Consider the following 56,494-nt stretch of genomic DNA (forward strand, 5'->3'; position numbering starts at 1 on the left):
AAGTAATCCTGCTCCGGATCCCCTGACATGTTTTGAAATGGCAACACTACGATGGACGGTTTATCAGGCAGCGTGAGAGCCGGCAGCGCCGCAGGGCTCTCGCCGCCGATGTCAAAGATGTGAACCGGACGGCTGATGTTTTTAAGTTCGACCTCGCCGCGATCATTGAAGGAGGTGCTGAGCCGATCACGAACCTGCTCGTGGACGGCGCGAGACAGGGCAATACCGCCAGGGTCGGCGATGCCTTCAATACGCGCGGCGATGTTGACGCCATCGCCCATTAGATCCTCTCCCTGGACCACGACATCACCGACATGGATGCCGATGCGCAGCCGCAGCGGTTGACCCTCACCGGCCTTTGCCTCGACCTGCTTCTGGATTTCCATCGCACAGGTTACGGCCTGAACCGCGCTATTGAACTCAACTAGAAAGCCATCGCCGGTTTCCTTGAACAGGCGGCCGGCATGCCGGGCGATGGCGTGATCGACAATGTCGCGCCGCAGGGTTGCCAGCCGCGCGAGGGTGCCGGTTTCATCTGCACCGATCAGGCGGGAATAGCCCACGACATCGGCAGCCACGATTGCTGCCAATCGCCTTACAACCTGCTCGCTCGTCATTGAGCTATCCTTGAAGCTGCAGTCTGCCCGGTGGCTAAGCAGAATTGCATCTTATGTGACGGGCGCGCCGGTGTCTTCCTCGGTCCGGCCCCAGTTTTCACGATTGGACCGGAGAGGCCTCAACAGCAGCTCTGTTCCGCTCTTGGCACCTTTAAGACATGCCGACCGACCCCGGCCACGTCTGTTTATGGGGGTATTCCGGAAGAGGTCGGCGGGTGGCCAAAACGACGCGATTGACCCAACTCGGACATGCGAGCCGGCCCCATCGACCAGAGAATGAAAGGCGCGAGATCGACGTCGTGTTTGATGCGTTCGATGCGTTAGGCTGGCTCTTTGAATCCCAAGTCCACGGCCAATGGCTGATTTGAATGCCCACCAGTCCTTGGTGATTTAGCGCACAGTTCTTCTCAGCCATGTCACCTAGGTAACAGCGCTAGGCGATCCAATTGATTGGCCTTAGTTCTCATCTCAAAGGAGCAACGACTATGATCTACACCCGTAACTGCAATGGGAATGTCGTGTCCAACCCAGTACAGGGCGTCCGCGCTTTGGAAGACGACTGTCTGGATTTCGTCAGCGGCGGTGTCGTCCCCGGCGACGGTGGCTGCATTCCCCCGTGGCTCGGTAAGTTCCTTCGTCGCTTTATTCCCCTGCCCAATCCGTCGTTCCCGCAGTTCTAACTGAAAAGGAATCATCACAATGAATAGCAACCATCTCGAACACACCAACCAAGTCCTCTCCGATGATGATCTCTCGGCTGTTTCTGGCGGCTATAGCTGGAATCAGTTTGTGGGCGACGTCAAAGGCGTCGGCGATTCCTTCGTCCAGGGTCTCAAAGACGGTTATCAGCAGATCAAGGACATCATCAAGTAAACAGGAGAAAGACTATGCAACACGACCAGAAGATCGGCGCTGCTTTCGAGCTTACATTTGACCAGCTTGATGAAGTGAGCGGCGGAGGCAATACGGCAAATTCCATCGCCTACTTCGCAGGTCTAATGATTGGAGAAGCTATTGGCGTGGTGAAGCTGCTTGGCTCCGAGATCGCCAGCTTAAAGAAATAAGCTTACTGTCTCCAGAGGGCGGCCCTGTGGCACGCCCTCATTTTTTCATATTTCTCTATGTCGAAGCAGCGCATCAACCCGCGACTTGAGCCGCCCACAAAGCTCTAGTTGTGGACAATCGAAAATACCGCAAACGCGATTGGCGCCCTCATCACCATACTTTCGCGACGGCCGACGAAGTGATCATTCTTCGCTGCCGCGCACCAGTCCGCATTTGGCACGAAGCGGAAGAGCCGAGCCAATCTGGCGATGTCCGTTGACGGGGGGAGACCGGAGTGGCTGGCCGACCGTCAAACCGACGCGATGGACCCCATACCGGACATTGCGACGGAGGCTCCGCCGTGCCAAACTTCTCTTCCTTGATCGGAGCGCGTCCGATTCAGCAGATCGCGAAAGTTACTTGAGTCGGCGAGAAACGTAGCCGCTCGTGCGCCCCCAGCAAGCCGCGTGCATGGGAGGAAACGATGTTCAAGCTTTTGGGATACATGTTCGTGCTGTGCTTCGTCAGTCAGCCGAGCTTCGGTGACGACAGCAACAAGGTGCTCGGCACCTGGAAGCTAGTTTCCTATGAGACCGAAGTTCAGGTGACCGGGGGGAAAGAGCCGGCGATGGGAGAAAACCCGACCGGCTACGTTGTCTTCAACGCCGAGGGGCGCGTGTTCCTCGTCCTGACCGGAGACGCGCGCAAGCCTGCGAAGTCCAGCCAGGAACGTGCCGAGCTGTTTACCACACTCGTCGCCTATACCGGCACTTATCGCGTCGAAGGGGACAGGTGGACTACCAAGGTCGAGGTGGCGTGGATTCCCGAGTGGGTCGGCACCGAACAAGTCCGATCTCTCACGGTGGACGGTGAGCGACTGCAAGTGTTGTCGCCATGGCGTGTGAACCCGAATTGGGCGGACAAGGGGATGACGCGCAGCATCGTCACCTTCGTACGGTCTAAATAGACGTGCGGCGGCATGTCTGGATGTGGCGCTTTTCGGACCTGGCAGGCCGGACTTACGATGTCCGTTCTTACGGACAATTGTGATCCGCCGGTCGGCCTGAAGCTGCTATGGCTTAGACTTCTCGGGGCCAAGGCGCTCGGCCTCGCGATCGCGGTATCTTCCTGTGCGACGGCACGGTGATCGAATGAGGCGATTTCTCGCTACGGGGCCGGTCCTTCTGGTTGTGCTGCTCGCCTTCGCGTCGGCGGCCACAGCTCAAGCCGTGCGGAAAGTGGCGCACGTAGGGATGCTGTGCCCAAACTCGTGTGCACCGGCGCCAGTTACAAACGCTCTATCAGACGAGCTTCGCAAGCTCGGCTGGCTCGAGGGTACCACCATCGTCATCGAGCGTAAGGAAGCGGGTGGTCGCTTCGATCGGCTGCCGGCGCTCGCCGCGGATCTTGTGCGATCGAAACCCGATCTCATCGTCGCCTTCACTCCTCAGCCCGTGCGCGCCGTTAAGGAAGCGACCTCCGAGATACCAATCGTGATGCTCTTCGTCGCCGATCCGCTCGGTTTGGGACTTGCGTCAAGCCTCGCTCATCCGGGCGGAAACCTGACTGGTGTCGCCACGCTGGCTGGAGGCAATTTCGTGGGAAAGGCGTTTGACATTATTCGAGAACTTTTGCCACAGGCGAAGCGTTTGGCAGCGTTCTTCAATCCTTCCAACGAAGTCCATCGGCTGGGATTAAGGGACGCACTATCTGCGGCTGCCACGCTCGGCTTTCAGCTCGACGTTATCGAGGTGCGTAAAGCAGAGGAAGTTCCTGGCGCAATTGCTACCGCTAAATCCGGAGGGGCGGAAGCATTGTACGTAGGGGGTGACCCGATCCTTAACTCCCCAACGAGCCGGGTGTCCGAACTTGCGGTGCAAGCAGGGCTGCCGCCGATCTATTTGGCGGGCGCCCGAGAGGGTGGCGGATTAATTTCTTATGGCCCTGACTATCCGGCCTTGGCCCGACGTGGGGCCCACTATATCGATCGAATTCTAAAAGGCGCCAAACCGGCCGACCTTCCAATTGAGCAGCCCACCAAATTCTTGCTTACCATCAATCTCAAGACCGCGAAATCGCTCGGTATCGAGATTCCGCCGTCGCTTCTCGCCCGCGCCGACGAGGTGATCGAATAAGGCTTGTCACTTCCGGTTTTGGCACTTTTCGGACCTGGCCGGTTGGCCTGGCGATGTCCGTTCACGGGGGCAAAGCAGACTTCGAAAGACCGCCGACTTCCGGGTTTTACCCGGAGCCGACTTCTTTATCGGCGACTTCCGTTCTGGACCGACGCCTTGCCGCACAGCCCGGAATGAGGGACATTCCGCGCCCTGTAATCGGAGGCACCCATGGTTGCGCTGCTTCGACTGGCCCAGATCTTGTCCCTCGCGGCCGCTCTTTGCTTCGCGGCTGCCGTTCCGGCCGGGGCCACGGCAAGTCTCACGTGCGCAGCCGACGACCACAATCTGAGCTTCGATCTGTTGGGCAACATCGGCAGCGGCGACGGCGGCGCGATCCAACTGATCGATGGCGAGATCAAGCTCAAGTCCTTACGTGGGAAATTTAATGCTCGCGAATTCAAGGTTACCCCCGAACACATCTCGGGAAAATGGAGCTTCGGAAATGAGTTGAGGATCGGTATCTCCCCCGAGAGCGTCGATGAAGTCTCGGTATTCCTCGCGATCATTGCCATGCGAGCGAAGAGCGGCGATAGCAATCTGGGCCGCTATCGGGGCGAATATGTTCTCAAGGTGCAGGGACCGAAGGGCGAGAGCGTACTCAGGGGCCGGTTGAAGGACTGCTCCGCGGGCTAGGCCCCGCTTTCGGGTAGCGTTTGATGTTAGCTAATGACAACGGACCTCAGCTCCAGCCCCTGCCACTCGGTTATCGATCTCGCCGCGAAGCGCAACAAAATCGATGGGCTTGGTCAGAAGCGCCTCGGCTCCGCCTTCCAGGGCTTTTCGCTTGGTATCCGCGTCGCCGTAGGCGGTGATCATGATGACGGGCACGTCAGGTCGTGCTGCTTTGGCCTTCGGCAAAAGCTCAAGACCGGTCATTCCAGGCATGTTGATGTCGGAAAGGATCAGAATCAACGAAGCACCTGCCACGTCACTGATCAGTTTAAGCGCGCTGTCTGCCGATTGTGCAAAATCCATCGTGAAGCGGCCGTCACGGATGTCGCGTCTGAATTGCTGGCGAAACAGCGCCTCAACATCGGGTTCGTCGTCAACAACAAGAATAAGCAAGTTCATTTGTCTGCCCCTGCCTTGCTCGTGGCTGCCACGCGCGGAAGAATGACCTTGAACTCGGTGAACTCGCCGGGCCGGGTATCAACCTCGATCGAACCGGCGTGCTGCTTGACGACAATGTCGTGGCTCAACGAGAGACCAAGACCGGTTCCTTCGCCTGGTGGCTTGGTCGTAAAGAATGGGTTGAATATCTTGTCCATCACCTCGGCGGGAATGCCGCCGCCATTGTCCCGAATTTTGATCTCAACGCGGTCGCCAAGGTTCCTGGTCGCAGCGGCGAGGGTAGGCTCGTAGCCATCAAGTTTCGTTTCCGCCTTGCGCTTCGTTGTCGCATAGAAGCCGTTCGAAATCAGGTTGAGGAGGACCCGCGTCATCTCCTGTGGAAACAGGTCGACCCTGCCAATCGTTGGGTCAAGAAACCGCTCCAAGTTCATTTTGAATTGCTGATTCTCGGCCCGGGCTCCGTGATAGGCAAGGTTGAGACATTCTTCGACAAGGCCGTTGAGATTGACCAGCCGACGCTCGCTGGAACCCTCGCGGGAATGCAGCAGCATGTTCTTGACGATCAAGTCGGCGCGTTTGCCGTGTTGAACGACTTTTTCGAGATTGCTTTTCAGCATGTGGGTCAACTCGTCCGACGTCACCCGCGTCTTGTTGTCGAGCGGCGCGGGCTTGAGCACATCATGCAGTTCGTCGACCAGTTCCACCGACAGTGCGGAAAAATTATTGACGAAATTGAGCGGGTTCTTGATCTCGTGAGCAATGCCTGCGGTGAGTTGGCCAAGCGAAGCGAGTTTCTCTGTTTGCACGAGGCGGTCCTGCGCGGCGCGGAGATCGTCGAGAGATTGCGAGAGTTTCCGCGTGCGATCCTGCACCTCATTAAACAGCCCGACATTTGAGATGGCGATCATGGCCTGATCGGCAAAGGTCTTCAGCAGCTGGACGTGGTGATCGTCGAAAAGACCTGGCACGACCCGAGTAACGGCAATGATGCCAATGGGTATGCCCTCGCGAAGCATTGGAACGGTCAGCGAGCTGCGCCAGCCGCGCAGCCGTGCGACATCGCGCAGAAAGTCAGGCGTGGCCTCGTCTTCCGTATCGGCAATCTGAGCGATTTCACCTTTGCGCATCGCCTCGCCGACCGGGAACGCCGACAGCGGCACATCCGTAATCGCTTTGAGGGCAGCGTCGGCGGTAGCATTGATCGACGTAAATGACATCAGGTGCACCGCATCGTCTACTACGCTGAAAACGGCGGTCGAAAGGCCGTTGACCAGCCGGTTGGATCGCTCCGCGATGGCTTCGAAAACAGGCTGCACATCGTCGGGCGAACTGGCGATCACCTTCAGGATGTCGGCCGTCGCGGTTTGCCGTTCCAGCGCCTCCTTGGTCTCGTTGAACAGCCGCGCGTTTTCGATGGCGATCACGGCCTGGTCGGCGAAGGTCTGCACGAGCTCGATCTGCTTATCGCTGAAGGGGCGGACATCACGGCGTGTCAACACGAACACGCCGATGGGCGCGCGCTCGCGCAGCAAAGGGACACCGAGCCGCGTACGCACTTCCGGATCTTGAAATTGGTAATTTGGGTCGGTCTGAGAGTCTTCGATATGAACGGTTTTGCCTTCGAGCAAGACCCGTCCTATCGTGGTATCCGTGCCGGGTTGGAACGAGCAGTTCTCAAGAAACTCCTTCCTGCGAGGAGAGAGCCCACAGCTTGCCGTCAGGCAGTAGGCGTCATCTTTGGGCTGAAAGATCGTTCCCTCGTCGGCGTCGCACAGGCGGCCCGCCGATTCGACTAAAGTGTCCAGCACAGTCTGCAGGTCGAACGCCGAGCGGCTGATGACCTTCAGCACATCGGCGGTCGCGGTCTGCTGTTGGAGGGATTCCCGCAATTCCTTCAGCAGCCGCGTGTTCTCGATGGCGATCACCACTTGTTTGGCAAAATTCGCCAACAGATCGATCTGCCTGGTACTGAATGGCCGCACTTCCTTCCGGTAAATCGTGATGGCGCCGATCGGTTCATTTTCCCGGAGCATCGGGACATTGAGGACAGTCCTCGCCCCTGCGCGATCGGAAATCGCGACAACAGCGGGATCGCCCTCGAGATAGGGAGGCTGAGTCCTGATGTCTTCGACTTGAAAGGCTTCCCTGTTTCGGGTCGCCGTTACCACACCGCTTTTCGGATGAGGTCTAAATTTCTGCGGAGTCTCAGCGAACGCGGGCGGAACGTTGTAAAGCGCCACGTTTTGGTAGCTGTCTCCGTCAAACAGACCCATCGTGCCAAAATTCGCACCGCAGATACGCGTCGCGTTCTCCAGCATCTTCTGGAAGACGGGCTCAAGATCGCCCGCCGAGGCGCTGATGACCTCGAGCACCTCCGACGTTGCCGTCTGTTGCTCAAGGGATTCCGACAGCTCCAGAGTCCGGGCCTGAACCGCATCAAACAGTCGAACGTTTTCGATGGCGATCACCGCCTGATCGGCAAAGGTCTGCAGCAAGGCAATCTGTTTATCACTGAATGGATGTACTTCTGTACGGCGCAGCACGATGGTTCCGATGCTTTCGCCCTCGCGTAACAAGGGTACGCACAGAAAGCTGCGGTTGCCGGTGTGGCGCGCCAACTCCCGAGTCCCGGGGAATTCATCGCCTTCGGCGGACTGGATGTCGCGCACATGGATCGGTTTCTTGTCGAGGACCGAGCGCCCCGCGACCCAATCACGGCTGATCGGCCATTTTTCTAAAGTGATCGGTATCGGGCCGTGATGCGCGCCAAGACGCAGGTTGTCGTCGTCCCTCAGGCGTACTACGGCGTCATATGCCTCGCAAAGCTCGCAAGCGCTCTCGACAATGGCCTTCAGCACCGGTCCAACATCGGTCGGCGAGGATGCAATCACACCGAGAACTTTGCTGCTCCCGGTCTGGTAAGTCAGCGCCTCGGACAAGTCGCGGGTCTTTGCTGAACTTCGTCGAACAACCTGGCGTTCTCGATCGCAATCACCGCCTGATCTGAGAACGTGGTGAGCAGCACCATCTGCTTGTCGGTGAAGGGGCGCACGGAATTACGCGACAAGCCGAACACGCCAATCGGAACTCCCTCGCGCAGCAGCGGCGTGCCGATCAGGCTGCGATAACCGCCAAAATCTCTGCGCTTTGCTCAGCTTGTACTCCGGATCGGTTTGGGCATCGAGGATTTGGACAGTTTTGCGCTCGAGCAGAGCTCGACTGGTCACACTTTCACGCCCCGGCTGGAAGGGTATCCGCTCCAATTCCTCTCTGAGCTCCGCCGTAAAGCCACAGTGCGCCCGGGTTTGAAAATAGCCCGCCTCGTTTGGAAGGGCGATTTGTCCGATGTTGGCCTCGCAAAGTCGGACGGCCGACTCTACCAGAGTGTCAAGCACTGTCTGCAGATCGATTCTCGATCGGCTGATGACCTTGAGCACATCGGCGGTCGCGGTCTGTTGCTGCAAAGAATCGCGCAGTTCCTTGAGCAGTCGCGTATTCTCGATGGCGATGACAGCCTGGGCTGCAAAGTTCGTGACGAGCTCGATCTGTTTGTCGGTAAATGGCTTCACTTCCTGTCGGAAAATGCCGAACGCGCCGATCAGATCGTCTCCCTTGAGCATCGGCACGTTCAACAGGCTGCGCGCGCCCCCAAGTTCGGCGGTTGCACGCCTTAGCGGCTCGCCGGCCGCATACGTCTCATCAGCCTTTGTATCTACGATGTGGATCGTTTGTTTCGTGCTAGCAACGCGACCCAGGCCGGTCGTCGAACCGGGCCGGATCGGCCCCAGGTTGAGGTATTCTGCGTAAGCCGGCGTCACGCCGAGGGTCGCGATAGCAGTGTAGGCTCCATTCTCGTATCGGAACAAAATCCCGATGTTGGCCTCGCAGATGCGCGTTGCATTTGCCAGCATGCTCTGAAACACCGGCTCCAGCTCGCCAGGCGTGCTGCTGATCACCTGAAGGACTTCGGACGTCGCCGTCTGCTGCTCCAGTGATTCTTTTAGATCGTCGGTGCGCTGCCGTAGCTCGTTGAGCAGTCGGGTATTCTCGATGGCGATGACGGCTTGTTTGGCGAAGTTGGCGACGAGTTCGATCTGCTTTTCAGTAAACGGCTTGACCTCCTGGCGGTGAATCGTGATTGCACCGACTAATTCGTTTTCCTTGAGCATCGGCACGACAAAATATGTCCGGGCCCCCGCAAGATCGGCTATTGCAACAACGGAAGGATTGCCCTCCAGATAGGGCGGCAGGGTTCTAATATCTTCGATGTGGACTACTTCGTGGGTTCGGGCGACGGTGCCGAGACCACTTTGCGGATGCGGTTGGAACGGCGTGGGCGCCACCCAAGCGGCGTAGGCGGCTGGCACATTGCAGAGCGCAACGGGACGGAAACGACCATCCTCATAAAGATTCATCTGACCAAAATTTGCGCCGCAAATACGCGTTGCGTTTTCCAGCATACTCTTGAACACCGGCTCCAAGTCGCCCGGAGATGAGCTGACGATTTGCAACACCTCGGAGGTCGCGGTTTGCTGCTCTAGCGCTTCGGCCAGATCGCGTTTAAGAGCTGCGTTTTCTCTCTCTAGATCGACGTTCTCAGGCTCACGTTGGCGCTTCGTCGGCGCCTTGCCTCCAGTCGGAGAGCCACGTACCGCGTGTCCGCGCTTCGCCATTTGGACGCTCCGGTCCAGGAACGCTGCAACAACGTCAATAGCGCCAAAGCTACTCAATCCGGAGGCTGCCGTATAGGTCGGTTGAGCGACTTCAGCTTCTGCCTTTGGCGCTTCGACCCCGGGGCGGCCTGACGATGTCCGCTCCTTGGGGCAGAACGGACATTCCGCAGCCAGGCCGCGATGTCCGAGCCAGACACGCGGACATCGGTTCCTTTTGTCATTGGTCCGCGAAAGGTAGGCGATGAAGTTCTATTCGGCCTATGGGGCGCCCTCGGCTTACGGATATGGCACCGCTGTTAAGCGGCAGTCATGGGTCGCCAGTCTTTTCAAGGTGGGTCGGCGCGTTCGCGTCCGGCCGCCGCGCAATCAGAACAGTGACGATACACTCCAGCACCGTCTCTCGCCTTTGATTGCGCAAGAGGATCCGGAGGCGAAGGATTCCCCTATCGGATTTGGACTTCGACTCGCGTTTTTCCAGGACCCTCAAGTCGAGATCGAGCTCGTCGTCCGGGCGTACTGCGTTCGGCATCCTCAGCTCATCCCAGCCCAGTCCGGCAAGGAAATGGAGTCTTGGCTGAAGCTGGGTCGTCAACAAAATATAGATCGAGAAAGTATGGGGACTGCAGGCGGTTAGTCCCCCGAAAATTGAACGCGCTGCAGCCTCCTCATCGATGTTTTCGGGCACCGGATCATACTGCTTGGCGAACTGAACGATTTCGCTCTTGGTGACGAGATAGGGTCCGGCTGTGCAGCTGTCACCGACTTCCACGTCTTCAAATTACAAACTGCCCATCGGTTTGTCCTCCGCGAGAATGGCTCGATTTAACCGATAAGAATACCAAACTGACGCGCGCTCTCGACGAACCGCCTTCGAGGGTTCGACGTGGGGGCTTGCCTAGCTGCGGATAAGCAACTGGCGTTGTGCTCAGCATAACGGAATCGCTTCCCGCCCGAAACGTGATGGCCGCAATTTTTCGGAAAATCGCTATGGCTGTCGATGGAAAGGCTTCGTTACAGCGTGGCATCCTCGTCACGGACGATTGGCGATGCGGTCTGCTGCGGTGCACGAGTCGGGTAATGGCACAAATCGGCGGTTAAAGGGTGGGCAGAGCATGTCCGCTCTGCCCTGGTATTTCAGACATCAACTTGTTCCGCGCAGTCGCTAAACCAACGTCCACTGTTGGGGAAAAGTGGACTCTGCGTTGACGAGATCTGATGGCCGACCGACACGCTGAAAAAGTCGAAAATTGAACGACCAGGAAAATCTCGCGAAAGGCGTTGCTCTTCTATCGGGGAGGGCAGTGATTAGATAGGGAGGGGGCAACCCAAGGAGTTGCCATGAAAAAGCCTCTGACGATACCGGACGAGTCGCAACCCCGCAACATCACACGCGCTGACCTTGTGATGACCGAGGGGTTTGGCTTGGAAGTCGATGGCCGGATGAAGACGGTATTTCCAACGCTTGAAGCGGCGCAGAAAAGGGCGATGGATCTCAAAGCTGAGTTTCCGATGCTCCAAGTCAAGGTGTACGACGCTGCGGAAAAGAAGTTGTTGGAATTGTCGCCGACTGAGTGATGCTATAGACCATAAAAATTGACCAGATTATCCTTCCAGCGGAAGCGAACGTCGTCGGCTTTTAGCCTGCGCAACGGTGAGACGAGGCCGTGGCGATGACTGACAAGCATCCAAACGCCGTAGCGACATAATGCGATCCTCTCATTAGGTCGCGTCATTTGGCGGCCTCATTTCATTTCCAGATAATCGCGCCACGTCGCCTATTGGCGCACATTTCGGACGTAGCGCGATGTCTCAGTTGAGTCCGTTAAGCGCTCCGGAGCGGACGTGGATTTTCCTCAAAATAGTTGATGTCGGCTGCCCCTGATTTTGCGGCCCCAGTGGCATTTACTTTTCCCTCGGGCATCCCCACATAGTGGCGGTGACCCAATGGCAAAAATCTAGCTTTAGGCGGGAGCCGCCGAAGACGAAGGCTGAGCTGCGCCAGATGCTGACCGAGGCCGTCCGCAACACGCAGCCCAGCGCGGAGAACGGGTCGAAGCGCCCGAAGGCCAAAAGTGATCGCGGCTAGGGCGGCCTACGTCGATTAGATTTGCTCGGGCCACAAGATAACCACCCCGGGATTTTCGCGCGGCCACGGCCAAGCGCCAAGTCGCTGACTAGTTGATGCCGCGCGATCCCAACTGATTCCGGCAGTCGGACGATCTGTTCGGTCGGCCGTCGGACTTGGCCGCGCGTTCCAGCAGATTACCTCATGAGGAGGGATCATGTACAACGATTCTCTGTTCAATGCTTTCGCTCGGTCCTTTGAGGTTCGAAGCGAAACCGACATGTCGGTGGCGGAGTATCTGGAATCGTGTCGAGGCGATCCGATGCGATATGCCAATGCGGCCGAGCGCCTGCTGGCTGCGATCGGTGAGCCTCAAATGATTGATACGGCCAAGGACGCCCGCCTTGGCCGTATTTTTTTGAACAGGACCATGCGCGCCTATCCGGCCTTCGCCGGATTCTATGGTATGGAAGAAACCATCGAGCGCATCGTCGGCTTCTTCCGGCACGCAGCTCAAGGTCTGGAAGAGCGCAAGCAGATTCTCTATCTGCTGGGGCCGGTGGGCGGTGGAAAATCGTCGCTGGCGGAGCGGCTGAAATCGTTGATGGAAGTCCATCCCATCTACGTGCTGAAGGCCGGCGACGAACTCAGTCCAGTGTTCGAGAGCCCCCTGAGTTTGTTCGATCCGGAATCGCTGGGGCCGATGATCGAAGAAAAGTACGGCATTCCGCGCCGTCGCCTCCATGGACTGATGAGTCCGTGGTGCTACAAACGGCTGGAAGCATTCGGCGGCGACATTTCACGATTCCGGGTCGCCAAAATCCAGCCCTCGCGCTTGCGGCAGATCGCGGTCGCGAAAACCGAGCCTGGCGACGAGAACAATCAGGACATCGCCTCGCTGGTCGGCAAGGTCGACATTCGCAAGCTGGAGACCTTCGCCCAGAACGACCCTGATGCCTATAGCTATTCCGGCGGCTTGAATCGCTCCAACCAGGGCGTCCTCGAATTCGTCGAGATGTTCAAGGCGCCGATCAAGACGCTGCACCCGCTGTTAACGGCGACCCAGGAAGGCAACTACATTGGTACCGAGAATATCGGGGCCATTCCATTCACCGGTGTCATTCTCGCGCATTCGAACGAAGCCGAATGGCAAAGCTTCAAGGCCAACAAAAAGAACGAAGCCTTCATCGATCGCATCTGCGTGATCAAGGTGCCGTACTGCTTGCGGGTGACCGAGGAGCAGAAGATCTATAAGAAACTTATCCAGGGATCGGAACTCGCTTCCGCGCCGTGTGCGCCGGCAACCCTGGAAACGCTCGCGCGCTTCTCGGTGATGTCACGTCTTCGCAAGCACGAAAACTCTACCCTGTTCGCGAAAATGCGGGTCTATGACGGTGAAAGCCTCAAGGAATCCGATCCGAAGGCCCGCAGCGTCCAGGAATACAAGGATGCTGCCGGCGTCGACGAAGGGATGGCCGGCGTCTCGACGCGCTTTGCATTCAAGGTGCTAGCCGCGACCTACAATCACGATACCGCGGAACTTGGCGCCGATCCCGTCCATCTGATGTATGTGCTCGAGCATTCGATCCGCCGTGAGCAGGTTCCTGAGGAAGTCGAAAAGCGTTATCTCGAATTCATCAAGGCCGAGCTCGTGCCGCGCTATGCGGAATTCATCGGCCACGAGATCCAGAAAGCCTATCTGGAATCCTATTCGGATTACGGTCAAAACCTGTTCGATCGCTACGTGGATTATGCCGATGCCTGGATCGAAGATCAGGACTTCAAGGACCCCGATACCGGCCAGATGCTCAATCGCAACCTCCTCAACCAGGAACTGACCAAGATCGAGAAGCCTGCGGGCATCACCAACTCGAAGGACTTCCGCAACGAGGTCGTCAAGTTCTCGCTGCGGTCGAGGGCACAGAACAGCGGCAAAAACCCGTCCTGGACCCGCTATGAAAAGATTCGAGAAGTCATCGAGAAACGGATATTTTCGCAGGTCGAAGACCTTATTCCGGTTATCTCGTTTGGCTCGAAAAAGGACGGCGATACCGAAAAGAAGCACGGCGAGTTTGTCGCGCGCATGGTGGGACGCGGCTATACCGAGCGTCAGGTTCGCCGCCTCGTCGAATGGTACATGCGGGTGAAGCAAGCCGGCTGAGGCAAATGCAAGGGTGGCTATGCACATCGTCGATCGGCGCCAGAATCCGGGCAGCAAAAGCCTTGAGAACCGCCAATTTGTGACACGCTAATCGAAGGCTTCAGCCACTTTGTTACCTCCATGACTACTCCGATTGCTTTCGGCTGGAGCGGTTGCCGGATGGGATTTGCACGCACTGGAAAGCGCCGCCTTTGCACGGCGCACACCCAACCCGGACATTCCTCGACCGACAGCTTTTGGCGCAGAGCGGACCACAACGTCGGCTCTTGATCCGAAGCGGCCGTGCAGCATAACCGCCCGTTACACCCGTGATGTCGCAGGAAATCCAAGTTAGTGCGCCATCGAGCGCTTCCGGTCCGACTAATCACTTCGATCGACCGATCCCCCCGGCTAAGGGGGTCAAATTTGCATGCCGAATGACAGCAGAAGGGGTAAAATCTCCTAGGGTCCACACCCGAGGAGCAACAACATGACCCCACACATCCCCGAGGAATTTTCCACCAGGTTGATCGACTGGAGTTCCTTCGTGATCATGGGCAACACGATGCCGCCCCGAGATCCTGATGAAGACGAAGAGGACGACGACGAAGAGGACGAGGACCGCGCCGACGAACCGCCGGTCGTGCGCGAGCCGGACGAAGACTAGCTAGAGCATGATGCTTTTAGGATTGGGCATAGCCTGAGTTTCGGAAATACCGGCGTCTCGCTCGTCAAGTATGCGTTTGGGCGGCGCTTCGTCTTAGCCGAGGTTGGGATCATTGCCACGCGGCCATAGCGGACGCCACGCTCGGCGATAATACGATCGGCGAAGTGCTGCACGTCTCCGCTCGATCCCTTGAGAGCGGTCACCTCCATGCAGCTATCGTTGTCGAGATGGACGTGTGGACGTGTAGCTAATGCAGAAAGGCCCGCATCGCTGCCGGGCCTTTCTTATTGTTGTGCTCTGAATGGTTGGACTTAGAAGTCCATACCTCCCATGCCGCCCATGCCGCCGCCGCCCGGGGGCATACCGCCGCCGCCCGCGTTCTTCTTCGGCACTTCGGCCACCATGGCTTCGGTGGTGATCAGCAGCGCCGCAACGGAAGCCGCGTTCTGGATCGCCACGCGAACCACCTTGGTCGGGTCGATGATGCCCTTGGAGATCAGGTTGACGTATTCGCCGGTCTGCGAGTCGAAACCGTAGGAGTACTGCTCCTTCTCTAGGATCTTGCCAACGATCACGGAGCCGTCTTCGCCCGCGTTGACCGCGATCTGGCGTGCTGGCGCGGATAGCGCCTTGCGCACGATATCGACGCCGGTCTTCTGGTCATCGTTCTTGGTGCGCAGCCCCTTGAGATGCAGGGAGGCACGGAGCAAGGCGACGCCGCCGCCCGGCACGATGCCTTCTTCCACCGCCGCACGGGTCGCATGCATCGCGTCATCCACGCGATCCTTGCGCTCCTTGACTTCGACTTCGGTCGCGCCGCCGACGCGGATCACCGCGACGCCGCCTGCGAGCTTGGCCAGACGCTCCTGCAGCTTCTCACGGTCGTAGTCCGAGGTGGTTTCCTCGATCTGCGCCTTGATCTGTTGAACGCGCGCCTCGATGTCGGCTTTCTTGCCGGCGCCGTTGACGATGGTGGTGTTTTCCTTGTCGATCATCACCTTCTTGGCGCGACCGAGCATCTGCAGCGTGACGTTCTCGAGCTTGATGCCGAGATCTTCCGAGATCGCCTGACCACCGGTCAGAACCGCGATGTCCTGCAGCATGGCCTTGCGGCGATCGCCGAAGCCCGGAGCCTTGACGGCCGCGACCTTGAGGCCGCCGCGCAGACGGTTGACGACGAGGGTGGCGAGAGCTTCGCCTTCGACGTCTTCCGCGACGATGACCAGCGGCTTGCCGGTCTGCACCACGGCTTCGAGCAGCGGCAGCAGCTCGTTCAGCGAGGAGAGCTTCTTCTCGTTGATCAGGATGTAGGCGTCGTCCATTTCAACGCGCATCTTGTCGGCGTTGGTGACGAAGTAGGGCGAGATGTAGCCGCGGTCGAACTGCATGCCTTCGACGACGTCGAGTTCGGTTTCGAGCGACTTGGCTTCTTCAACCGTGATGACGCCCTCGTTGCCGACCTTCTTCATGGCGTCGGCGAGGAACTTGCCGATTTCGGCGTCGCCGTTGGCGGAGATGGTGCCGACCTGGGCGATTTCCTCGTTCGAGGTGACCTTCTTGGAGTTCTTGACGAGGTCGGCGACCACGGCTTCCACAGCCAGGTCGATACCGCGCTTCAGATCCATCGGGTTCATGCCGGCGGCAACCGACTTGGCGCCTTCACGGACGATCGCAGCCGCGAGCACGGTCGCGGTGGTGGTGCCGTCGCCGGCCGCATCAGCGGACTTGGAAGCGACTTCGCGCACCATCTGCGCGCCCATGTTCTCGAACTTGTCTTCGAGTTCGATTTCCTTGGCGACGGTGACGCCGTCCTTGGTGATGCGGGGGGCGCCGAACGACTTGTCGAGCACGACGTTGCGGCCCTTGGGGCCGAGCGTGACCTTCACGGCATTGGCGAGAATGTCGACGCCGCGCAGCATGCGGTCGCGGGCATCAACGCCGAATTTGACTTCTTTAGCTGACATATTTGATTTCCCTCAGTTGAACTTGGTGTCTCACCTCTTCGAGGGGCGCCGCGCAGGCGCTCCTCAGGGGTGAGCGTGTGCGGGTTTGGCTTAGGCGGCCTTCTTCTTGGTCGCGGGAACGTCGGTGAGGACGCCCATGATGTCGCTTTCCTTCATGATCAGCAGCTCCTGGCTGTCGATCTTGACCTCGGTGCCGGACCATTTGCCGAACAGGACGCGGTCGCCGACCTTGAGGTCGATCGGGATCAGCTTGCCAGCCTCGTCACGGCCACCCGGGCCCACGGCGACGATTTCGCCCTGCGAGGGCTTTTCCTTGGCACTGTCCGGAATGATGATGCCGCCAGCAGTCTTCTCTTCGGCGTCGATGCGCTTGACCACGACGCGGTCGTGAAGCGGACGGAATTTCATGCAGTCCTCCTAAACTTTTGCAAATGTTGTCGATTTTGGCGTCTTGGCAGTCCGGGCAGGCGAGTGCCAGCCCGGCTGCGGGTGATTTAGGCCAGTCTTGTTCGGGGGACAAGGGCTTCTAGCAGAAAATTTGGCACTCAAATATGACGGCTGCCAATTTCATTCATCATGATTAATCAAGGTAGTGGGCCCGCCGACCCCGTATTAGCACGTGCGGTAAGCTGCTGCTAACGCATGAATTTTCAACAGTTCATTAAACATTTAGGCTTGTGATGGGTTGGTATCGTGCGTCACATTTCTCTCATGTGAGCGCATCTCCGCCGGGGTGGCTCGGTGCGGCCACCACGTGAAATGCGCTTCCTAAAATGGAGGTTGGCATGGTCTCGCGGGTTGGGGTTGTTTCCGACGATTTCCGGAAGCAGGTGCTGGGTTATGGGCTGACGACGGCGGAAATTCTCTATCGACTGCCGGATCATCCCTCACTGCTGCAAACCTACGTCTGGCAGAATTACGATCTGTTTCCGAAATTTCCGGCGCTGAAAGATTTTCTGGCCTTCTGGCAGGAAAAGCTCGACGGCCCGCTGTACTCGGTCACGGTCGCGCATTCCAAGCTGATCAAGCCGGCCGAGCTTCGCGCCGTGGACGGCGTGTTCAGGCTGCATTGAGCGGCGGATAGATTTGTAGGGTGGGTTAGCGCAAGCGTAACCCACCATCTTTGGTCGGCGCATCGGCGGTGGGTTACGGCTTCGCCTAACCCACCCTACGAAACCGATTTTGTGCTAGCCTCTCCCCACCAAACGATCAGGGGAGGCAAGAAAAATGGCCAAGCAAAAAGCGACATCGAAAGCCGCAGCCAAAACCGCGGTGAAGAAGAAATGGACGGGCCTCGGCACGGCAGCCAAATCCTCAGCCCGCAAGACCATCGCATCAAAAGGCCGCGTCGCCACGGCCAAATCGAAGGCGGCAGCCAAGCCAGCGGCCAAGGCCGTAGCAAAGCCGAAGGCGCGGCCGAAACAGCGCATCGCCATCAGCCATCACCGCGATGAGGATTTCAAGGCCGACGGCCTGCGCACCTATGCACAGTACCGCGATCTCGGCATTGCCGCGGCGACGCATGGCCTCGCGCAGGCGCATGTGATCAGGCTGATCGGACCCTGTAACCCCGAAGAAGTTTCAAAACTGCATTACCACGACGTCGAATTCCAGATGGTCTATGTGCTCAAAGGCTGGGTGAAAACTTATATGGAAGGCCAGGGCGAGACCCTGATGAAAGAGGGCGGCTGCTGGACCCAGCCGCCGCGCATCAAGCATCTGATCCTGGATTATTCCGACGACGTCGAATTGCTGGAAGTGATTTTGCCGGCGGAGTTCAAGACGGTGGAATTATCGTCGTAAGTCCGCGCGTTTAGCAGATCAAGTATTGGTCATGGCCGGGCTTGTCCCGGCCATCTACGTCTTGTCTCACGCAAAGGAAGTAAGTCGTGGATGCCCGGGGCGTAGGCGAGCGTAAGCGACGCCGTCCTTCAGACGGCTATGCCCGGGCATGACTGGGTGACTTCGTCTCCGGCATCACGAACGCAATCAGACAGAGCCCGACGCAGGCAATAGCGGACAGGCCGAGGAAGGCCACGCTATGTCCGAGATGGTCGCTGACAAAGCCCGCCAATACATTGCTGCATGATGCGCCGATGCCGACCGCCGTCCCCACCACGCCCTGGGCGAGGTTGAAATGGCCGCTGCCGAAGGCGATGTCGGCGACGGTCAACGGGATGAGGACGCCGAACACCGCGGCGGTGATGCCGTCAAAGAATTGCACGGCCACCAGCAGATAGGGATCGGTGACGGTTGCGAACAGCACGCCGCGGATGGCGAGCGCGGTGAAGCCGATCAGCAGCAGCGGCCGGCGGCCCCATTGCTGCGCCTTGCGGCCGACCGATGGCGAGGTCAGGGCCACGATCGCCTGCGGCAGGATGATGCACGCCGCGATCAGCACCGGCGCCCACTGGGTTGAACGCGTCGTCACGATACCGGCCATCAAGGGCAGCATCGCGGCGTTGGCGAGCTGCAGCAACATCACGGCGCCGGCAAAGATCAGCAGCGGGCGCTGGCGCAGCAGATGCAGCACGCTGGTGGCTTCAGGGTCCGGCTTGGCGCGGACGATCGCGCCATGGGCCTGTTCCGGATCGATTTCGCGATCCTTGATCCGGGATAGCGCTATGATGGTGAAGATCACCAGAACAAAGGTGGCGAGAAACACCGAGCGGCTGGAGATGAAATAGCCGCAGGCCCCCATCAGCGCCGCGGCGACGCCGTTGCCAATTGACGCGAACCGCGCATTGCGCCCGAGCCGTTCGCCGATCGCGGTCGGTCCGACCAATCCAAGGCTGATCGCCGCGATCGCCGGGCCGAGCACGCAACTCGCCATGGCGTGCAACGTCGCCGCCGCCGCGATGACAGGAAAGATCGGCCATGCCGCATACGCCAGCGCCGCAACGCCGATCGCTGCGACCGCGAAACCGGCGACCAGCCGTTCTCGCCTAGCGGCGTCGATGATGGCGCCGCCCGGCATCTGGCCGATCAGCCCGACAATGCCGCCGATCGACAGCACCAGCCCGATCTCGACCTGGGTCCATTTCTGCGTCGTGAGGTACACCGCGACGAACGGACCAAAGCCGGTCTGGACGTCGGCGAGAAAGAAGATGAACCAGTCGAGGCCGCGCTGGCTCTGCGCCGAAGGGTGGGGCTCGGGGGATGCCGGCGGCGGCGGTGACGTGTCGCCGCGTTCATCGATGGACGGCGCACCCCGCGTCTCATCGGCAAGATCCTTGCCGAGATCTTTGGCAGGATCCTTGGGATATGGGTTCGGGCGCGCGGACAGTGGCATTCTCCTCCGCGGTCAGTGGTCGAATTGCAGGGGTTGCAGACTGCCGGTGGCGCCGAGCACCACGATCGGCGTATCTTCCTTGTATTCGGGTGCGGCCTTGACCTGTTCCAACGTCAATTCGAGCGTCATGCTTTCCTTCTTGTTGGTAACTTGTCCGAAGTGGAGTGCGTTCCAGTCGACGACGATCTTTCGGCTGCCGACGCCGAGAAAGCCGCCGAAATCGATCACCGCGGCGCGCACGGTTCCGGAGCGATCGACGATCACGTCGACGATGCGCCCCATGTTCTCGCCGGCCGTGCTGCGGACATCGCGTCCGAGGATCCCGCGTGCGTCCGCCGCGCGGATGACCGTGACGGAAGGCGGGGGCACCGGTTCTTTCGGCGCATCCGGCGAGGCCTTTGCCGCCGGACTTGGTGCGGCGGCTGGCGGGCCCTTGTCTGGTTCCTGCGCGACCGCCAGTGCGCCGAGGGATATCGCGCTCCACACCAGAACGGCTGCCGTGATCTTTTGCCCTGAACGCATGCGGTCTCCTGAAACTCTTCACGGTTGCGCAGAGGTGACGAACCGGCCGCAGCTGGTTTCGTCACCATTTCCCCGAGTACGATCGCCGTCAGCGCGACAACACGATCGAGACCTGAACCCGGCCGCGTGTCCGCATCATTTCGAGCGATACATCATCGCCGTGACGGCGCAGGCGAAGATCGACGCTGGAATCGCCGAGCCGCAAGTCGCGCAGCACGACCTCGTTCAGGAATTCCGGCAGACGCGGATTCCGCAGGCGGATTTCGCCGGCCCGCGCGTCGAATTCCAGGCCCAGCGAAGCTTCCAGCAGCGTGAACGGCGTCGCGCTCGCCCATGCCTGCGGCGAGCACGCCACGGGATAGAGCGTCGGTCCAAACCGCCGCTCGCGATGGAAGCCGCAGAACAATTCCGGCAATCGCCTGAGATCCATGTAACTCGCCGCGCCGAACAATCCCTTGAACAGATGTTCGACGGAATGTTTCAGGCCGTAGCGCGCAAGGCCCAGCGCGATTAGCGCGTTGTCGTGCGGCCAGATCGAGCCGTTGTGGTAGGACATCGGATTGTAGCGGGACTCGCCTGATGCCACGGTTCGAATGCCCCAGCCGGTGAAGAAGCGCGGCCGCATCAGGTCGGCGGCGACCATGCGCGCACGGTCCTCGCCAATGATGCCCGTGAACAGGAGCTGGCCGGCATTGGAGGTCCGCACCTTGCACGGCCGCTTGGCGCCATCGAGCGCGAGCGCGTAGGTGCCCATGTCAGGACACCAGAACGCCTCCTCAAAGCGCGCGGCAAGCTCTGTTGCCTCTTCATCGAGTCTGCGCGCCTTTTCCGCAAAGCCAAGCTGGCGCGCGCAACGCGCCGCCAGCCGTTTGCCGGCGAAGACGTAACCCTGAACCTCGCACAGCGCGATATGGCCTTCGGCCAACTGGCCATCGGCATGAAAGATCGCATCGAAGGAATCCTTCCAGCCCTGATTGGCGAGGCCCTGGTCGGACGCGCGCTGATACTCGACAAAGCCGTCACGATCAGGGTCGCCTGGCCCGTCGATCCAGGCCAGCGCGGCCTCGATCGCAGGCCACAGTTCGCGCAGCGTGGCCTCGTCGCCGGTGCGCTCGAAATAGAATCCCGCCAGCAACACGAACAGCGGCGTGGAATCGACGCTGCCGTAATATTGCGCGAACGGCACTTCGCGCAGCGCCGCCATTTCGCCGCCGCGCATTTCATGCAGGATCTTGCCGGGTTCGGCATCGTTCAGGGCATCGACGGCCGTGGCCTGATAGGCAGCCAGCCGTTTGAGCACGCCGCAAGCCACGCGCGGGTCGATCCACAGCATCTGCAGCGCTGATATCAGGCCGTCGCGGCCGAACGTGGTCGAATACCAGGGAATGCCGGCATAGGGATAGCGGCCATGCGCGGTGTCGGTCATCAGCATGTTGAGATCGGCCATCGACTGGCACAGAACCTCATTGAAGATGCTGTTCGAGGTTTCGACGCTGGCGGCGCCTGCGGTCGAACGGCGCATTTCGCGGCGATGCGCCAGCAGGCCACGCATGAACGGCGCTGGCCGATGCTCGGCGGCATAATTGCAGGTCACCGCAACGAACACCGAGGTAAGCTGCTGCGGCTCGAGAGCGAAATGATAGCTGCCGCTGTTCACCGCGAGCAGGGTCGGGCGCGGGTCGAAATGCAAATTGGTCGTTCGCGCCTCGCCGTCGAGGCCGTGATATTCGAACCTGACATCGGCGGGGCTGAGCAGCTCGCTGGTGCCGGTGCCGCGGCGCGGGCGCCTGGCGCCGCGCACTTCGAACAGATCGGCGAAATCATTGTCGAACAGGAACGTCAGATCGATGTGTGCCGCCCGGTCGCCATGGTTCTGGACGGCGATCCGCTGATAGGCGGTGCCGCGCCACAGGAAGATGGTGCGCACGATGTGGATCAGATCCTTTTGCAGGACGATCCGGTCGCCGTCATAGATGTCGGGATTGGTGAGGTCGATCGTCAGCGCGGAATTGTCGTCGCGCAGGTTGGAGCCGAGCAGCAATGGCTGGGCCTGGTTCAGCAAGAGCTCGAGCCGCGCCAGATAGCGGGTGTCGGCGTTGAACAATCCATCGGGTCCACCGGCGGAAGCGCCGATGTCGCCGTGGCTGTCGAGGACGATGAACGTATCGTCATGCTTCAGGGTGCGGCGCGGCCGTGCCGCCTGGCCGGTCATGGGGATGTAAAACGGCGATTCCGTGATCTGCTCGGCGAGCGGAGCATCCGCCCGCTGGACGTTGGCTTTGGTGGCCATGCGTAACCTCTGTCCTGTAACCCCTGCGGATACCGCCCCGCACGCCGCGACGCCGATCTGACTGTACTCTATTCGTCGCTGCGATTTCAGGCTGCGTGGATCGCCAGACGGTTCATTTCCTGGGTCACGAGCTGCCGGTACGGGCCGGTTTCACGCATCAGGCGGTCCGGCGGACCATCCTCGATGACCTTGCCATCCTTGAGCATCACGACGCGGTCAAAATTGCGCAGCGTCGCGAGACGGTGCGCAATCGCGATCACGGTGCGGCCGCGCATCAGGCGGCCGAGCGCATCGCGGATGGCCTCTTCGGATTCGCCGTCAAGCGCGGCAGTTGCCTCGTCGAGCAGCAGGATCGGCGCGTCCTTCAGAAACGCGCGCGCGATCGCGATGCGTTGCCGCTGGCCGCCGGAGAGCTTGACGCCGCGATCGCCGACCATGGTGGCAAGGCCGTCGGGCAGATTTTCGACGAAATCGCAGCGCGCCGCGATCGCGGCGCGCAAAACCTCGTCGTCGGTCGCCGTTGGGCGGCCATAGCGGATGTTCTCCATGATGGAGCGGTGGAACATCGAGATGTCCTGCGGCACCACCGAGATCGCCTCGCGCAGGCTTTGCTGGGTGACGCGCGAGATATCCTGGCCATCGATGGTGATACTGCCTTTGTCGACGTCGTAGAAGCGCTGCAGCAGCACGAACAGGCTGGACTTGCCGCCGCCGGACTGGCCGACCAGGCCGACGCGCTGTCCGGGTTTGAGATTCAGGTTGAATTTGTCGAACACCTGGACACCGCCGGGATATCCGAACGAGATATTCCTGAAGGCGATGGCGGCACCGCTCTTGATCAGCGGTTCGGCCTCGGGGTGGTCGCGCAGCTCATGCGGCTGCAGCAGCGTTGCGATCGCCTCCGAGAGGCGGGCGGTGTGCTGGGTGACATCGACAAGTGCTACCGCCAGATCGCGGGTCGCGTGCAGGATGGAAAGGCCGAGCGTGCAGACCAGCACCACGTCGCCGGTGGTGGCCTTGCCGCTCTGCCACAGCGTGACCGCCCAGTACAACAGGGCCACCGTCAATACCAGCGTGATCACGGCATGGGTGAGCCGAAGCTTTTCCAGATAGCGCAGGCTGCGGCCCCGCGCGGTCAATTCGCGGTCGACGGTGTTGTCGAAGCGGTTGTGCTCATGGTCGAGCCCGCAGAACGCCCGCACCAGCGGCATGTTGTTGATGACGTCGACCATTTCGCCGTCAACGGCGGCGGCCTTGTCGGCATAGTCGTCATGTAACGGCTTGCCTGCGGCGGCGATCCGGAACATGGCGATGAGGACCACGCTTGCGATCACGATCATGCCGGCCGCCATCGGCAGGCTGACGGTTCCAATCAGCGCGATTGCCACAATTGTGGCGATGCACGGCGGCAACACGTTCCATACGAACATGTTCTCCACGGTGAATACGGCATTGGAGGTGGCCGTGATCCGGCTTGTCAGCATGCCCGGCAGCCGATCGATGAAATAGCTCGGGGCATGCCCGGTCAAATGGCGGAACATGTCGCGGCGCAGATCGCCGGTGACGCCGACAAATGTGAAGCTCGCTGTCCAGCTCGCGATCCGCCACAGCAAAACGTCGGAACCAATCAGCGCTATGAGAAAAACGAATGCCAGCCATACACCGCCGCTCTGTGCCGGTCCGGCGGCGAGGGCGTCGACGAGATACTTCACGCCGTACTGGGTGCCGACCGAGCAGGCAACGGCTGCAACAACCGCGACCAATATCACCAGATGCGACGGGCGCCGCTGACGCAAATAGCGCATCACAAAGTGGAAAGGGCGATTTGCATATCCCGAGAGATTGTCCATGTGCCTGCTAAACCTGTTGGAGATAAACGAGAATCCTAGCGGATCGCCGATTGCCGAGAGCCGTCTTGATGAGGATCATCCCGAGGACGCAGCAACGCCTCATCTGCACAACAATTCCGCAGCAAGGTCGGTCCGAAGAGCCTGATCACATGTGATGTCATGAGCAAGACGACAGTGTGCGCGAAGTGCGCATCATCTTGGAACTTCGCAGGTGCGTAAACGTTCCCGACTTGGCGATGCCGCGCCACGAGGGGCTGAGGGCTTTCAAAGCAGAGTCAGAGATCAGGAGGTTGTTAGGATGCGCATCGCGCAGGTTGCTCCGTTGACGGAGGCTGTTCCGCCCAGGCTGTATGGCGGCACCGAACGCGTCGTCTATTGGCTGACCGAGGAACTGGTCGCCCTGGGCCACGAGGTCACGTTATTCGCCAGCGGCGATTCCCGAACCTCCGGAAAGCTGGACGCGACATGGCCGAAGGCGTTGAGGCTGGACGGGTCGGTGCGGGATCCGAACGCACTTCACATGCTGATGCTCGAGCGCGTACGGCAAAAATGTGACGATGAAGAATTCGACTTTCTTCACTTCCATCTCGACTATTATCCGTTCTCGCTGTTCGCGCGGCAGCCGACGCCGTTCGTGACCACGCTTCATGGCCGGCTGGATCTTCCCGAGCATCAGCCGGTGTTCGCGACATTCTCGAAGATTCCGCTTGTTTCGATTTCAAATGCGCAGCGGCGGCCGGTGCCGAAAGCAAACTTCATCAACACCATCTATCATGGCCTGCCGGAGAAGTTGCTGACGCCCCAGGCCGTGAAGCCGAGCTATCTCGCCGTGCTCGGCCGTATCGCGCCGGAGAAGGGCGTGGACCGGGCGATCAGGATCGCGATACGCTGCGGCATCCCGCTCAAGATTGCGGCGAAGGTCGATCGCGCGGACCAGGAATATTACGATGCGATCATCAAGCCGATGATGGATCATCCGTTGGTCGAGTTTATCGGCGAAATCGGCGACCACGAGAAAGCCGATTTCCTGAGCGGAGCGATCGGGCTGCTGCTGCCGATCGACTGGCCGGAGCCGTTCGGCCTCGTCATGATCGAGGCCATGGCCTGCGGCACGCCCGTGATCGCCTACAACCGTGGATCGGTTCCTGAAATCATCGACGACGGCAAGACCGGCTTCATCGTCGAGGATGAAATCAGCGCGGTCGCCGATGTCGGGCGGCTAAGGGAACTGGATCGCCAGGCCATTCGCACGCATTTCGAGACGCGCTTTACGGCTCGCCGAATGGCGCTCGACTATGTCAACACCTATCAGGGCGTGATCGACGCGGTGAAGCCGCGGATGAAACTGGTCAGCAGCGCGGAGTAACGTTGCCGGAGCCGGGCGCTCGATCGTTAAACCCCGTCGATGGCGTGCGTCATCGACGGGGTGAATTCGCGCGTCAGGACACGGTGTTTGATTGACCGCTCGACTTCGGGTCGTCGCCGACGGCGTGCAGCACGAATGGTCTGGCAACACGGCCAGGTTCGGCGACGGGAATGGGACGATCTGCGACTTGCGCGCTTTGGCCGGGGTGCGGTCTGGTTTTCGGTCGAGCGAAACAACGCGTAGTCGCGGCTGAATAGCCAGCGCGATGTTTGAAAGACGCCGTGGGTGATGAACAGTGCGGCGAGCACGTCGATCGAATAGTGGTAGTGGCCGAGCAGCACGACCGCCCCGAAGAACGCGGTCAGCGCGAGAAAGAATATCCGCCATTGCACGATGTGCCAGAACGCCAGCGCTGCCAGGAACGGCAGTCCGGTGTGACCGGAAAAGAAGAGATCGCTGCCGTAAAAAATGGAGTTGAAGAACGGCGCCGGCTGCTGCGGATCGATCGGCGACGGCGCCATGTGGGTGAGCGCGACGAAGACGGCGCGGACCACCAGGAACAGCGCCGTGGCCTTCAGCGCGAACGGCAACCGGTTCGGCCGCCAGGGCAGCAGCCCCGCCGTGATGACGAAGGCCGTGAACGTACCGTAGATGAAAAGAAAGCGGACGTTGTAGGGCCCGACGCGGCTCAGCACAAAATCGGTGACGTGGTTGCTGGCGTGGACCGTGGCATAGGTGACGGCGGCGAAGATCGCGATGCTGCTGGCAGATAGGAAGGCGACGCCTTCGCATAGCGAGCGGGCATACGCGCGCGTACCAAACAGCGTGCGGTAAAGCCGCATCGTGTCCTGCATTGTCCCTGCGCCTCCGTTCGCGGTCGTCGGCGACGATAGGTGCGGCGGTCTTCGTCGCTCGGGCTGCTGGATATCCTGTACTTCAGCGTAACCGTAATGCGAGGTGAAGTATCTACATGTGAAATATGCCACACCTCGCCGATTTTTGCCATTGCCCGCTGGCTCATAACCGCACGATCGCGCCCATCAGGCAGGTTGTCAGTGAGCTCGATACGATCGATTTGGCGCGATAGCGCCACCAGCATCAGCGGCATGGGGACGTCCGCTTTCAACAGGTGATCTTGCCCGTCGCAAAATGCTGTCCCTTCGCGCACGTCAAATGCAAGCTGCCGCCGGATACGTTCGACAATTCCTCTTCGCCAAGTTCCATCTCGACGTCAATGAGTGAACGTTTGGCGCGTTCGTTGTTCGGCTTCGTTGGACCAAGGTCGCGGATTTGATTGTTCATGTCACTCTCCTGGAATCGTGTGGGAAGGGCCGTTCCCTCATTTCACGGTCGCAGAAGTAGAAGGTGCGGCTCGTTGTCGCTGTGAGGAGCCTCACACAGCGAATGCCAACGAAAAGCGGCGTGCGCGTCCTAGGGCCTTTTCCGTTCCGATGGAATCGGAACGGGGCCCTAGGTTCTTGATTTGACGCGTTTTCTTGACGCGAACCGGTGTCCACTTCGCTGGAAAACGCTCTAGCTCATTACCCCCACGATCGCGCCCATCAGGCAGGTGGCCAGCGTGCCCGACACGATTGACTTCAGCCCGAGCGCGTTGATTTCCTCGCGGCGGTCGGGCGCCATGGTGCCGAGGCCGCCGATCATGATGCCGAGGCTGGCGAAGTTGGCAAAGCCACACATCGCATAGAGCATGATCAGCCGCGACCGCGGATCGAGCGCATCAGGACCGAGCTTCGATAGATCGACATAGGCGATCAACTCGTTGAGCACGGTCTTGGTGCCCATCAGGCTTCCCGCCGTGATCGCCTGCGGCCACGGCAGGCCCAACAGCCAGCACACCGGCGCCATCAGATAGCCCAGCAGTCGCTGCAGCGAAATCTTCGCGCCACCGATCTCGGGCAACAAGCCCAGTATCGCGTTGGCGAGGTAGACCAGGGCTACCAGCACCAGCAGCATCGCGATGATGTTGAGCAGCAACTCCAGTCCGGAAGTGGTGCCCCTGACGATCGCGTCCATCGTGCTCTTCACCTCCATGTCGGTATTACCAGCAGTCAGCGTTCCGCCGGTGCGTTTGTCAGATGTCTCCGGCACCATGATCAGGCTGATCAGGATCGCCGCGGGTGCGCCGAGCACCGAGGCAATGACGAAATGCGCCGCCGCATCCGGGATCAATGGCGCCAGAAACGTGGCGTAGAGCACCAGTACGGTGCCGGCGATTCCCGCCATGCCGCCGGTCATTACCATGAACAATTCGCTGCGGGTGAGTTGCGACAGGTATGGGCGGATGAACAGGGGCGCCTCGACCATGCCGAGGAAGATGTTGGCGGCGGCGGAAAGACCGACCGCGCCGCCGACGCCGAGCGTGCGTTCCAAAAGCCACGCCATGCCGCGTACGATCGGCGGCAGCACCCGCCAGTAGAACAACAGCGTCGTCAGCACGCTCATGACGAGGATGATCGGCAGCGCCTGAAACGCCAGGATGAAATCGGCGCCCGGCGCCTTGAGGTCGAAAGGAAGCGTGCCGCCGCCGAGATAGCCGAACACGAAGGAGGTGCCGGCGCGGGACGCCGCCGCGATAGTATTGACCGCGTCATTGATGGCGCCGAACGCCTTTGCGACCAGCGGCAGCTTGAGCAGCACCAGCGCGGTGAGCACGGTGATCGCAAGCCCGACCGCCATCTGCCGCCATGACACCGCGCGGCGGTTCTCGCCGAGCGCCCACGCGATTCCCAGCAACGCCAGCACGCCGAAAGCCGATTGCAGTTGCAGCATGATCTTGAAGTCCCCCGGTCGATTATGGCAGCGGGGGACTTGCAAGCGCAATGCCGGGCAGTCCTCCGCCGCCGGTCATTGACAGCCCGCGGGCATTGACAGGGGGATCAGGGTCGTTCACGGCGTAATCAACAACAATGCAAGCGGACCCGGGCAACGGCTCACGCTTCGAAAAGCAGGATACCGGCCTCACCATGTCTTCCCTGATGCCTGTCGGCGCCGGCGATCTGCTCAGGCATCCCTCCTTCCTGTCGTTTCTGCTGTCGCGCAGCCTGTCGCGCTTCGCCAGCCAGATCGGGGCCGTCGCCATCGGCTGGCAGGTTTACGATATGACCGGCAGCGCGTTCGATCTCGGCATGATCGGACTGGTTCAGTTCCTGCCGACCGCGTTGTTTCTGTTCGTGGCCGGCCACGCCGCCGACCGCTACGAACGCAAACGGGTGGTGCAACTCTGCCAGATCGCCGAGGGGCTGACCGCGCTGTTTTTGGCCTGGGGCGCCTATGCGGGCTTTCTGACGGTCACGCAGATCTTCATCGCGTCCTTCGTGCTCGGTATCGCCGGGGCCTTCGAAAGCCCGGCATTGGCCGCGCTGCTGCCGCTGATCGCGCCGAAAGGCTCGCTGCAGCGCGCCACCGCGGTTTCGAGCGGCGCTGGGCAAATCGCCACCATCGCCGGTCCCGCGCTGGGTGGGCTGGCCTATGCCCTCGCGCCAAGCGCGGCCTACGGGGTCATGGCCGCATTTTTGCTGTTCGGGGCCGCAATCATGGGCGCGATCCGGCTGATACAGCCGGCCGTGGTGCGGGATGCCGCGACATCGGATGATATCTTTGCCGGCGTCAAATTCGTCCGCAACAACCCGGCCATTCTCGGCACGATCTCGCTCGATCTGTTCGCGGTGCTGCTCGGCGGCGCCACGGCGCTGCTGCCAATCTATGCGCGAGACATCCTTCAGACCGGCCCGCTCGGCCTCGGCATCCTGCGCGCCGCGCCCGCGATCGGCGCGCTGCTGATGACCGCGTTCCTCGCGCACCACACCATCAACCACCGCGTCGGAATACGGATGTTTCAGGCCGTGATCGTGTTCGGCGTGGCGACGGTGGTGTTTGCGCTGTCGCACTGGATGTGGCTGTCGGTGCTGGCGCTGGTGGTGCTCGGCGCCGCCGACGTCGTCAGCGTGGTGATCCGCTTCTCACTGGTGCAGCTCGCAACGCCCGACGACATGCGCGGCCGGGTCGGCGCTGTCAATTTCCTGTTCATCAACGCTTCAAACCAGCTCGGCCAGTTCGAAAGCGGCGTCACCGCGGCCTTGTTCGGCGCGATGCCGGCCGCCGTGCTCGGCGGCGTCGGCACGATTGCGATCGCGCTATTGTGGATGAAGCTGTTTCCGACGCTGCGGGATGTGGAGAAGCTGGAGTAGGGGGCGACACGTCGTCCCGGCGAAGGCCGGGACCCATACGCCGTGCTCTCCCGATGTGAACGCCAACGGTAGACGTCCAGTAACCCAATCAACGCTGCGGGGTATGGGTCCCGGCCTGCGCCGGGACGACGCAATCGGGTTGAATTACCCCCGCCCCACGAACGGCATCTTCGTCGCCATGACCGTCATGAACAGCACGTTGGCATCGAGCGGCAGGCCGGCCATGTAGGCCACCGCGTCGCCGACCGCTTTCGCGTCCATGCGCGGCTCGTGTTTCATCGTGCCGTCGGGCTGCATCACGCCGGGGCCGGCGACCATGCGGTCGGTCATCGGGGTTGCGGCATTGCCGATGTCGACCTGGCCGACCGCGATGTCGTACATGCGGCCGTCGAGGTTGGTGGCCTTGGTAAGACCGGTGATGGCGTGCTTGGTCGAGGTATAGGCCGACGAGAACGGCCGCGGCGCGTGCGCGGAGATCGAGCCGTTGTTGATGATGCGGCCGCCGCGGGGCGTCTGGTCCTTCATGATGCGGAAGGCATGCTGGGTGCACAGGAACGGGCCGGTGAGGTTGGTGTTCACCACCGCCTGCCACTGCTCGAGGCTGAGGTCTTCGAAGTTCACCGGCGGCGCGCCCATGCCGGCGTTGTTGAAGAGCACGTCGAGCCGGCCGTAGGTTTCCTTGACCTTGTCGAACAGCGCGGCGATCGAGGCCGGGCTCGTCATATCGGCGGAAACGCACAGGCTCTTGCCGACATTGTCGCCGAGCTTCTTGGTCTCTTCCAGCATCTCCATGCGACGCCCGGCGAGCACCACGGTGAAGCCGGCATTCATTAGCGCTAGCGACGCCGCGCGTCCGACGCCGGTGCCCGCGCCGGTGACGACTGCGATCTTGTTTGTTGGTTCGGCCATTGTTTCCTCGCCTTTACTTCTTTGTTTCTGTTTCTGACTTATAGGGTGGTCTTGGAATATTCTGGTGCGCCGCGCGCAGCGCCGCCGACCAGCGCGAACGCAGGTCGTGGAAATAGGGCTCGCCGGCCTCGATGCGGTGATTGAGATCGGCCTCGCAGGCATCCGCGCGCACCACCAGCACGTCGATCGGCAGGCCGACGCCGAGATTGGAGCGCATCGTCGAATCCATCGAGATCAGGCTGGTCTTCAGCGCCTCGTACAGTTCGACGTCGTAATGCATGGCGCGGTCGAGCACCGGCTTGCCGTATTTGTGCTCGCCGATCTGCAGGTACGGCGTATCCGTGGTGCATTCGATGAAATTGCCGGCGGTGTAGACCATGAACAGCCGCATCCGCGAGCCCTTGATCTGGCCGCCGAACAGGAACGAGACGTCGAAACTGACGTCTTCAGACCGCAGGGCGTCGCCCTCGGTGGCGTGGACGCTGCGGATGGCGCGGCCGATGCGCTGGGCGGCCTGGAACATGGTCGGCGCGTTCATCAGGGTTTCGACCTCGCCGGTGTGCGGGTCCTCGATGCCCTCGGTCAGGGTAGACAGCACCGACTGGCTGATCGCCAGATTGCCGGCGCTGGCGATCGCCATGATCCGCTCGCCCGGCTTTGAGAAAATGTGCAGCTTGCGAAAGGTCGAGACGTTGTCGAGGCCGGCATTGGTGCGGGTATCCGCGATCATGACTAGACCGTCCCGTACCAGCACTCCGCAACAATAGGTCATTCCACGTCCCCGAAACCGTCCGAATTACCGGCGGGGCACTAGTAGCCAATTTTTCGGGGGCATCCAACCCCAATTCCCCAGGCCGTGGCATGCGCTGGATGGGTAAAAAGACGCATTGAAAGGGTGGCTGCGCGGAATGAGGGCTCGATCGGCGCTTGATCGGTGCTGCGAACCGAACCCTACGACACGCCTCCGTCGTTCTATTTACCGCCGACAAGGAGGTTTTTGTAGATTTTGCCGTCTTTCATGATGACGACGAAATTCTTTGCCGGGTCTTCGATCAGCTTGATGTTATCGACGGGGTTGCCATCCACCAGCAGCAGGTCGGCCAGCGCGCCTTCTTCCACGACGCCGAGCTTGCCGGGATAGGGATTGCGCTTGCCGGACATGGCAAGCAGTTCGGCGTTCGTCGACGTCGCCATGACCAGCGCTTCGGCAGGCGTGTACCAACGGGTAAGCGAAGCCAGAATTGCCCCTTGTTGTTGCGCCAGTTCGCGGGAGAACAGCACATCGGTGCCCCACGCGGTCTTGATCTTGTATTTCTTCGCCATCTCATAGGCGCGGGCTATCCCGGGCCAGACCTCTTCCGCTTTGGCTCGCTGGACCGAACCCTCAGGAAGGCCCAGCCTCATTCCCTCCGGCAGTGGCTGCATGCTCAGCCAAACACCCTTGTCCGCGATCAGTTTTGCGGTTGCGTCGTCCATCAGGAAACCGTGCTCGATACACCTCGCGCCGGCCGCAATAGCGCTCCGGATCGCAGCCGGCGTAAAGGCGTGCGCGGCGACGTAGGTCCCCCAATTTTCGGCCGCCTCGACCGCGGCGCGCATTTCGGCCTCCGTGAAGGTGCTCACGTCGATCGGACTGAAGGGTGACGACACTCCGCCGCCCGCCGTCAACTTGACTTGTGAGGCGCCCTGCATGAGCTGTTCGCGTACGCGCACGCGCACCTCGTCAGGGCTATCAGCAACGATGGCGCCGCCGATCTGCTCCATGCGGGTAAGCATGCCGCCGATCGTCCGCGGCAAATCAGTCAGCTGCCGAAAATCCCCATGCCCGCTCGTGACAGTGATCATGGCGCCGGACGGATAGATACGCGGGCCCTTGACGATGCCTTCATCGATGGCGCGCTTGAGGCCGAACACCGGCCCGCCCACGTCGCGAATGGTGGTGAAGCCGCGCATCAACGTGTCTGTCGCTTCGTCGCCAGCTAACAGATTGTTGAAGCCGACGTCACCGAACGCCTCTACCGGGTTCGTGCGGATCAGCATCGCGTGCCAATGCGCATCGATCAGGCCCGGCATCAGGACGCGGCCGGCACCATTGATCGTTGCGGTTTGAGCGTCGACCGCGATCGACGCCGTCGAAATCTTCTCTATCGTGTTGTCTCCGATCAGGACGTTGGACGGCGCCGAAAGCGCGCCGCTCTTTCCGTCGAATATCCTGACGTTCTGGAATAATGTGGCCGCAGCTTGCTGGGCCTGCGCGGAGGGCGGGCCGGAGAAGCTCATTCCGATTGCAGCCCAAACTGCCAGCACGGAAATGCCGGGGAATATTCTCAAGCAAGACATTCTCATACCCGCGTGACCTGTTATTGATCTGGTTACCGGATCTGACTGTTCTCGTTGCGCCTGACGATCTTGAGAACCCAGAAGATCACGCCGGCAATCAGAGATAAAGCGCCAAGAAGTGATACCCCCGTTGATTCGAGGTTCATGCCTGCGACCAGCAACAAGCATCCCAGCACGATTAGAATCAGACCGCCGAGCTTTTTCGCGAGAAAAACGGACCCTTCGTCAGTACGTGCAACCATAGCGACCACTCCCTTATGCCGTTTTCGCCGACGGCCACCACGCATAAGCCAGCCACGCGATGCCGTGAGATATCAGGTCGACGCCGAGGACAAATCCGAGCACCCAGAGACCCGTCATCGGGAATCCCGTCAAAATGACGAGGCCGGCCAGAACGCCGAAGGCGCCGGACAACAGCATGATCCAGCCCGCATCTTTCCAGTGGCCGAAGCCCAGCAGAATTCGAACGATGCCGGATATCAGCAGCAGCAGTCCGAGGACGTAGGTGAGGATCAAGGCGCTGGCGACCGGCTGACTAACCAGCACCGCGCCGAAGGCGATGTACAGGATGCCCAGCAGCACCTGCCATATGAAGCCGCCCCATCCCTTGGTCCAGAACGCGTGGATCACTTCGAAGGCGCCCGCGATGATCGAGACCCAGCCGATGAACATCGTGCTGATAACGGTCACGAGAACGACGTCACCCAACACCAGGATTCCTGCGGCGATCATCACCAATCCAAGGAGGACGCAGATCCAAAATGGTGGCGCGGACAAACCATCGGCGCGCAAGCGTGAACTACCGTCGTAAGTGGTCATGTCGTCCTCCTCGGGTTCGGAGCCCGTTCGATCGAATGAGCGGCGCAGTGCCGGCCGCTCGCGGCTCGCGTCAGCATTCTGAAATTGGCTATATCCATCGCCAGCCACAAACGCGGCGCCCGCGGTGCCAATAACAGACCCAACGGCGCCGGCGGCGACGATGGATTGGGCGCCGTCGCGGCGGACGAGCTTCAGGACGCGGGGGCGGCCGGCGGGTGGTGGCCTGAACCCGTACCGTGAGATCATCCTCCTTGCTGCCGGAATCCTTGCTGCCAAGGTCTTTGCCAAGATCTTTCTGGGGCGCGAGGGGCATGGCCTCGACCACGGCCGGCAGCGAACTTGCGGCCAAACCCGCGGCTGCGGCCACACACAGAATGCCCCGTAACACGCTGCGACGCTCGATTGCATCCATTGGGTTCACTCCTTTGACCAACGCCTTGATATTTTTTTTCTCCGCGGAGAAACACACGTCTCGCAATTGGGGATCAGGTCGATTTCGAGCCTTCGATCGCGGGGTCGTCACTTGGGATTTCTCCCGGCAGGTAGTTCGGGAGCTTTCCGGCCGGGAAAACCGCGAGCAAGGCGAGGCCGGCCATGATGAGCAGGCCGATCTTCAGCGCGCGCAGCCGCGCCTCCGTGTTCACGCGCACCGCTTCCTGCACCTGCTGCGGCGTGGCGGTCGTGTTCTCCATCACGCTCCGCAGGCGCTCGTTGCTGACGAACGTGATGTTGTTGAGATCGACCTGGCTCTGCAGTTCCTTCGGCAGTACCGGATTTGCGGCGATGCTGCTGACGGCGATTGTGCTCAAGAGGCCGACAAGCAGCGCGCCGGCGACGGCTGTTCCGACTGCCGCGGCGAGATTCTGCGTGGTGCCGCGCGCCGATCCGACGTCGCCTGCCAGCGACTTGGGCGAGGCGGTGACCAGTACGTTGAACAGCAGCGTGACCAGCGAACCCTGGCCGATACCGAACAGGACGAGGCCGAACAGCACGGGAATCTCGCTCCAGTCGTTCCGCACCACGAACGCGAGCCACACCAGTGCAATCGTGCAAAGCCCAAAACCATAGCGGCCGATCTGGCGGGGCGTCAGTTTGTCGTAGACGTTGACGATCAGCATCGCCGTGAAGAACACCGTGAGATTGAACGGCATCATCGCGATCGCGGTCGCGAGAGGCGAGCGGCCCTGTACGATCTGAATGTACAACGGCACGGAAAAGTTAAGCGCCGCCTCCAGCGCGACCACGGCAAACAGCCCGTAGACCGCCGCGCGCTCCTGCGGCGAGTCGATCACCTCGAGGGCGAGCAGCGGCGTCTTCCCGGCCGCCTGGCGCCGATGCGTCCAGATCAGAAAGGCCTGGCCGAGTACGATACCCAGAACGATCATGACCGGCGCAGGCGAAAGGCCAAGCAGGTTGAACGGCGCATTGGGCGTTGCCAGCGCCAGGCCCCAGCCGTTCAGATTATTGAAGCCGAAACTGATGAGGATGATGGCTGTTGCCGCCAGAACGACGCCGGTGATGTCGATCTGGACGTCAGGCCGTCCGTGGTCGGGCCTGAGGCGGAAGCTCAAAACGAAAACAAAGGCGGAGGCGGCGATCAGGATTCCGAACGCCGGACGCCAGCCGATATATGTGCCGAGGACGCCGCCAATGATGAACGCCAGCAGGCCGGCAGCGGCACGCGCCGAACCAAGCGCGCCCACGGCGGTCGCCTGTTGGCGCCCGGAATAATTCTCGGCGATCAGCGCCACCAGCGACGGCACGATCACGGCGCCTGCCGCGCCGCAGAGCGCCTGGGCCGTGATCATCAGGGTCGCGGTGGGGCTGAATGTCATCAATATCTGCGCGGCACAGAACAGGACGACAGCGGCGCGGAAGACCTGAGCGGCGCCGAACCGCTGGGCGAGTTTCGCGCCCAGCATCACGAAGCCGGCCACCAGCATCGAATAGGCCACGATGCCGGTCGCGACGGTCGTCGGCGGGACGCCGAAGCTCTGCACCATGCCCCCCATCGCGACCGGCAGTGAAGCGACGTTGAAGGACATGATCATCTGGCCGAACGCAATGGCGATCATCGGCACCCACGACGCCTGCGCATCTTCGCGGATGTCGCCGATTGAAATCGAGTGCGTTGCCATGGCGTTCTCCGGCTTGCTCGGTTCCGGATCGGTCGGGTCTTACGGCCCGTCCCAATCCCTGTGGCATTGCTTCATTCTTCCGGTTGCGACACGAACAGATCCATTCCCAGCCTCTGCGACAGGAATTTTGCGGCGAGCTGTCCCTTGACGCTGTTGCCTGCGGCGTCGAGCGGGGGTGCGAAGGTTCCGAAGCCGCCTTTACCCGGGGAAACGGCGACGATGCCGCCACCGATTCCGCTCTTTCCGGGCAGGCCGATGTCGTAAAGCCAATCGCCCGAAGTCTCGTACAGTCCGGCGGTGATCATCACCGCCAGCGCGTAATGACAGACAGCCGGATCGACCACGCGTTTTTTGGTGACGGGGTTGACGCCGCCGTCAGCCAGCGTTGCGCCCATGACCGCGAGGTCCCGGGCGCTGACATTCAGCGAGCACTGCCTGGTATAGAGGTCGGTCGCTTCCTTTGCGTCGCAGTAGATCCGATCAAAACTCTGCAGCAGGCGGGCAATGCTGCGGTTGCGGAAGTTGGTATCCGACGCCGAGGCGTAGACCTCGTCATTCAGCGGCAGCTTTCGGCCCGCGAAACGCGACAGTCCGTCATGGATGAATTGCCATTTTTCATCCGCGGTCGTGCCAGGCGCAAGGCTCGTCGTTGCAATGGCGCCCGCATTGACCATCGGATTGGTCCGGCCGCCGCCGTGCTCGATGGCGGCGAGGGAGTTGAAAGCAAGGCCAGTGGCGTTTGCTCCGAGCTTGGCGCGCGCTTCTTCCGGCCCGATCGTCTCGCATACCAGCGCGAACACGAACGGCTTCGACACGCTCATGATCGAGAATTCGTAGTCGGTATCCCCGGCGGCATAGACGCGTCCGCTGGTGCCGACGACGCAGACACCGAACAGATCGCTGGGGATTCTGGCCAGCGCCGGATAGACTTGCGAGTTTTGGCCGTCGGTGTTCGACTTAAAGCGCCGCTGCGCTTCGGACACGAGTTCCTGTACCATCTCGGGTTCAGGCAGATGCCCTGTCGAAATGTATGGCCGCTCGGCTTGTGCCGTGATCGATGGCGAGTCCATGGGACTCCTCCTCAATCCTGTTTGTACGATCCTGCTCGTGGGCGCCGGGGCATCGGCATCGTTCGTTGCTCATAACGTTTGTTGATCATCGAGCAACCGATCACGTGGGATCTTGTCAGCTCTTTTTATTCGGCCCGACAAACAAGCGCTCGTAAGTGCACGGAGTCAAGCATACAACCTGACGCACTGGTTTGCGCAACGTGTGCTTCGTCATGAAAAGTTGTGGCAAATCCGTGCAGCGCGATGGCACGAACTGCATATGCCGGGAGCCGCCAATTAAGTCGCGCTGCGCCCGTGCCGCAGCGAATCCACCCGAAACTGGAATTGCTTGTTCCGCCTCTATGAGCCTCTTCTGCGGGATGAAGTCCTCAAGACCCAAATCCAACGCGCACGGAATCTCCTAGTTTCCCCTCGGTCCGACCGGCCCTGGAGGACCTGCTGGACCGGGCGGCCCGGCAGGTCCGGGAAGGCCGCAGTTCTCTATCACCACGTCTCTGGTATCCGGCCCGGACGTGATCTTCACGATACAGGTAGAGGGAAATTCTGCACCAACCCACCTGAAACCGCCCGTCGATGTGCTCTCAACCTGCACCGTTTTGGTCGGACTAATCTTGATCTCCACCTTGGGGTCGCGCGGTCGCCTGACCCGTCCGGCGATAACCAGCTCGCCTCGCGATATAGAGGCGGTCGTGATCAATATCTCTGCCTGGGCATTTCCGCTTAACATGACCAGACAAGCGGTTGCAGCAACTGCCACTGTGCCGATAAGCTTTGCGCGCATAGCAAGTCTCCCCTGCAATTTGTAATACGGGACTTGATCGCCAGCACTCAATGTTAGCTGTGCAACCGCATGGAAGGGTTTGCGGCGTGTGTGCTTTGCTACAAAAGTTTGTGACAAATTACGCGATCCGGCGGCACAAAGCGCATACCCGTCGAAGTTTGGCGAGCGGAATGCCGAACTGGCATGAGTGCCGCGAGGCAGGGCAGCGGCGCTGGGGGAGCGGATGCGCACTGGTATTCCGCCGAGACGCTGGTAGCGTCGGTTAAGCAGCAGGCACTCCTATCGCGGATGCAAGATGCGCGCTCCGATCATGACGCGGCCGACCGCGGAACCTGATTCAACTCCCGCTCAGGGCGGCTCGCTGGTCGATCCCCGCCAGGGCGATATCGAGGATGACGCCTCCAGCCCCGGACAGAGATCGCTGCTGGCGATCGCCGGCAGTCTGCTGGTTGAAATCAGTCTGCCGAAACTCCTGTTCGCCTGGACCGTCTCGCTGCTGTTGCCGGCGGTGCTGCTCGGTCTCGCGCCGCTGATCGCGACGGCCTGGTTCTCCTCCGTGTCCGAACATGCTCTGGAACTGACCGGGATCGGCGCGGCGCTGCTGCTGGTCGCGGTCGTCGCGCTCGGATGGTTCGGTTGGCGGCCGCTGTTTCGGGCCGCTGAGACAAATTTCTGGTCGCTCAATGCGCTCGCCGTCCAGCCCGGCTACGCGTTTGGCCGCGAGGCGCTACGGCACCTGGCGGAGCTGGTGTTCGGCAGGAACGCCGACGCGGCAGGGCGGGCACGGCTGCGCGCGGCGAGCTCTGCCGGCGCCGGCATTGTGCTCTGCCTGTGTGCGGCGGCAATCGCGATTCTCGTTTGGCCGTTCTCGCGGTGGATCGGTTCGGTGCCGGACCTTGTGCTTCTGCACCGGCTGATCGTTCCGACATTGGCCAATGCCGTCATACTGGTGTCGGGTTATCTCGCGTTTGCGTCGCTGGTCTGGGGCTTTGCGGATGCCAGCATGGATCAGCCGCTCGATCTTCCCGGATTCGACGACGCGCCGTCCGGTTGCCGGACCTGGCGTGTCGCGCATCTGTCGGACCTTCACGTGATCGGCGAGCGGTATGGCTTTCGCATCGAGAGCGGACGTGGCGGCCCGCGCGGTAACCAACGCCTTGCGCGGCTGATGGTCCGTCTTGCGGCGATCCACGCCGCCGACCCGCTCGACCTCATCCTTGTGACCGGCGACATGACCGACGCCGGCCGCGCGACGGAATGGGCCGAATTCCTCGACGTGGTGGCGCTGCATCGTGACCTCGCGGCTCTCATGGTCATGTTGCCCGGCAATCACGATGTGAACATCGTCGACCGCGCCAATCCGGCCCGGCTCGATTTGCCGTTCAGCCCCGGCAAGCGGCTGCGGCAGATGCGGACGTTGTCGGCAATCGCAGCGGTGCAGGGTGAACGCGTGCATGTCGTCGACGACGCGGGAAAGCCGGCTGCCACCCTCAACGTGGCGCTGGCGTCGCATCGAAAGCGGATCGCCGCCTTCGCCGAACGCGGCGGCCTCCGCCGCGCTGCCGGGCTGGTCGGGCTGTTCGACGACCTGTTTCCGATGCTGTTGCCACCCGATCGGGAAGACGGATTAGGCGTCCTGATCCTGAACTCCAACGCCGATACGCATTTTTCTTTCACCAATGCGCTCGGATTGGTTTCCGTAGAACAGATGCGCCGGCTCGCGGCGGTGCTGGGTCGTTTTCCCCGTGCGCAATGGATCGTCGCGTTGCATCATCATCTGATCGAATATCCGATGCCGGTTGCGAATTTTTCCGAACGTATTGGAACCGCGCTTGTCAATGGCAGCTGGTTTGTTCGCAAACTCAAGCCTTTCGCGAAGCGGGCCGTGGTCATGCACGGCCATCGTCATATCGACTGGATTGGCGCCTGCGGTGCGCTGAAGATCATCTCTGCTCCGTCGCCTGTCATGGGTGGGCCTGACGCAAAACCGACGCATTTTCTGATCCATACGCTGGCCGCTGGTGCAAGCGGGCAGCTCTGTCTGCTCCCGCCACAGCGCGTCGAGATTGCCGGCGAGACCGGCGGTTAGCTTTTGTCGACCCTTAATTGTTTCGATCCGCCGAGCAGATCGGCTACCCAGCGGCTTGAGGGATGCTGGGCACAGAAGGTGAGGATCGCCAGTGCGATCGGCACGCCGATAAAGGTTCCGAACAGGCCCCATTGAAAGGTCCAGAAAAAGATCGCGAACAACACCACCAAAGGCGATATCGAAAGCATGCTGCCGGCAACGCGTGGCTCAATATAACTGCCGACCACGAACTGGATGATGTTGAGGCACGCGAAGAGGGCAAGAACGGCTTGCCAGCTCTCAAATTGCGTCATCGCCAGCAAAGTGGGAAACAGCGTTGCGATGAAGGGCCCGATAAAGGGAATGTAGTTGAGGGCGAAGGCGATCACGCCCCACTCCAGCGCGAACGGCAATCCGGTGATCCAGGCGAACAGACCGACGAGCAGGCCGGTGATGGCGCTCATCTGCGTCCGAACCAGGAGGAATTTCCGGAATTTGGCCGCGGTCGCGCTACTTCCGTCCAGCAGCACGCGCGCAACATCGGGCTTGCCGAACGTTTCGACCCGCCGTCTTGCGTCCTCTACTTCCAGAAGTCCCAGTACGACATAGACAAGTGCGATCACCCAGAAGCTGAGTGTGGTGTTGACACGGCCGGTGACGAGCTGCGTTGCGCGCATCAGCCACGCGACGTTGAAATGCTCGGCCCACAAGCCAGCGACCGAGACGCCATGGCCGTCGAGCCACGTCACCATGGCGCCGTAAAGCACCTGATAGCGCACCGTATCGGCCATCAGGGATCGTCCGACCCGCCCAAAGCCCCAGGCCGCGAGCGAGGCGAAAGCGAGACAGACCACGATCGTGACGACGATGGTGAGCGCCAATGCCAGCAGTTTTGGTATTTTCGCCTGCAGCCGGCTCTGCAGCGGCCAGACGATCGCGATGATGAAAAGCGCCAGCGCCAAAGGCGCGAACACCGCGCTCGCCTGCCTGAAAGCGGCCGCCAGCAGCACCACTGCGATGATTCCGACCGCGAACTTCATGCGACGCCTGCTAGGCTTATTACCGGCGGGCAACTAGTAGCGAATTTCAGAGAAGGCATCCAATCCCAATTATCCAAGGGGGTGGCATGCACCGGGTGGGGTGAAACGAGGCCTTGAATCCGGATCGGGAAGGCTAGATCCGGGCGAGGATGATATGGGCCTGGATCTTGGCCGATATCTCGCCGCTGCCGTGCCTGATAGTGATGACCGACGCCGCATGGTCGGTCGCCGCCTCGAGCCGATCCGGCCCCCGCGCTTCGATCTCGTTGCGCAGCGGGGTTCCCTGGCAATAGGCCAGCGCGACATGCTGGGCAGAGGGGGCGCGGCTTTGCGCTTCCCTTGTCTCGATCGTCACGTCGGTGAAGCCGGCTTTCGCCAGATCGCTGCGGATCAGTGCAGTGTCGTGATAGCCGTGGGGCGTACGGGCCATGAAGCGGGGAGGGTCGTTTGGAAAGAACGTCGCAAGCGCGTCGGTGACATCGCTTGCGAAGACGTTCTCTTCGATGCGATCCCAGGCGTTGAACAGGAAACTTCCGCCTGGCCTCAGAACCCGGCGGGCTTCGCGGTAGCCGGACGGGCGATCGGGAAGAAACATGACGCCGAACTGGCAGCAGACGAGATCGAACGCGGCGTCCTCGAACGGCAATGCCTGTGCATCCGCCTTTTGCCAGATGATGCGGCTGTCCGCGCCCTGTCTTGATTTCGCATAATCCAGCATGGGCTGATTGAGGTCGGTGACGACGTATCTGGCATCGGGCGACAGCATTGGCGCCAGTGCGCGCGTGACCACGCCGCTGCCGGCCGCGGTTTCCAGCACGGACTTCGGCGCCAATGCGGCGACGCGTTCTGACATGTCCCGCGCGTAGCTCGCGAAGATCAACGGAACCATGTGGCGATCATAGTTTTCCGGAATCGAGCCTGCGAACACTTTGTCGATTTCCGACATCGCGCGCCTCCTGCGTTGCATCTGGTAGTTTTGCTTGGCAGTCTTGTTTCGCGGTCCTATAGATTTTGGCAGCTCTAACGAAAAAAGAAAACATTCTGGGAGGCGGAATTGCGCGCCAATTGCTCCGGCAGGTTGAAATTTGCTTCCCCGCTTCTCTTGTGCATTGCGCTATGCGCCGCAAGTCCCGCCGCCGCGCAGAAAAAAGGCGGCACGCTCCGGCTCTATCACAACGACAATCCGCCCTCGACGTCACTCCTGGAAGAGGCGACCATCGCCTCGGTGCTGCCGTTTGCGGCGGTGTTCAACAATCTGGTCGTGTTCGACCCGGCCAAGCCGCATGAGAGCATGGAGACCGTGATCCCTGATCTGGCCGAAAGCTGGTCCTGGGACGCGACCAACACCAAGCTGACCTTCAAGCTGCGGCAGGGCGTGAAGTGGCACGACGGCCAACCCTTCACGGCGAAAGACGTGCAATGCACCTGGCGAATGCTGATCGGCAAGACTGAAACGCAGGATTTCAGGCGCAACCCGCGCAAGGTCTGGTACACCAAGCTGCAGGACGTCAGCATCAATGGCGACCATGAGGCGACGTTCGAACTGAGCGAGCCGCAGCCGAGCCTGCCGGTGCTGCTGGCGAGCGCGTTTTCAGCCGTTTATCCCTGTCACGTGCCGCAGGCTGTGATGCGGAGCAAGCCGATCGGCACCGGACCGTTCAAGTTTGTCGAATTCAAACGCGGCGAGTCCATGCACGTCGTGCGCAATCCGGATTACTTCAAGAAGGACCGTCCCTATCTCGACGAGATCACGGTGCGCACGATCGACAACCGCGCCACGCGGATGCTGGCATTCTCGACCGGCGACTACGACATCACCTTTCCCTCCGATGTCAGCGTTCCCCTGCTGAAGGACATCAAGGCGCGGGCACCGAACGCGATCTGCGAGATGACCGGCACCGGCACCCAGATCAATCTGCTGGTCAATCGCGTCAACCCGCCGTTCGATAATCCCGACATTCGCAAGGCGATGTCGCTGGCGCTCGACCGCAAGGCCTTCAACACGATCCTGATGGAAGGCAACGCGCGGCTGGGCGGGGCGATGCTGGCCAAGCCCGAGGGGGAATGGGGCATGTCTCCGGAAATGGTGTCGTCGCTGATGGGCTATGGCCCTGACATCGCCAGGAACGTCGCGGAAGCGCAGGCGATCATGCAGAAGCTCGGCTACAGCGACGCCAAACCGCTGCCGATCAAGATTCAGACCCGGAACCTGCCGACCTACCGCGACCCCGCGGTGATCCTGGCCGACCAGCTCAAGAAGATTTACATCGTCGGCGAACTCGACATCCTCGATACGCCGCGATGGTATGCGCGGCTGGCGAAAAAGGACTTTACGATCGGACTGAACGTCACCGGCGTCAGCGTCGACGATCCCGACGGCAACATCGTCGAGAACTATTCCTGCAAGTCCGAGCGCAACTATACCCAGTACTGCAATGCCGAGGTCGACAAGCTGCTGGCGGCGCAGTCGCGCGAACTCGACAAGGAAAAGCGCAGGAAGATCGTCTGGGATATCGAGCGCATCCTGGTCGACGACGCCGCGCGCCCGATCATCCTGCACTCATCGGCCGGCAATTGCTGGCAGCCCCATGTGAAGAACTTCAAGCCGCACGACAACAGCCAGTACAACAATCTGCGGTTTGAGGATGTGTGGCTGGACAAGTGACGGCGATATAGCTGTCATTCCCCGATGCGCAATTGCGCACCTGAGGTCTGGTGCTTGCGCACCATCCCGGAATGACGGAGCCCTTCTACGACTGACTCTGCCACTGCCCCTGCCGGCCGCCGGCCTGTTCGACCTTGACCGCAACCGTCAGCGTCTCGTTGCCGCCGCCATAGCGGGTGCCGCGGACGGGGGCCGCGCCGAGATAGTCGAGGCCGATGGCGATGCGCGCGTGGGCGTCCGTCGTGCAGATGCCATTGGCCGCATCGAAACCGACCCAGCCCAAATCAGGCACGAAGGCTTCCGCCCAGGCGTGGCCGGCCTGCTGGTTGACGGTGCCGTCGGAGCGCAGGAAATGCCCGGAGACGAACCTCGCCGGCACGCCGCCCGAGCGCGCGCAGGCGATGAAGATATGCGCGTAGTCCTGGCACACGCCGCGCTTCAGCGCGAAGGCCTCCGCCGCCGAGGTGCCGCTGTTGGTTGGGTCTTCGTCGAACGTCATGTGCTCGTTGATCTGCACCATCAGCGCATGCAGGAAGCCGAGCACGTCGTCACCGGATTCCGAACGCATCTCGCGGGCAAAGGTCGCCATCGCCGGATTGACTTCGGTGAGCGCGGTGGAGCGCAGGAACAGGCTCGGCGGAAAACGCTCGTCGGTGCCGCGCAGCACGCCGCCGGTGTCGTGGGTCTCGATCAGGCCCTCGACATTGATGGTGAGGTCGGCGAGCGGCCCGTGAGTCAGTACATGCGTGACATTGCCGAACGCGTCCTGGTGCATGTCGAGCCGGGAATCGGTGGAGACGTCGATCTGCCACTCGGCGACGTACTGCCCGTCATGGCTGCCGGGCGTCATCCGCAGGATCTGGATCACGCCCGAGGCCGGGGGCTCGTAGCGATAGCTGGTGGTATGGGCAATTCGCAGGCGCATGGTGGTACCGAAAACGTAGCTGGAGTTTTGTGCTCGTCATGGCCGGGCTTGACCCGGCCATCCATCTTCTCAGGAGGACCATCAATTCCTGATGGATGCCCGGGTCAAGCCCGGGCACGACGAACAATGTATCAAATCAGATACTGCTTCGTGATGATCTCACCCAGCCTTGCGTTATCAGCAATGAATTCCTGGATGAATTCATGGACGCCATGCTGGAAGATATCGTCCATATGGCTGTGTTCAAGCCGGTTGCGGACGCCGCGGGCGTGGCGCTGGGAGGCGCCCTGGCGGCCATAGGCGACGCCGATCTGGTCGAGGTTCCGCACCAGATTGCTGTAGCAGCTCGCCAGCGAGCGCGGCAGCGTGTCGTTGAGGATCAGCAAATCAGCGATCAGCCAAGGTTTCAGCGTCTCGCGGTAGACCCAGTGATAGGCCGTCAGCGCCGACACCGAGCGCAGGATCGAGGTCCACTGGTAATAATCCAGTGGGCCGCCGACATGTTCCTCCTCGGGCAGCAGCACGTGATATTTCACGTCGAGAATGCGGGCGGTGTTGTCGGCGCGCTCCAGATGCAATCCCAGCCGCGAGAACCAGTAGGCATCGTTGCGCAGCATGGTCCGGTAGGCGGAGCCGTCAAAGCGAAGCGAGGTCTCCTGCACGAAGCGCAAAAATCTCGCCAGCTCTTCCCGGCTCGACGTGCCTTTACCCCAGACCTCCTGCAACTCGATCCAGGCCGAGTTGATGGTGTCCCACATCTCTGAGGTCAACGCGGTGCGTACCGAGCGGGAATTGAGCCGCGCTGCCTCGATGCAATTCTTGATCGAGGAGGGGTTGGACGGCGAGAACGCCAGGTACTCGACCACGTTCTGTTCGTTGGCTTCCTCATAGGCCTCGTAGAAGCTGGCGCTGACGCCGGCGGTCAACAACGCGGAATCCCACTCATTGGTCTTGCCGATATAAGCGGCGGGAAGGGCGGTGACGCGCAAGGTCGCGTCGATGGTGCGCGCGAGATACTCCGCACGCTCGACGTAGCGGGCCAGCCAGTACAGGTTTTCGGCGGTGCGCGACAGCATCTCTATTCGTCCAGAATCCAGGTGTCCTTGGTGCCGCCGCCCTGGCTCGAATTGACCACCAGGGAGCCTTCCTTCAGCGCCACACGGGTCAGCCCGCCCGGCACGATGGTGACGTGGTCGCGCCCGGTCAGCACGAACGGCCGGAGGTCGACATGGCGCGGCGCGAGGCCCGACGCGGTGCAGGTCGGGCAGGTCGACAGCGCCAGCGTCGGCTGGGCGATAAAACCCTCCGGCTCACGCTTGAGCTTGTCGCGGAACGCCTCGATCGTCGCCTTGGTGGCGGCGGGGCCGATCAGCATGCCGTAGCCGCCGGAGCCGTGCACTTCCTTGACCACGAGATCCCCGAGATTGTCGAGCACGTAGGCGAGGTCCTTTGGCTCGCGGCAGCGCCAGGTCGGGACGTTCTTCAGGATCGGCTCTTCGCCGAGATAGAATTTCACGATGTCCGGCATATAGGAATAGACCGCCTTGTCATCGGCGATGCCGGTGCCGACCGCGTTGGCCAGCGTGACGTTGCCGGCCGCATAGGCCGACATCAGCCCGGGCACGCCGAGCGCGGAATCCGGGCGGAAGGTCAGGGGATCCAGGAAGTCGTCGTCGACGCGGCGGTAGATCACGTCGACGCGTTTGAGGCCCTCGGTGGTGCGCATGAACACTTCGTCGTTCTTGACGATGAGGTCGCGGCCCTCGACCAGCTCGATGCCGAGCTTGTCGGCCAGGAACGAGTGTTCGTAATAGGCTGAATTGTAGACGCCGGGCGTCATCAGCGCGACCACAGGCTCGGCGGACGCGGAGAGCGGCGCCACCGAGCGCAGCGCCGACAGCAGTTCGTCGGGGTATTTTTCCACCGGTGCGACGCGGTGTCGGGCGAACAGGTCCGGAAACAGCCGCATCATGATTTCGCGGTTTTCCAGCATGTAGGACACGCCGGATGGGGTACGCGCATTGTCCTCCAGCACGATGAAATTGTCGGCGTCGACCCGGACGATATCGATCCCGGCGATATGGACGTAGACGTCGTGGGGGACGTCCTGGCCGTTCATCTCGGGGCGGAAGACCGGGTTCTGGAAGATCAGATCGTCGGGGATGACGTTGGCGCGCAGGATGTCGCGGCCGTGATAGATGTCGCGCAGGAACATATTGAGGGCGCGGACCCGCTGCTTCAGGCCCTTTTCCAGCAGCGTCCATTCCTTGGACGACATGATCCGGGGGATCACGTCGAAGGGGATCAGCCGTTCCTGGGCTTCGGCGTCGCCATAAACGGCGAAGGTGATGCCGATCCGGCGGAACAACAGCTCCGCTTCCTGGCGGCGATATTCAAGGGCGTCCGGAGGCGTCTCCTTCAACCAGCGGGAGAGTTCCTGGTAGGCGGGCCGGAGGTCCCCGCCGGGGCCATTCATTTCATCAAACGCGACTGCCATAAATCCTGACTATCTTTCGAAGCCATGCGACACAGTGCATGACTTCACGGGATGGTAGCAAGGGCCGGGCCAGCGCGATATGCATGGGCTGGGGCATTTGGTATGGGTTGTTTCCCCGTGCTGCCTGAAAAACCGGCTGCCGGGTGCTTATTTCGGCAGCAAAGCCCCGTGACTTCAAGGCGTTGGATGCGCATGGTCTGGGGACAGGGTGAGGAAGAGGAAATGAGTGAGATCGTCACAGCGGGTATTCTGGTCATTGGTGACGAGATCCTGTCCGGCCGGACCAAGGACAAGAACATCGGCTTTATTGCCGAGTACCTGACCAATATCGGGATCGACCTCAAGGAAGTCCGCGTCGTTGCCGACGAGGAGGCCGACATCATCGCCGCCCTTGATGCACTGCGAAAGCGCTACGATTACGTCTTTACCACCGGTGGCATCGGGCCGACCCATGACGACATCACCGCCGACAGCGTCGCCAAGGCGTTCGGCGTCGGCATCGATCATCACCCCGAGGTGGTGGCCCGATTCCGCGAGCGCTGGACCGAACAGGATCTGAACGAAGCGCGCTTGCGCATGGCCCGCGTCCCCGACGGCGCCGAACTGATCCAGAGCGCGACCATCCTGGCGCCCGGGTTCAAGCTCGGCAACGTCATCGTGATGGCCGGTATTCCCACGATCATGCAGGCGATGATGGACATCGTCGCGCCGAAGCTGAAATCGGGCGTGCGGATGCTGTCGGATTCGGTCCGGGCGAATGCGCGGGAAGGCGACATCGGCGGCCCCTTGCGGGCGATCGCCAATGCGCACCCCGACACCATCATCGGCAGCTATCCGTTCCAGGACGAGGACAAGAAGCCGAACACCAATCTTGTGGTCCGCTCGCGCGATCCCGACAAGCTCGCCGCCGCAATGGCTGCGGTGAAGGAGATGCTGGCGGGTTTGAACACGCCGCGATAGCACCGATGATTTCGACCAGGCCAATCCGCGCCGACGATCTCGAACTGGTGTGCCTGCACCGTGAACAGATGTTCCGCGAAACCGATGCGCCGGGCAGGACCGAAGCGATTTTGGCGAGTCAGACCGCGCATTTTCGACCCTGGCTGGCCAAGCACCTCGGTGACGGATCGTATTTCGGCTATATCGTCGAGGAGCACGGCAAGCCGATCGCCGGAATCGGGCTGATGACCATCGAGTGGCCGCCGGGCCCCTCCCATCCGACGCAGGACAGGCGCGGCTACGTGCTCAACGTGTTTGTCGAGCCATCGCATCGCAAACGGGGAATTGCCAAAGCGCTGATGGACCGGGCGGACCACGAGTTCGCCAGGCGAGGCGTGGCTTTCGCGATACTGCACGCCACCAAGATGGGTCGGCCGCTGTACGCGCAACTGGGCTGGTCGGCGACCAGCGAGATGGCAAAGTCGCTATAGTTGAGGAGATCAAACGTGACGGATCATTCTGGAGCGAGGTCATGACGACCCCTGAAAAAATCACGCCGCCGCCGGACAAGTTCTTTCCGGTGTCGTGGGACCAGTTTCACCGGGATTGCCGGGCGCTGACCTGGCGGCTCAACGAGGTCGGGCCGTTCCATGCCGTCATCGCCATCACCCGCGGTGGTCTCGTGCCGGCGGCAATCGTCGCGCGCGAACTCGGTGTGCGCGTGATCGATACCGTATGCATTGCGAGCTACGACCACGACAAGCAGGGCGATCTGAAGGTGTTGAAGGGCATTTCGTCCGATACCGCCGCACTCGGCGGCGGGACCGGCAAGGGCTTGCTCATCGTTGACGACCTCGTCGATACCGGCAAGACCGGCCGCTTGGTGCGCGACATGATGCCCGACGCGCATTTCGCCACCGTCTACGCCAAGCCGAAGGGCCGGCCGCTGGTCGATACTTTCATTACCGAAGTGTCGCAGGACACCTGGATCTTCTTTCCCTGGGATACCGCGCTGTCGTTCCAGCCGCCGATCCGCGACGGCGCGGCGTAGGTCTTGCCGTCATTCCGGGATGGTCCGAAGGACCAGACCCGGAATCTCGAGATTCCGGGTTCGATGCTTCGCATCGCCCCGGAATGACGATTGGACTTCCATGCCGCTGCAAAACCGCGTCACGCCCTCGGGCGACATCGTCGCCGATCCGCACCGCGGCCTGTTCACCGGCAACCGCGGCATCATCCATGATCCCGCAACGAAGACGCTGCTGAAAAAGCGCTGGGCCAGCCCGGCATGGATCACCTGCGTCTGCGAGTTCAGGGGATGGCGGCGCAAGGTGATGGGCACGCGGAGCTGGACCGAACTGTTCTTCCTCGATGAAGCGACCGCGTTCGCGGCCGGCCATCGTCCCTGTTTCTTCTGCCGCCGCGACGACGCCAACCGTTTTCGTGCGGCGTGGGAACAGGGTAATGGTGTCGCCAATGTCCTCGCGCGCGATATCGATGCCGTGCTGCATCGGGAGCGGCTGGATAAGAGTCGGAAGCGGCTGCATCCGCTGCCGCTGCCGGTGGAGAAGCTGCCCGATGGCGCGATGGTGCAGGCGCGAGCGGAAAGTTTTTTGATCGTGGCGGGAAGGGCGCTGCAATGGTCGATGGCGGGATATCGCGAGGTCAGTGATGCGATCGGGGACGCGATGCTGCTGACGCCGCCATCGACGTTGCGTGCGATCAGTGCCGGGTATCGGCCGGTGTTGCATCCGAGTGCACGAAACGTTCCCTCCCCCCTTGCGGGGGAGGGCCAGGGAGAGGGGTAAGCCGCAACGGCAGTGCGTGTGGCTTACCCCTCTCTCCAACTCTCCCCCGCAAGGGGGGAGAGGGCGCAGTGTGCCGTGTCTTGATCGGCGCGGATCAAAACTCTCACCCCAATCGCTGCCGCGCCAGCTTCGCGCCGGCCCCGAGCGCCGCCAGCTTCGCCTCCGCGATATCCCGGCGCATCGGCGCCATGCCGCAATTGGTGGTCGCGACGATGTTGGCCTTCGGCACGAATTTCGACACCGCGTCGATCACCTTGACGACGTCCTCGGCGGTCTCGACCGTGTCGCTGGCGACGTCGATCACGCCGGCCTGGACGATCTTGCCGGTCAACAGCGCCAGTAAGTCGAGCGGCACCTTGGAATTGCGGCACTCGATCGCGACCTGCTGGATCGAGCTTTTGGCGATCGCCGGGAAAATCTCCTCGTACTGCCGCCACTCGCTGCCAAGCGTTTCCTTCCAGTCGGTGTTGGCCTTGATGCCGTAGCCGTAGCAGATGTGCACGGCGGTGGCGCAGGTCAGCCCCTGCGCGGCGCGCTCCAGCGCCTTGATGCCCCAGTCCGAAACCTCGTCCATGAACACGTTGAAGGCGGGCTCGTCGAACTGGATGATGTCGACGCCGTCGGCCTGCAGCGCCCGCGCTTCCTCGTTCAACAGTTCGGCAAAGGCGAACGCCATCTTGACGCGGTCGCCATAATGGCCGTCGGCCACCGTGTCGATGATGGTCATCGGGCCGGGCAAAGTGAATTTCAGCTTGTGCTTGGTGTGGGCGCGGGCGACGCGGGCCTCATCGGCGTGGACGCGGCCCCTCAAGGTCAGCGGCGCCACCACCTGCGGCACCATCGCCTTGTAGCGGTCTTTGCGGATGCCCATCTCGACCTTGTGGGCGAAATCGATGCCGTCGACCTTTTCCAGGAAGCCGTGGACAAAATGCTGGCGGGCCTGCTCGCCCTCGGTGACGATATCGACGCCGGAATCCTCCTGCAGTTTCACGGCCAGCATGGTGGCGTCGCGCTTGGCGCGGGCGAGTTCATCGCCCTTGGATTTCCAGGGCGCCCATAGGGTGTTCGGCTCGGCCAGCCATTCCGGCTTCGGCAGTGAGCCAGCGATCGTCGTTGGAAACAGCATGGGAGCCTCCCGGGCGGTTCTGATTGAGCGCCTGTCTGCCATGTCTTATGATCGGCGTACAGAACAACAAAAGTCGTTCTCGCCGGGAATAATCCGGCAGGTGCGGCAGCCAGGGAAACCATGATCGACCTGCATTACGCGCCGACGCCCAATGGCTGGAAAATCTCGATCATGCTCGAGGAACTCGGGCTCCCCTATACCGTGATCCCGGTCAACATCCGCGGCGGCGAGCAATTCAAGCCAGAATTCCTCGCGATCAGTCCCAACAACCGCATTCCGGCCATCGTCGACCATGCGCCGGCCGACGGCGGCGCGCCGTTCTCGGTGTTCGAGACCGGCGCGATCCTGATCTATCTGGCGGAAAAGACCGGCCGCTTTCTCCCTGCGGACATGCGCGGCCGCTCCCAGGCGGTGCAGTGGGTGATGTGGCAGATGAGTGGGCTCGGGCCCATGCTCGGCCAGCACGGCCATTTCGCGCTCTATGCGCAGGAAAAGATCCCATACGCGATCGAGCGCTACCGTGATGAGGCGGCGCGGCTTTACAGGGTGCTGGATACCCAACTCGGCAAGACCGCCGCCTATGTCGCGGGCGAGTATTCGATCGCCGACATCGCCTGCTTTCCATGGACCATGACTCACAAGGCACAGGGCTTTACGCTCGACGACTATCCCAACATCAAGCGCTGGTACGCCGACGTGCGCGCCCGGCCGCAAGTGCAGGCGGGATTGGCGATCGGCAAGTCCGTCAAAGAGCCGTTCGACGAGGAAGCGCGCAGGAACATGTTCGGCGCGAAGGCGAAGGAAATGGTTGGAAGGAAGTGACAATTCCAACCCTCATGGTGAGGAGGCGCGCAGCGCCGTCTCGAACCATGAGGCCACAGACGGGCCTTCATCCTTCGAGACGCCGCTTCGTGGCTCCTCAGGATGAGGATAAATAAACAAAAGGAAACGCCATGATCGAATTCTTCTTCGACTGTTCCAGTCCCTGGACCTATCTCGCCTTCCACAACATCCAGCCGCTGGCAAAAGAGCTCGGCGTTGAGATTTCGTGGCGGCCTATTTTGGTCGGCGGCATTTTCAACACGGTCAATCCCAGCGTCTACGCCCAGCGCGAGACGCCGGTGCCGCTGAAGGCGCGCTACATGAAAAAGGACCTTGCCGACTGGGCGCGTTCCGCGGGGCTTGCGATCAAGATGCCGCCGACGGTGTTTCCGGTGAACAGCGTCAAGGCGATGCGCGGCTGCATCTGGCTGGGCAAAGAATCTGCAAAGCACATGGTGCCGTTCGCGCGCGCCGTGTTCGAGACCTATTGGGGCGGCGACAAGGACATTTCGCAGGATTCGGTGCTGACGGAAGTCTGCAAGAGCGTCGGCGTCGACCACGTCAAGTTCTTTGCCGGCATTGGCGAGCAGGCGATCAAGGACCAGCTCAAGGCCAACACCGATGAGGTGATGGCGCGCGGCGGCTTTGGTTCGCCGACCATCTTCGTCGGCAAGACAGACATGTATTTTGGCAACGACCGCATGCCGCTGATCCGCGAAGCCGTGCTGCGGCTGCAAGAGAAGGCTGCCTGATGCCGAAAGCCGTCGTCTGCCGCGAGCTGGGTCCGCCCGAGAGCCTGCGTCTCGAAACCTTCGACTCGGCACCGTTGGCGCCGGGGCAGGTGCGTATCGCGATCCGCGCCGCCGGGATCAATTTCCCCGATGTTCTGATGGCAGCGGGGCAATACCAGCTCAAGCCGCCATTGCCGTTCACGCCCGGCGTTGAAGCCGCCGGCGATGTCGTCGAGGTGAACGACGCGACCGGAGTCAAGGTCGGCGACAAGGTGATCGTCAAGATGCGCCACGGCGCCTATTGCGACGAGGCCGTGGCCGCGCCGTCGCAACTCGTGCCGCTGCCATCGACCTTCGACTATGCCGAAGGCGCAACATTTCTGGCCGGCCACGGCACCGCCTATCATGCACTGATCGATCGCGGACAGGTTCAGCCGGGTGAAGTGCTGCTGGTGCATGGCGCCGGTGGCGGCGTGGGACTAGCGGCGGTCGAGATCGGCAAGATGCTGGGGGCCACCGTGATCGCGACCGCGTCGAGCGACGAAAAACTTGCGATTGCCAGGGCGAGGGGCGCCGATCATCTGGTGCGCTATGACCAGGAACCGTTTCGCGACGCGGTCAAGCGCATCACCGAAGGGCGCGGCGCGGATGTCGTGTTTGACCCCGTCGGCGGCGAGGTGTTCGAGAATTCGATGCGCTGCATCAACTGGGGCGCGCGGCTCTTGATCATCGGCTTCACCGGCGGCATCGGCCTCGCCAAGACCAACCTCTTGATGATCAAGGGCGCCAGCGTGCTCGGCGTGCGCGCTGGCGAAGCGGTGCGGAAAAATCCTGTTCTCGGCGAGGTCAGGATCAAGGCGCTGACGGAGTGGGCGGAAGCCGGAAAAATCCGCCCCAACATCTCCCACCGCCTGCCGCTGGAAGACTACGCCCGCGCGATGCGGCTGTTGATCGACCGCAAGGCAATCGGCCGCGTGGCGCTGACGATGGGGTAATCTCCCATTCGTCGTCCCGGCGAACGCCTGGCCTTCGCCGGGACGACGAGGAGAGTTGCCTTTGGCTCACCTACCAAATCTTCCATCGCTCAGAAACGCAATCGTCTGCGCAATCGCCACACGATTCCCCGGCAGCCAGGGATGCGACGTGCCGATCACAACATGATCCGCCATCCCGTCGAGTTTCGTGTTCTCAACCGACACCCTGCCGTCATGCGGCTTCGGCAGGAACAGCGAGGACGTCGGATCGACCGACCGGTTTCCTGCGATGATGCCGACGGGATAATCGACCGGCGGAAACAGTGCGCCGGTTGCTGCATCGCGCCGGGTCACGAGTTGCTCGCCGGCGGGGCCGAACCAGGCGCGATAGAGCGAAACATTCTTCAGGCGATCGGCGATCTCGCTGCCGCCATTGGGCGTGCCGAGCATGACTACGCGACCGAGGCGCTGCGGCCGGTGTTTGGAAATGTAGACGCGGGCGAGCAAGCCGCCCATCGAGTGGCCGACGAAATGAAGCTGGCCTTCGGTGCCGGCGGCTAACTGTATGACGGCGGGATGGATATGCTCAGCCAGCGCTTCGAGCGCGTGATGGCGGCTGGGATAGTCGATGTTCAGCGTGGCGAAGCCGGCGGCCTCGAGCGCGGTCTGCATTTTCCGGAATGACAGCGCCGTCCTGCTGATGCCGTGCAGCAGGACGACGCCGTCTTGAACATCTGTCATTTCGCGATCTGTCATTCCGGGATGGTCCGAAGGACCAGACCTCAGGTGCGCAATTGCGCACCGGGGAATCTCGAGATCCCCCGGCGCGCAGTGCGCGCCTGAGGTCTGGTGCTAACGCACCATCCCGGGATGACGGCTTCGCCGTCACTTATACTCCCGCTCGTCCCACCACGGGTAATAGTCGGGCATATCCGTTGAAACCTTGTTCTTGAATTGCGCCGGGCGCTTCTCCAAAAACGACACTACGCCTTCCCTGACATCGTCCGAACGGCCGCGGGCGTAGATGCCGCGGCTGTCGACCTTGTGGGCTTCCATCGGATCGTCGGCGCCCATCATGCGCCACATCATCTGGCGGATCAGCGCCACCGAAACTGGTGCTGTTTTGGCGGCGATTTCCTTGGCCAGCGCGCGGGCGGTCGGCAGCAGATCATCCGGCGGCACCACCTTGCTGACGAGGCGGCCGGCGAGCGCTTCCTGCGCCGGGAAGACGCGGCCGGTGTAACACCACTCCAGCGCCTGGGCGATGCCGACGAGGCGCGGCAGGAACCAGCTCGAGGCGGCCTCCGGCACGATGCCGCGCTGGGAGAACACAAAGCCGAAGCGCGCGGCTTCAGAAGCGATGCGTATATCCATCGCGAGCTGCATGGTGACGCCGATGCCAACCGCTGGACCATTCACCGCCGCGATCACCGGTTTTAAGCATTTGAAGATGCGCAGCGTCACCTGTCCGCCGCCGTCGCGCACCTGCGGGTCGCTGTAATCGACAGTGCCATCCGCAAGCCGCTTCACCGGCCCACGCCGCGCGTCGCGATCGAACGTGTTGGCGCCGGAAGAAAGATCAGCGCCGGCGCAGAAGCCGCGGCCGGCGCCGGTGACGATGATGGCCCTGACATTGTCGTCCTTGTCGGCCGCGTCGAAGGCGTCGATCAATTCCTGCTGCATGGTGCCGTTGAAGGCGTTGAGATTGTCGGGCCGGTTCAAGGTGATGGTGAGAATCTGCTCGGCGACCTCGTACTTGATGGTCTCATACGCCATGGGGGTTTCCTCTTGATGTTTGGTTTTTCATTTTAGCACGTCATTCCGGGGCTGAGCGAAGCGAAGAGCCCGGAATCCATTTCGCTGCACGGTTGCGGCCCAATGGATTCCGGGCCTGCGCCTTTGGCGCATCCCGGAATGACGGATAGAGTTTACTTCTTCGGCGGGGCCGGCCACGGCTTTTGCGGGCCGCGCAGGCCTTCGAACGCCTTGGCCATGCCGAGCACGCCGAGATCGTCGAACCGCCGTCCGACGATCTGCACGCCGATCGGAAAGCCCTTTTTGTCGTAGCCGCCATTGATCGAGACGGCCGGGTTTTCCGACATATTCCACGGCACGGTATAGGCGATGTGTTCGAACGGCTTTTCGGGATCATTGACCGGGGAGGCGAACTCGGCCGGGAAGTTGACCACCGGCGACACCGGGGAGACCACATAATCGAGATCGCAGAACAGCTTTGCCGCGGCGGTGCGGATCGCCATCGTGGCGTTGAAGCCCCTGATGACATCAAGGCCTGAGAGCTTCGCGCCGGCCTCTGCCCATTGAAGGATATAAGGCAGCGTCTTGCTGCGCTCGTCCGGCGTCAGCCTGGAAATATCGTCCCAGCTTCGCGCGCGAAAGAAATCGTCGATCCCGTCGAGCATCTCGCGCGTCAATATGCCGTCGATTTCGGTAACGACCGCGCCGGCGGATTCGAACGCCTTGGCGGCCTTGACGGCGACCTCGCGCACTTCCTTCTCCAGCGGCAGGCCGGTGCCGGCATCGAGCATCAACCCGATCCGCACTTTGCGCGGCGACTTGTCGAGCGCCTTCCAGGCGATTTCATGCGCGGGCAGGCTCATGCCGTCGCGGCGGTCCGGCCGCGACAGCACGCTCATCATCAGCGCTGAATCGTCGACGGTGCGGGTCATCGGCCCGGCGACGCGTCCGACATAGAAGGGATCGACCGGAACGCGCCCAAGGCTCGGCTTCAGCCCGACCAGGCCGCACCAGCAGGCCGGCAGCCGCACCGAGCCGCCGATATCCGTGCCGAGATGCAGCGGGCCGTAACCGGCCGCGCCGGTGGCGCCGGCGCCGGACGAGGATCCGCCGGGGTTCTTGCTGAGGTCCCAGGGATTGC

General features: G+C 61.4%; 54 protein-coding genes and 1 pseudogene (1 of these 55 cut by a window edge). 23 read left to right on the forward strand and 32 right to left on the reverse strand.

All coding sequences use genetic code 11. The annotated features are described in order from the left end of the window. On the reverse strand, window positions 1–617 hold a 617-nt coding region (locus tag JQ575_RS23105; protein ID WP_283842636.1), incomplete at its 3' end, for an adenylate/guanylate cyclase domain-containing protein. 485 nt (window positions 618–1,102) lie between these two features. On the opposite strand from JQ575_RS23105, the gene JQ575_RS23110 reads away from it, so the two are divergent. The 7 genes from JQ575_RS23110 (at window position 1,103) to JQ575_RS23135 (ending at window position 4,471) form a co-directional block, all read left to right on the forward strand. Then, the gene (locus JQ575_RS23110) at window positions 1,103–1,297 is read left to right on the forward strand and encodes a hypothetical protein (RefSeq protein WP_212035459.1); all 195 of its coding nucleotides are present in this window, start codon (window positions 1,103–1,105) and stop codon (window positions 1,295–1,297) included. A 19-nt stretch (window positions 1,298–1,316) separates the two neighbouring features. Further along, a complete protein-coding gene (locus JQ575_RS23115) occupies window positions 1,317–1,490 on the forward strand; it encodes a hypothetical protein (protein WP_212035460.1) in 174 nt (57 codons plus the stop codon). 14 nt (window positions 1,491–1,504) lie between these two features. Continuing rightward, on the forward strand, window positions 1,505–1,681 hold the full coding sequence (locus tag JQ575_RS23120; protein ID WP_212035461.1) for a hypothetical protein: 177 nt from the start codon (window positions 1,505–1,507) through the stop codon (window positions 1,679–1,681). A 464-nt stretch (window positions 1,682–2,145) separates the two neighbouring features. Then, window positions 2,146–2,628, forward strand: coding sequence for a lipocalin-like domain-containing protein (locus tag JQ575_RS23125; RefSeq protein WP_312016001.1), 483 nt, complete (start codon window positions 2,146–2,148; stop codon window positions 2,626–2,628). Window positions 2,629–2,685: 57 nt separating this feature from the next. Continuing rightward, on the forward strand, window positions 2,686–2,808 hold the full coding sequence (locus JQ575_RS45770; protein WP_283842637.1) for a hypothetical protein: 123 nt from the start codon (window positions 2,686–2,688) through the stop codon (window positions 2,806–2,808). Between the two features lie 4 nt (window positions 2,809–2,812). Further along, a complete protein-coding gene (locus tag JQ575_RS23130; protein WP_212035462.1) occupies window positions 2,813–3,796 on the forward strand; it encodes an ABC transporter substrate-binding protein in 984 nt (327 codons plus the stop codon). 210 nt (window positions 3,797–4,006) lie between these two features. Continuing rightward, window positions 4,007–4,471 carry a hypothetical protein gene (locus tag JQ575_RS23135; RefSeq protein WP_212035463.1) on the forward strand — a complete coding sequence of 155 codons (465 nt, stop codon included), beginning with the start codon at window positions 4,007–4,009 and terminating at the stop codon, window positions 4,469–4,471. Window positions 4,472–4,501: 30 nt separating this feature from the next. On the opposite strand, the gene JQ575_RS23140 is transcribed toward JQ575_RS23135, so the two are convergent. From JQ575_RS23140 to JQ575_RS23160, 5 genes are all read right to left on the reverse strand, one after another. Then, window positions 4,502–4,909 (reverse strand): response regulator, encoded by a 408-nt coding sequence (locus JQ575_RS23140; protein WP_212035464.1) that lies wholly within the window; start codon window positions 4,907–4,909, stop codon window positions 4,502–4,504. Continuing rightward, complete coding sequence (locus JQ575_RS23145; protein WP_249166837.1) at window positions 4,906–7,848, reverse strand: GAF domain-containing protein; 2,943 nt, start codon at window positions 7,846–7,848, stop codon at window positions 4,906–4,908. Before JQ575_RS23145 ends, JQ575_RS23140 begins: the two co-directional genes overlap by 4 nt. Further along, on the reverse strand, window positions 7,833–7,985 hold the full coding sequence (locus JQ575_RS44810; protein WP_312016002.1) for a GAF domain-containing protein: 153 nt from the start codon (window positions 7,983–7,985) through the stop codon (window positions 7,833–7,835). The genes JQ575_RS23145 and JQ575_RS44810 overlap by 16 nt, the downstream gene beginning before the upstream one ends. Further along, a complete protein-coding gene (locus JQ575_RS44815) occupies window positions 7,966–9,582 on the reverse strand; it encodes a GAF domain-containing protein (protein WP_249166838.1) in 1,617 nt (538 codons plus the stop codon). Before JQ575_RS44815 ends, JQ575_RS44810 begins: the two co-directional genes overlap by 20 nt. A 307-nt stretch (window positions 9,583–9,889) precedes the next feature. Further along, the gene (locus tag JQ575_RS23160) at window positions 9,890–10,351 is read right to left on the reverse strand and encodes a MaoC/PaaZ C-terminal domain-containing protein (RefSeq protein ID WP_312016003.1); all 462 of its coding nucleotides are present in this window, start codon (window positions 10,349–10,351) and stop codon (window positions 9,890–9,892) included. A 569-nt stretch (window positions 10,352–10,920) separates the two neighbouring features. On the opposite strand from JQ575_RS23160, the gene JQ575_RS23165 reads away from it, so the two are divergent. The 3 genes from JQ575_RS23165 to JQ575_RS23175 all read left to right on the forward strand — a co-directional run bounded on the left by JQ575_RS23165 (window position 10,921) and on the right by JQ575_RS23175 (window position 14,454). Next, a complete protein-coding gene (locus tag JQ575_RS23165; RefSeq protein WP_212035465.1) occupies window positions 10,921–11,157 on the forward strand; it encodes a hypothetical protein in 237 nt (78 codons plus the stop codon). Between the two features lie 707 nt (window positions 11,158–11,864). After that, complete coding sequence (locus tag JQ575_RS23170) at window positions 11,865–13,808, forward strand: PrkA family serine protein kinase (RefSeq protein WP_212035466.1); 1,944 nt, start codon at window positions 11,865–11,867, stop codon at window positions 13,806–13,808. Between the two features lie 469 nt (window positions 13,809–14,277). Next, window positions 14,278–14,454: a hypothetical protein gene (locus JQ575_RS23175; protein ID WP_212035576.1), complete on the forward strand. Its 177-nt coding sequence runs from the start codon at window positions 14,278–14,280 to the stop codon at window positions 14,452–14,454. Here the strand turns inward: JQ575_RS23175 and JQ575_RS23180 are convergent. The 3 genes and pseudogenes from JQ575_RS23180 to JQ575_RS23190 all read right to left on the reverse strand — a co-directional run. After that, window positions 14,451–14,690, reverse strand: a pseudogene (locus tag JQ575_RS23180) (hypothetical protein); the annotation flags it as partial. The gene JQ575_RS23175 and the pseudogene JQ575_RS23180 overlap by 4 nt on opposite strands. 75 nt (window positions 14,691–14,765) lie before the next feature. After that, on the reverse strand, window positions 14,766–16,418 hold the full coding sequence (gene groL, locus JQ575_RS23185; protein ID WP_212035468.1) for a chaperonin GroEL: 1,653 nt from the start codon (window positions 16,416–16,418) through the stop codon (window positions 14,766–14,768). 90 nt (window positions 16,419–16,508) lie between these two features. Beyond that, complete coding sequence (locus tag JQ575_RS23190; protein WP_212035469.1) at window positions 16,509–16,826, reverse strand: co-chaperone GroES; 318 nt, start codon at window positions 16,824–16,826, stop codon at window positions 16,509–16,511. A 377-nt stretch (window positions 16,827–17,203) separates the two neighbouring features. Between JQ575_RS23190 and JQ575_RS23195 the strand changes: the two genes are divergently transcribed. Beyond that, window positions 17,204–17,491 (forward strand): usg protein, encoded by a 288-nt coding sequence (locus JQ575_RS23195; RefSeq protein ID WP_192734078.1) that lies wholly within the window; start codon window positions 17,204–17,206, stop codon window positions 17,489–17,491. Between the two features lie 154 nt (window positions 17,492–17,645). Continuing rightward, window positions 17,646–18,221, forward strand: a complete 576-nt coding sequence (locus JQ575_RS23200; RefSeq protein ID WP_212035470.1) for a cupin domain-containing protein — start codon at window positions 17,646–17,648, stop codon at window positions 18,219–18,221. A gap of 136 nt (window positions 18,222–18,357) precedes the next feature. Here JQ575_RS23200 and JQ575_RS23205 read toward each other — a convergent pair whose 3' ends face one another. From JQ575_RS23205 to JQ575_RS23220, 4 genes are all read right to left on the reverse strand, one after another. After that, the gene (locus tag JQ575_RS23205) at window positions 18,358–19,710 is read right to left on the reverse strand and encodes an MFS transporter (RefSeq protein ID WP_212035471.1); all 1,353 of its coding nucleotides are present in this window, start codon (window positions 19,708–19,710) and stop codon (window positions 18,358–18,360) included. 12 nt (window positions 19,711–19,722) lie between these two features. Further along, window positions 19,723–20,232: a PRC-barrel domain-containing protein gene (locus tag JQ575_RS23210; protein WP_212035472.1), complete on the reverse strand. Its 510-nt coding sequence runs from the start codon at window positions 20,230–20,232 to the stop codon at window positions 19,723–19,725. An 88-nt stretch (window positions 20,233–20,320) separates the two neighbouring features. After that, entirely contained in the window at window positions 20,321–22,522 is a 2,202-nt protein-coding gene (locus JQ575_RS23215; protein WP_212035473.1) for an amylo-alpha-1,6-glucosidase, read from the reverse strand. An 86-nt stretch (window positions 22,523–22,608) separates the two neighbouring features. After that, on the reverse strand, window positions 22,609–24,372 hold the full coding sequence (locus JQ575_RS23220) for an ABC transporter ATP-binding protein (RefSeq protein ID WP_212035474.1): 1,764 nt from the start codon (window positions 24,370–24,372) through the stop codon (window positions 22,609–22,611). Window positions 24,373–24,670: 298 nt separating this feature from the next. Here JQ575_RS23220 and JQ575_RS23225 point away from each other — a divergent pair, with 298 nt between their 5' ends. Next, window positions 24,671–25,738, forward strand: a complete 1,068-nt coding sequence (locus JQ575_RS23225; RefSeq protein ID WP_212035475.1) for a glycosyltransferase family 4 protein — start codon at window positions 24,671–24,673, stop codon at window positions 25,736–25,738. 26 nt (window positions 25,739–25,764) lie between these two features. Here JQ575_RS23225 and JQ575_RS23230 read toward each other — a convergent pair whose 3' ends face one another. The 3 genes from JQ575_RS23230 to JQ575_RS23240 all read right to left on the reverse strand — a co-directional run bounded on the left by JQ575_RS23230 (window position 25,765) and on the right by JQ575_RS23240 (window position 28,528). Then, window positions 25,765–26,592: a phosphatase PAP2-related protein gene (locus JQ575_RS23230; RefSeq protein WP_212035476.1), complete on the reverse strand. Its 828-nt coding sequence runs from the start codon at window positions 26,590–26,592 to the stop codon at window positions 25,765–25,767. Between the two features lie 268 nt (window positions 26,593–26,860). Continuing rightward, window positions 26,861–27,040 (reverse strand): hypothetical protein, encoded by a 180-nt coding sequence (locus JQ575_RS23235; protein ID WP_212035477.1) that lies wholly within the window; start codon window positions 27,038–27,040, stop codon window positions 26,861–26,863. 231 nt (window positions 27,041–27,271) lie between these two features. After that, a complete protein-coding gene (locus JQ575_RS23240) occupies window positions 27,272–28,528 on the reverse strand; it encodes a NupC/NupG family nucleoside CNT transporter (RefSeq protein ID WP_212035478.1) in 1,257 nt (418 codons plus the stop codon). A gap of 194 nt (window positions 28,529–28,722) precedes the next feature. On the opposite strand from JQ575_RS23240, the gene JQ575_RS23245 reads away from it, so the two are divergent. Beyond that, window positions 28,723–29,946 carry an MFS transporter gene (locus tag JQ575_RS23245; RefSeq protein ID WP_212035565.1) on the forward strand — a complete coding sequence of 408 codons (1,224 nt, stop codon included), beginning with the start codon at window positions 28,723–28,725 and terminating at the stop codon, window positions 29,944–29,946. Between the two features lie 144 nt (window positions 29,947–30,090). On the opposite strand, the gene JQ575_RS23250 is transcribed toward JQ575_RS23245, so the two are convergent. The 7 genes from JQ575_RS23250 to glsA form a co-directional block, all read right to left on the reverse strand. Next, entirely contained in the window at window positions 30,091–30,855 is a 765-nt protein-coding gene (locus tag JQ575_RS23250) for an SDR family oxidoreductase (RefSeq protein WP_212035479.1), read from the reverse strand. Window positions 30,856–30,868: 13 nt separating this feature from the next. Further along, window positions 30,869–31,627 carry a proteasome-type protease gene (locus JQ575_RS23255; RefSeq protein ID WP_212035480.1) on the reverse strand — a complete coding sequence of 253 codons (759 nt, stop codon included), beginning with the start codon at window positions 31,625–31,627 and terminating at the stop codon, window positions 30,869–30,871. A 200-nt stretch (window positions 31,628–31,827) separates the two neighbouring features. Then, the gene (locus tag JQ575_RS23260) at window positions 31,828–33,135 is read right to left on the reverse strand and encodes an amidohydrolase family protein (RefSeq protein WP_249166846.1); all 1,308 of its coding nucleotides are present in this window, start codon (window positions 33,133–33,135) and stop codon (window positions 31,828–31,830) included. A gap of 92 nt (window positions 33,136–33,227) precedes the next feature. Beyond that, window positions 33,228–33,437 carry a hypothetical protein gene (locus JQ575_RS23265; RefSeq protein WP_212035481.1) on the reverse strand — a complete coding sequence of 70 codons (210 nt, stop codon included), beginning with the start codon at window positions 33,435–33,437 and terminating at the stop codon, window positions 33,228–33,230. A 13-nt stretch (window positions 33,438–33,450) separates the two neighbouring features. Then, entirely contained in the window at window positions 33,451–34,014 is a 564-nt protein-coding gene (locus JQ575_RS23270; protein WP_212035482.1) for an HdeD family acid-resistance protein, read from the reverse strand. A gap of 485 nt (window positions 34,015–34,499) precedes the next feature. Continuing rightward, a complete protein-coding gene (locus tag JQ575_RS23275; protein WP_249166839.1) occupies window positions 34,500–36,152 on the reverse strand; it encodes an MFS transporter in 1,653 nt (550 codons plus the stop codon). A 71-nt stretch (window positions 36,153–36,223) separates the two neighbouring features. Next, entirely contained in the window at window positions 36,224–37,222 is a 999-nt protein-coding gene (glsA, locus tag JQ575_RS23280; RefSeq protein ID WP_212035483.1) for a glutaminase A, read from the reverse strand. A gap of 1,076 nt (window positions 37,223–38,298) precedes the next feature. Between glsA and JQ575_RS23285 the strand changes: the two genes are divergently transcribed. After that, window positions 38,299–40,092 carry a metallophosphoesterase gene (locus JQ575_RS23285; RefSeq protein ID WP_249166840.1) on the forward strand — a complete coding sequence of 598 codons (1,794 nt, stop codon included), beginning with the start codon at window positions 38,299–38,301 and terminating at the stop codon, window positions 40,090–40,092. Here JQ575_RS23285 and JQ575_RS23290 read toward each other — a convergent pair. Further along, window positions 40,089–41,111 (reverse strand): AI-2E family transporter, encoded by a 1,023-nt coding sequence (locus JQ575_RS23290; protein WP_212035484.1) that lies wholly within the window; start codon window positions 41,109–41,111, stop codon window positions 40,089–40,091. The genes JQ575_RS23285 and JQ575_RS23290 overlap by 4 nt on opposite strands. Window positions 41,112–41,244: 133 nt before the next feature. Further along, window positions 41,245–42,057, reverse strand: a complete 813-nt coding sequence (locus JQ575_RS23295) for a class I SAM-dependent methyltransferase (protein ID WP_212035485.1) — start codon at window positions 42,055–42,057, stop codon at window positions 41,245–41,247. A gap of 108 nt (window positions 42,058–42,165) precedes the next feature. Here JQ575_RS23295 and JQ575_RS23300 point away from each other — a divergent pair, with 108 nt between their 5' ends. Next, window positions 42,166–43,776, forward strand: coding sequence for an ABC transporter substrate-binding protein (locus JQ575_RS23300; RefSeq protein WP_249166841.1), 1,611 nt, complete (start codon window positions 42,166–42,168; stop codon window positions 43,774–43,776). Window positions 43,777–43,861: 85 nt separating this feature from the next. On the opposite strand, the gene JQ575_RS23305 is transcribed toward JQ575_RS23300, so the two are convergent. The 3 genes from JQ575_RS23305 to JQ575_RS23315 form a co-directional block, all read right to left on the reverse strand. Further along, complete coding sequence (locus tag JQ575_RS23305; protein ID WP_192734060.1) at window positions 43,862–44,701, reverse strand: transglutaminase family protein; 840 nt, start codon at window positions 44,699–44,701, stop codon at window positions 43,862–43,864. Between the two features lie 131 nt (window positions 44,702–44,832). Beyond that, on the reverse strand, window positions 44,833–45,777 hold the full coding sequence (locus JQ575_RS23310) for an alpha-E domain-containing protein (RefSeq protein WP_212035486.1): 945 nt from the start codon (window positions 45,775–45,777) through the stop codon (window positions 44,833–44,835). Between the two features lie 2 nt (window positions 45,778–45,779). Continuing rightward, window positions 45,780–47,198: a circularly permuted type 2 ATP-grasp protein gene (locus tag JQ575_RS23315; protein ID WP_212035487.1), complete on the reverse strand. Its 1,419-nt coding sequence runs from the start codon at window positions 47,196–47,198 to the stop codon at window positions 45,780–45,782. Window positions 47,199–47,420: 222 nt separating this feature from the next. Between JQ575_RS23315 and JQ575_RS23320 the strand changes: the two genes are divergently transcribed. From JQ575_RS23320 to JQ575_RS23335, 4 genes are all read left to right on the forward strand, one after another. Further along, complete coding sequence (locus JQ575_RS23320) at window positions 47,421–48,158, forward strand: molybdopterin-binding protein (RefSeq protein ID WP_212035488.1); 738 nt, start codon at window positions 47,421–47,423, stop codon at window positions 48,156–48,158. Window positions 48,159–48,163: 5 nt separating this feature from the next. Further along, window positions 48,164–48,628: a GNAT family N-acetyltransferase gene (locus JQ575_RS23325; RefSeq protein ID WP_212035489.1), complete on the forward strand. Its 465-nt coding sequence runs from the start codon at window positions 48,164–48,166 to the stop codon at window positions 48,626–48,628. A gap of 41 nt (window positions 48,629–48,669) precedes the next feature. Continuing rightward, entirely contained in the window at window positions 48,670–49,188 is a 519-nt protein-coding gene (gene gpt, locus JQ575_RS23330; protein ID WP_212035490.1) for a xanthine phosphoribosyltransferase, read from the forward strand. 100 nt (window positions 49,189–49,288) lie between these two features. Beyond that, window positions 49,289–49,945 (forward strand): hypothetical protein, encoded by a 657-nt coding sequence (locus JQ575_RS23335; RefSeq protein WP_212035491.1) that lies wholly within the window; start codon window positions 49,289–49,291, stop codon window positions 49,943–49,945. Between the two features lie 103 nt (window positions 49,946–50,048). Here JQ575_RS23335 and JQ575_RS23340 read toward each other — a convergent pair whose 3' ends face one another. Continuing rightward, complete coding sequence (locus JQ575_RS23340; protein WP_212035492.1) at window positions 50,049–51,071, reverse strand: methionine synthase; 1,023 nt, start codon at window positions 51,069–51,071, stop codon at window positions 50,049–50,051. A gap of 120 nt (window positions 51,072–51,191) precedes the next feature. Between JQ575_RS23340 and JQ575_RS23345 the strand changes: the two genes are divergently transcribed. From JQ575_RS23345 to JQ575_RS23355, 3 genes are all read left to right on the forward strand, one after another. Beyond that, window positions 51,192–51,893, forward strand: coding sequence for a glutathione S-transferase N-terminal domain-containing protein (locus JQ575_RS23345; RefSeq protein WP_212035493.1), 702 nt, complete (start codon window positions 51,192–51,194; stop codon window positions 51,891–51,893). 131 nt (window positions 51,894–52,024) lie between these two features. Beyond that, the gene (locus JQ575_RS23350) at window positions 52,025–52,645 is read left to right on the forward strand and encodes a 2-hydroxychromene-2-carboxylate isomerase (RefSeq protein WP_212035494.1); all 621 of its coding nucleotides are present in this window, start codon (window positions 52,025–52,027) and stop codon (window positions 52,643–52,645) included. After that, window positions 52,645–53,619, forward strand: a complete 975-nt coding sequence (locus JQ575_RS23355) for an NADPH:quinone oxidoreductase family protein (RefSeq protein WP_212035495.1) — start codon at window positions 52,645–52,647, stop codon at window positions 53,617–53,619. The genes JQ575_RS23350 and JQ575_RS23355 overlap by 1 nt, the downstream gene beginning before the upstream one ends. Before the next feature lie 66 nt (window positions 53,620–53,685). On the opposite strand, the gene JQ575_RS23360 is transcribed toward JQ575_RS23355, so the two are convergent. The 3 genes from JQ575_RS23360 to JQ575_RS23370 all read right to left on the reverse strand — a co-directional run. Then, complete coding sequence (locus tag JQ575_RS23360; protein WP_249166842.1) at window positions 53,686–54,339, reverse strand: alpha/beta fold hydrolase; 654 nt, start codon at window positions 54,337–54,339, stop codon at window positions 53,686–53,688. A gap of 144 nt (window positions 54,340–54,483) precedes the next feature. Continuing rightward, window positions 54,484–55,374, reverse strand: coding sequence for a crotonase/enoyl-CoA hydratase family protein (locus tag JQ575_RS23365; protein WP_212035497.1), 891 nt, complete (start codon window positions 55,372–55,374; stop codon window positions 54,484–54,486). 152 nt (window positions 55,375–55,526) lie between these two features. Beyond that, window positions 55,527–56,494, reverse strand: the 3' portion of a protein-coding gene (locus JQ575_RS23370) for an amidase (RefSeq protein WP_212035498.1). It continues 454 nt past the right edge of the window; the window shows 968 of its 1,422 coding nt (coding positions 455–1,422); the start codon falls outside the window, past its right edge; the stop codon is at window positions 55,527–55,529.

This window comes from Bradyrhizobium sp. JYMT SZCCT0428 (genome assembly GCF_018131075.1).
GTDB lineage: Bacteria > Pseudomonadota > Alphaproteobacteria > Rhizobiales > Xanthobacteraceae > Bradyrhizobium.

Excerpts from the sequence above, each read along its gene's own strand:
- JQ575_RS23315 (WP_212035487.1), bottom strand. The coding sequence starts at position 47,198 with ATGGCAGTCGCGTTTGATGAAATGAATGGCCCCGGCGGGGACCTCCGG.
- JQ575_RS23360 (WP_249166842.1), bottom strand. The coding sequence starts at position 54,339 with ATGACAGATGTTCAAGACGGCGTCGTCCTGCTGCACGGCATCAGCAGG.
- JQ575_RS23285 (WP_249166840.1), top strand. The coding sequence starts at position 38,299 with ATGCGCGCTCCGATCATGACGCGGCCGACCGCGGAACCTGATTCAACT.
- JQ575_RS23115 (WP_212035460.1), top strand. The coding sequence starts at position 1,317 with ATGAATAGCAACCATCTCGAACACACCAACCAAGTCCTCTCCGATGAT.
- JQ575_RS23255 (WP_212035480.1), bottom strand. The coding sequence starts at position 31,627 with ATGACCTATTGTTGCGGAGTGCTGGTACGGGACGGTCTAGTCATGATC.
- JQ575_RS23200 (WP_212035470.1), top strand. The coding sequence starts at position 17,646 with ATGGCCAAGCAAAAAGCGACATCGAAAGCCGCAGCCAAAACCGCGGTG.
- JQ575_RS23205 (WP_212035471.1), bottom strand. The coding sequence starts at position 19,710 with ATGCCACTGTCCGCGCGCCCGAACCCATATCCCAAGGATCCTGCCAAA.
- JQ575_RS23355 (WP_212035495.1), top strand. The coding sequence starts at position 52,645 with ATGCCGAAAGCCGTCGTCTGCCGCGAGCTGGGTCCGCCCGAGAGCCTG.
- JQ575_RS23140 (WP_212035464.1), bottom strand. The coding sequence starts at position 4,909 with ATGAACTTGCTTATTCTTGTTGTTGACGACGAACCCGATGTTGAGGCG.
- JQ575_RS44815 (WP_249166838.1), bottom strand. The coding sequence starts at position 9,582 with ATGGCGAAGCGCGGACACGCGGTACGTGGCTCTCCGACTGGAGGCAAG.
- JQ575_RS23260 (WP_249166846.1), bottom strand. The coding sequence starts at position 33,135 with ATGAGCTTCTCCGGCCCGCCCTCCGCGCAGGCCCAGCAAGCTGCGGCC.
- groL (WP_212035468.1), bottom strand. The coding sequence starts at position 16,418 with ATGTCAGCTAAAGAAGTCAAATTCGGCGTTGATGCCCGCGACCGCATG.
- JQ575_RS23230 (WP_212035476.1), bottom strand. The coding sequence starts at position 26,592 with ATGCAGGACACGATGCGGCTTTACCGCACGCTGTTTGGTACGCGCGCG.
- JQ575_RS23350 (WP_212035494.1), top strand. The coding sequence starts at position 52,025 with ATGATCGAATTCTTCTTCGACTGTTCCAGTCCCTGGACCTATCTCGCC.
- JQ575_RS23220 (WP_212035474.1), bottom strand. The coding sequence starts at position 24,372 with ATGGACAATCTCTCGGGATATGCAAATCGCCCTTTCCACTTTGTGATG.
- JQ575_RS23310 (WP_212035486.1), bottom strand. The coding sequence starts at position 45,777 with ATGCTGTCGCGCACCGCCGAAAACCTGTACTGGCTGGCCCGCTACGTC.
- JQ575_RS23110 (WP_212035459.1), top strand. The coding sequence starts at position 1,103 with ATGATCTACACCCGTAACTGCAATGGGAATGTCGTGTCCAACCCAGTA.
- JQ575_RS23345 (WP_212035493.1), top strand. The coding sequence starts at position 51,192 with ATGATCGACCTGCATTACGCGCCGACGCCCAATGGCTGGAAAATCTCG.
- JQ575_RS23235 (WP_212035477.1), bottom strand. The coding sequence starts at position 27,040 with ATGAACAATCAAATCCGCGACCTTGGTCCAACGAAGCCGAACAACGAA.
- JQ575_RS23125 (WP_312016001.1), top strand. The coding sequence starts at position 2,146 with ATGTTCAAGCTTTTGGGATACATGTTCGTGCTGTGCTTCGTCAGTCAG.
- glsA (WP_212035483.1), bottom strand. The coding sequence starts at position 37,222 with ATGGACTCGCCATCGATCACGGCACAAGCCGAGCGGCCATACATTTCG.
- JQ575_RS23290 (WP_212035484.1), bottom strand. The coding sequence starts at position 41,111 with ATGAAGTTCGCGGTCGGAATCATCGCAGTGGTGCTGCTGGCGGCCGCT.
- JQ575_RS23245 (WP_212035565.1), top strand. The coding sequence starts at position 28,723 with ATGTCTTCCCTGATGCCTGTCGGCGCCGGCGATCTGCTCAGGCATCCC.
- JQ575_RS23195 (WP_192734078.1), top strand. The coding sequence starts at position 17,204 with ATGGTCTCGCGGGTTGGGGTTGTTTCCGACGATTTCCGGAAGCAGGTG.
- JQ575_RS23365 (WP_212035497.1), bottom strand. The coding sequence starts at position 55,374 with ATGGCGTATGAGACCATCAAGTACGAGGTCGCCGAGCAGATTCTCACC.
- JQ575_RS23215 (WP_212035473.1), bottom strand. The coding sequence starts at position 22,522 with ATGGCCACCAAAGCCAACGTCCAGCGGGCGGATGCTCCGCTCGCCGAG.
- JQ575_RS23305 (WP_192734060.1), bottom strand. The coding sequence starts at position 44,701 with ATGCGCCTGCGAATTGCCCATACCACCAGCTATCGCTACGAGCCCCCG.
- JQ575_RS23240 (WP_212035478.1), bottom strand. The coding sequence starts at position 28,528 with ATGCTGCAACTGCAATCGGCTTTCGGCGTGCTGGCGTTGCTGGGAATC.
- JQ575_RS23295 (WP_212035485.1), bottom strand. The coding sequence starts at position 42,057 with ATGTCGGAAATCGACAAAGTGTTCGCAGGCTCGATTCCGGAAAACTAT.
- JQ575_RS23265 (WP_212035481.1), bottom strand. The coding sequence starts at position 33,437 with ATGGTTGCACGTACTGACGAAGGGTCCGTTTTTCTCGCGAAAAAGCTC.
- JQ575_RS23250 (WP_212035479.1), bottom strand. The coding sequence starts at position 30,855 with ATGGCCGAACCAACAAACAAGATCGCAGTCGTCACCGGCGCGGGCACC.
- JQ575_RS23340 (WP_212035492.1), bottom strand. The coding sequence starts at position 51,071 with ATGCTGTTTCCAACGACGATCGCTGGCTCACTGCCGAAGCCGGAATGG.
- JQ575_RS23275 (WP_249166839.1), bottom strand. The coding sequence starts at position 36,152 with ATGGCAACGCACTCGATTTCAATCGGCGACATCCGCGAAGATGCGCAG.
- JQ575_RS23210 (WP_212035472.1), bottom strand. The coding sequence starts at position 20,232 with ATGCGTTCAGGGCAAAAGATCACGGCAGCCGTTCTGGTGTGGAGCGCG.
- JQ575_RS23175 (WP_212035576.1), top strand. The coding sequence starts at position 14,278 with ATGACCCCACACATCCCCGAGGAATTTTCCACCAGGTTGATCGACTGG.
- JQ575_RS23225 (WP_212035475.1), top strand. The coding sequence starts at position 24,671 with ATGCGCATCGCGCAGGTTGCTCCGTTGACGGAGGCTGTTCCGCCCAGG.
- JQ575_RS23190 (WP_212035469.1), bottom strand. The coding sequence starts at position 16,826 with ATGAAATTCCGTCCGCTTCACGACCGCGTCGTGGTCAAGCGCATCGAC.
- JQ575_RS23325 (WP_212035489.1), top strand. The coding sequence starts at position 48,164 with ATGATTTCGACCAGGCCAATCCGCGCCGACGATCTCGAACTGGTGTGC.
- JQ575_RS45770 (WP_283842637.1), top strand. The coding sequence starts at position 2,686 with ATGTCCGTTCTTACGGACAATTGTGATCCGCCGGTCGGCCTGAAGCTG.
- JQ575_RS23270 (WP_212035482.1), bottom strand. The coding sequence starts at position 34,014 with ATGACCACTTACGACGGTAGTTCACGCTTGCGCGCCGATGGTTTGTCC.
- JQ575_RS23320 (WP_212035488.1), top strand. The coding sequence starts at position 47,421 with ATGAGTGAGATCGTCACAGCGGGTATTCTGGTCATTGGTGACGAGATC.
- gpt (WP_212035490.1), top strand. The coding sequence starts at position 48,670 with ATGACGACCCCTGAAAAAATCACGCCGCCGCCGGACAAGTTCTTTCCG.
- JQ575_RS23135 (WP_212035463.1), top strand. The coding sequence starts at position 4,007 with ATGGTTGCGCTGCTTCGACTGGCCCAGATCTTGTCCCTCGCGGCCGCT.
- JQ575_RS23120 (WP_212035461.1), top strand. The coding sequence starts at position 1,505 with ATGCAACACGACCAGAAGATCGGCGCTGCTTTCGAGCTTACATTTGAC.
- JQ575_RS23335 (WP_212035491.1), top strand. The coding sequence starts at position 49,289 with ATGCCGCTGCAAAACCGCGTCACGCCCTCGGGCGACATCGTCGCCGAT.
- JQ575_RS23130 (WP_212035462.1), top strand. The coding sequence starts at position 2,813 with ATGAGGCGATTTCTCGCTACGGGGCCGGTCCTTCTGGTTGTGCTGCTC.
- JQ575_RS23165 (WP_212035465.1), top strand. The coding sequence starts at position 10,921 with ATGAAAAAGCCTCTGACGATACCGGACGAGTCGCAACCCCGCAACATC.
- JQ575_RS23170 (WP_212035466.1), top strand. The coding sequence starts at position 11,865 with ATGTACAACGATTCTCTGTTCAATGCTTTCGCTCGGTCCTTTGAGGTT.